Origin of the sequence: Methanobrevibacter sp. (assembly GCF_015062985.1) — an archaeon.
Taxonomy (GTDB): domain Archaea; phylum Methanobacteriota; class Methanobacteria; order Methanobacteriales; family Methanobacteriaceae; genus Methanocatella.
Genome location: NZ_SUTI01000011.1, coordinates 1 through 57671, shown reverse-complemented (window position 1 = coordinate 57671; position 57671 = coordinate 1). Strand labels below are relative to the sequence as shown.

General features: G+C 34.1%; 57 protein-coding genes and 1 pseudogene (1 of these 58 running past the window's edge). 26 read left to right on the top strand and 32 right to left on the bottom strand.

What is annotated here, in order from left to right; translation table 11 throughout:
* A protein-coding gene (locus tag E7Z77_RS06515; protein ID WP_292751710.1) for a heavy metal-binding domain-containing protein crosses the window boundary here: on the bottom strand, positions 1-101 show its 5' end (the start). It extends 238 nt beyond the left edge of the window; only the first 101 of its 339 coding nucleotides appear in the window; it begins with the start codon at positions 99-101; its stop codon lies beyond the left edge, outside the window.
* Between the two features lie 195 nt (positions 102-296).
* Between E7Z77_RS06515 and serA the strand changes: the two genes are divergently transcribed.
* Positions 297-1868, top strand: coding sequence for a phosphoglycerate dehydrogenase (gene serA, locus E7Z77_RS06510; RefSeq protein ID WP_292751707.1), 1572 nt, complete (start codon positions 297-299; stop codon positions 1866-1868).
* Positions 1869-1910: 42 nt separating this feature from the next.
* Here the strand turns inward: serA and E7Z77_RS06505 are convergent, their stop codons facing one another.
* The 4 genes from E7Z77_RS06505 to E7Z77_RS06490 all read right to left on the bottom strand — a co-directional run bounded on the left by E7Z77_RS06505 (position 1911) and on the right by E7Z77_RS06490 (position 4529).
* Positions 1911-2579 carry a Mov34/MPN/PAD-1 family protein gene (locus E7Z77_RS06505; protein ID WP_292751705.1) on the bottom strand — a complete coding sequence of 223 codons (669 nt, stop codon included), beginning with the start codon at positions 2577-2579 and terminating at the stop codon, positions 1911-1913.
* Complete coding sequence (locus tag E7Z77_RS06500; RefSeq protein ID WP_292751702.1) at positions 2576-3298, bottom strand: tRNA(His) guanylyltransferase Thg1 family protein; 723 nt, start codon at positions 3296-3298, stop codon at positions 2576-2578. Before E7Z77_RS06500 ends, E7Z77_RS06505 begins: the two co-directional genes overlap by 4 nt.
* Positions 3298-4062 carry an aspartate dehydrogenase gene (locus E7Z77_RS06495; protein ID WP_292751699.1) on the bottom strand — a complete coding sequence of 255 codons (765 nt, stop codon included), beginning with the start codon at positions 4060-4062 and terminating at the stop codon, positions 3298-3300. Before E7Z77_RS06495 ends, E7Z77_RS06500 begins: the two co-directional genes overlap by 1 nt.
* Positions 4063-4124: 62 nt before the next feature.
* Positions 4125-4529 (bottom strand): PRC-barrel domain-containing protein, encoded by a 405-nt coding sequence (locus E7Z77_RS06490; protein WP_292751697.1) that lies wholly within the window; start codon positions 4527-4529, stop codon positions 4125-4127.
* A 167-nt stretch (positions 4530-4696) separates the two neighbouring features.
* Between E7Z77_RS06490 and E7Z77_RS06485 the strand changes: the two genes are divergently transcribed.
* Positions 4697-5419, top strand: coding sequence for a tRNA-binding protein (locus tag E7Z77_RS06485; protein ID WP_292751695.1), 723 nt, complete (start codon positions 4697-4699; stop codon positions 5417-5419).
* 43 nt (positions 5420-5462) lie between these two features.
* Here E7Z77_RS06485 and E7Z77_RS06480 read toward each other — a convergent pair whose 3' ends face one another.
* On the bottom strand, positions 5463-6875 hold the full coding sequence (locus E7Z77_RS06480; protein WP_292751693.1) for a lactaldehyde dehydrogenase: 1413 nt from the start codon (positions 6873-6875) through the stop codon (positions 5463-5465).
* Positions 6876-6924: 49 nt separating this feature from the next.
* Between E7Z77_RS06480 and E7Z77_RS06475 the strand changes: the two genes are divergently transcribed.
* Positions 6925-7506 carry a TMEM175 family protein gene (locus E7Z77_RS06475; RefSeq protein WP_292751690.1) on the top strand — a complete coding sequence of 194 codons (582 nt, stop codon included), beginning with the start codon at positions 6925-6927 and terminating at the stop codon, positions 7504-7506.
* Entirely contained in the window at positions 7496-8053 is a 558-nt protein-coding gene (locus E7Z77_RS06470; protein ID WP_292751687.1) for a TMEM175 family protein, read from the top strand. The genes E7Z77_RS06475 and E7Z77_RS06470 overlap by 11 nt, the downstream gene beginning before the upstream one ends.
* 26 nt (positions 8054-8079) lie before the next feature.
* On the opposite strand, the gene E7Z77_RS06465 is transcribed toward E7Z77_RS06470, so the two are convergent.
* The 10 genes from E7Z77_RS06465 to E7Z77_RS06420 form a co-directional block, all read right to left on the bottom strand.
* On the bottom strand, positions 8080-8262 hold the full coding sequence (locus E7Z77_RS06465) for a class III signal peptide-containing protein (protein ID WP_292751684.1): 183 nt from the start codon (positions 8260-8262) through the stop codon (positions 8080-8082).
* A complete protein-coding gene (locus tag E7Z77_RS06460) occupies positions 8262-9188 on the bottom strand; it encodes a type II secretion system F family protein (RefSeq protein ID WP_292751681.1) in 927 nt (308 codons plus the stop codon). Before E7Z77_RS06460 ends, E7Z77_RS06465 begins: the two co-directional genes overlap by 1 nt.
* 248 nt (positions 9189-9436) lie before the next feature.
* The gene (locus E7Z77_RS06455) at positions 9437-9913 is read right to left on the bottom strand and encodes a hypothetical protein (RefSeq protein ID WP_292751678.1); all 477 of its coding nucleotides are present in this window, start codon (positions 9911-9913) and stop codon (positions 9437-9439) included.
* 412 nt (positions 9914-10325) lie between these two features.
* Positions 10326-13703 carry an Ig-like domain repeat protein gene (locus E7Z77_RS06450; protein WP_292751675.1) on the bottom strand — a complete coding sequence of 1126 codons (3378 nt, stop codon included), beginning with the start codon at positions 13701-13703 and terminating at the stop codon, positions 10326-10328.
* 524 nt (positions 13704-14227) lie between these two features.
* The gene (locus E7Z77_RS06445; protein ID WP_292751672.1) at positions 14228-14665 is read right to left on the bottom strand and encodes a hypothetical protein; all 438 of its coding nucleotides are present in this window, start codon (positions 14663-14665) and stop codon (positions 14228-14230) included.
* A 245-nt stretch (positions 14666-14910) separates the two neighbouring features.
* Complete coding sequence (locus E7Z77_RS06440) at positions 14911-16965, bottom strand: hypothetical protein (protein WP_292751665.1); 2055 nt, start codon at positions 16963-16965, stop codon at positions 14911-14913.
* On the bottom strand, positions 16898-18736 hold the full coding sequence (locus E7Z77_RS06435) for a hypothetical protein (RefSeq protein WP_292751662.1): 1839 nt from the start codon (positions 18734-18736) through the stop codon (positions 16898-16900). Before E7Z77_RS06435 ends, E7Z77_RS06440 begins: the two co-directional genes overlap by 68 nt.
* 416 nt (positions 18737-19152) lie before the next feature.
* Complete coding sequence (locus E7Z77_RS06430; RefSeq protein ID WP_292751660.1) at positions 19153-19911, bottom strand: DUF4013 domain-containing protein; 759 nt, start codon at positions 19909-19911, stop codon at positions 19153-19155.
* Positions 19912-20024: 113 nt separating this feature from the next.
* Positions 20025-20414: a nuclear transport factor 2 family protein gene (locus tag E7Z77_RS06425; RefSeq protein WP_292751657.1), complete on the bottom strand. Its 390-nt coding sequence runs from the start codon at positions 20412-20414 to the stop codon at positions 20025-20027.
* A gap of 13 nt (positions 20415-20427) precedes the next feature.
* Positions 20428-20967 (bottom strand): DapH/DapD/GlmU-related protein, encoded by a 540-nt coding sequence (locus tag E7Z77_RS06420; protein ID WP_292751655.1) that lies wholly within the window; start codon positions 20965-20967, stop codon positions 20428-20430.
* Positions 20968-21114: 147 nt separating this feature from the next.
* Here E7Z77_RS06420 and E7Z77_RS06415 point away from each other — a divergent pair, with 147 nt between their 5' ends.
* The 3 genes from E7Z77_RS06415 (at position 21115) to E7Z77_RS06405 (ending at position 23646) form a co-directional block, all read left to right on the top strand.
* Positions 21115-21543 (top strand): MarR family transcriptional regulator, encoded by a 429-nt coding sequence (locus tag E7Z77_RS06415; RefSeq protein WP_292751652.1) that lies wholly within the window; start codon positions 21115-21117, stop codon positions 21541-21543.
* A gap of 48 nt (positions 21544-21591) precedes the next feature.
* On the top strand, positions 21592-22101 hold the full coding sequence (locus E7Z77_RS06410) for a flavodoxin (protein WP_366510252.1): 510 nt from the start codon (positions 21592-21594) through the stop codon (positions 22099-22101).
* Between the two features lie 306 nt (positions 22102-22407).
* Positions 22408-23646: an MFS transporter gene (locus E7Z77_RS06405; protein WP_292751646.1), complete on the top strand. Its 1239-nt coding sequence runs from the start codon at positions 22408-22410 to the stop codon at positions 23644-23646.
* Between the two features lie 62 nt (positions 23647-23708).
* Here E7Z77_RS06405 and E7Z77_RS06400 read toward each other — a convergent pair whose 3' ends face one another.
* Positions 23709-24725 carry an aminopeptidase P family protein gene (locus E7Z77_RS06400; protein WP_292751644.1) on the bottom strand — a complete coding sequence of 339 codons (1017 nt, stop codon included), beginning with the start codon at positions 24723-24725 and terminating at the stop codon, positions 23709-23711.
* Between the two features lie 49 nt (positions 24726-24774).
* Here E7Z77_RS06400 and E7Z77_RS06395 point away from each other — a divergent pair, with 49 nt between their 5' ends.
* The 4 genes from E7Z77_RS06395 to E7Z77_RS06380 are packed head-to-tail and all read left to right on the top strand — an operon-like array spanning position 24775 to position 28283.
* On the top strand, positions 24775-25416 hold the full coding sequence (locus tag E7Z77_RS06395) for a site-2 protease family protein (RefSeq protein WP_292751642.1): 642 nt from the start codon (positions 24775-24777) through the stop codon (positions 25414-25416).
* Positions 25417-25418: 2 nt separating this feature from the next.
* Positions 25419-26621, top strand: coding sequence for a YcaO-related McrA-glycine thioamidation protein (locus E7Z77_RS06390; RefSeq protein WP_292751639.1), 1203 nt, complete (start codon positions 25419-25421; stop codon positions 26619-26621).
* A 4-nt stretch (positions 26622-26625) separates the two neighbouring features.
* Positions 26626-27279, top strand: a complete 654-nt coding sequence (locus tag E7Z77_RS06385) for a TfuA-related McrA-glycine thioamidation protein (RefSeq protein ID WP_292751636.1) — start codon at positions 26626-26628, stop codon at positions 27277-27279.
* Positions 27276-28283, top strand: coding sequence for an ATP-binding protein (locus E7Z77_RS06380; RefSeq protein WP_292751633.1), 1008 nt, complete (start codon positions 27276-27278; stop codon positions 28281-28283). Before E7Z77_RS06385 ends, E7Z77_RS06380 begins: the two co-directional genes overlap by 4 nt.
* Before the next feature lie 16 nt (positions 28284-28299).
* Here E7Z77_RS06380 and E7Z77_RS06375 read toward each other — a convergent pair whose 3' ends face one another.
* From E7Z77_RS06375 to E7Z77_RS06360, 4 genes are read right to left on the bottom strand one after another with little or no spacing between them, the layout of a single operon-like run.
* Complete coding sequence (locus E7Z77_RS06375) at positions 28300-28758, bottom strand: hypothetical protein (RefSeq protein ID WP_292751630.1); 459 nt, start codon at positions 28756-28758, stop codon at positions 28300-28302.
* An 11-nt stretch (positions 28759-28769) separates the two neighbouring features.
* Positions 28770-29612 carry a CBS domain-containing protein gene (locus E7Z77_RS06370; RefSeq protein WP_292751627.1) on the bottom strand — a complete coding sequence of 281 codons (843 nt, stop codon included), beginning with the start codon at positions 29610-29612 and terminating at the stop codon, positions 28770-28772.
* A 40-nt stretch (positions 29613-29652) separates the two neighbouring features.
* Positions 29653-30078 carry a universal stress protein gene (locus E7Z77_RS06365; protein WP_366510251.1) on the bottom strand — a complete coding sequence of 142 codons (426 nt, stop codon included), beginning with the start codon at positions 30076-30078 and terminating at the stop codon, positions 29653-29655.
* A gap of 42 nt (positions 30079-30120) precedes the next feature.
* Positions 30121-31275: an amidohydrolase family protein gene (locus E7Z77_RS06360; protein WP_292751621.1), complete on the bottom strand. Its 1155-nt coding sequence runs from the start codon at positions 31273-31275 to the stop codon at positions 30121-30123.
* A 99-nt stretch (positions 31276-31374) separates the two neighbouring features.
* Between E7Z77_RS06360 and E7Z77_RS06355 the strand changes: the two genes are divergently transcribed.
* Complete coding sequence (locus E7Z77_RS06355) at positions 31375-31986, top strand: zinc ribbon domain-containing protein (protein ID WP_292751618.1); 612 nt, start codon at positions 31375-31377, stop codon at positions 31984-31986.
* A 20-nt stretch (positions 31987-32006) separates the two neighbouring features.
* On the opposite strand, the gene carB is transcribed toward E7Z77_RS06355, so the two are convergent.
* Together carB and carA are read right to left on the bottom strand one after the other, a co-directional pair.
* Positions 32007-35183: a carbamoyl-phosphate synthase large subunit gene (gene carB, locus E7Z77_RS06350; RefSeq protein WP_292751615.1), complete on the bottom strand. Its 3177-nt coding sequence runs from the start codon at positions 35181-35183 to the stop codon at positions 32007-32009.
* A gap of 21 nt (positions 35184-35204) precedes the next feature.
* Positions 35205-36287 (bottom strand): glutamine-hydrolyzing carbamoyl-phosphate synthase small subunit, encoded by a 1083-nt coding sequence (gene carA, locus E7Z77_RS06345; protein WP_292751612.1) that lies wholly within the window; start codon positions 36285-36287, stop codon positions 35205-35207.
* 204 nt (positions 36288-36491) lie between these two features.
* Here carA and E7Z77_RS06340 point away from each other — a divergent pair, with 204 nt between their 5' ends.
* Positions 36492-38012 carry a DEAD/DEAH box helicase gene (locus tag E7Z77_RS06340; RefSeq protein ID WP_292751609.1) on the top strand — a complete coding sequence of 507 codons (1521 nt, stop codon included), beginning with the start codon at positions 36492-36494 and terminating at the stop codon, positions 38010-38012.
* 2 nt (positions 38013-38014) lie between these two features.
* On the opposite strand, the gene nadC is transcribed toward E7Z77_RS06340, so the two are convergent.
* The gene (gene nadC, locus E7Z77_RS06335) at positions 38015-38839 is read right to left on the bottom strand and encodes a carboxylating nicotinate-nucleotide diphosphorylase (protein ID WP_292751606.1); all 825 of its coding nucleotides are present in this window, start codon (positions 38837-38839) and stop codon (positions 38015-38017) included.
* Positions 38840-38903: 64 nt separating this feature from the next.
* Between nadC and rnz the strand changes: the two genes are divergently transcribed.
* From rnz to nadA, 3 genes are read left to right on the top strand one after another with little or no spacing between them, the layout of a single operon-like run.
* Positions 38904-39806, top strand: coding sequence for a ribonuclease Z (gene rnz / locus E7Z77_RS06330; RefSeq protein ID WP_292751604.1), 903 nt, complete (start codon positions 38904-38906; stop codon positions 39804-39806).
* Between the two features lie 4 nt (positions 39807-39810).
* Positions 39811-40599, top strand: a complete 789-nt coding sequence (locus E7Z77_RS06325; protein ID WP_292751601.1) for a mechanosensitive ion channel domain-containing protein — start codon at positions 39811-39813, stop codon at positions 40597-40599.
* On the top strand, positions 40592-41509 hold the full coding sequence (gene nadA / locus E7Z77_RS06320) for a quinolinate synthase NadA (RefSeq protein ID WP_292751598.1): 918 nt from the start codon (positions 40592-40594) through the stop codon (positions 41507-41509). Before E7Z77_RS06325 ends, nadA begins: the two co-directional genes overlap by 8 nt.
* Positions 41510-41666: 157 nt before the next feature.
* Here the strand turns inward: nadA and E7Z77_RS06315 are convergent, their stop codons facing one another.
* The 3 genes from E7Z77_RS06315 to E7Z77_RS06305 all read right to left on the bottom strand — a co-directional run bounded on the left by E7Z77_RS06315 (position 41667) and on the right by E7Z77_RS06305 (position 43950).
* Entirely contained in the window at positions 41667-42641 is a 975-nt protein-coding gene (locus E7Z77_RS06315; RefSeq protein WP_292751595.1) for a hypothetical protein, read from the bottom strand.
* A gap of 93 nt (positions 42642-42734) precedes the next feature.
* Complete coding sequence (locus tag E7Z77_RS06310; protein ID WP_292751593.1) at positions 42735-43010, bottom strand: DUF5750 family protein; 276 nt, start codon at positions 43008-43010, stop codon at positions 42735-42737.
* Entirely contained in the window at positions 43000-43950 is a 951-nt protein-coding gene (locus E7Z77_RS06305) for an alpha/beta fold hydrolase (protein WP_292751590.1), read from the bottom strand. The genes E7Z77_RS06310 and E7Z77_RS06305 overlap by 11 nt, the downstream gene beginning before the upstream one ends.
* A 128-nt stretch (positions 43951-44078) precedes the next feature.
* Here E7Z77_RS06305 and nucS point away from each other — a divergent pair, with 128 nt between their 5' ends.
* Entirely contained in the window at positions 44079-44861 is a 783-nt protein-coding gene (gene nucS / locus E7Z77_RS06300; protein ID WP_292751587.1) for an endonuclease NucS, read from the top strand.
* Here the strand turns inward: nucS and E7Z77_RS06295 are convergent.
* Positions 44858-45337 (bottom strand): hypothetical protein, encoded by a 480-nt coding sequence (locus E7Z77_RS06295; protein WP_292751584.1) that lies wholly within the window; start codon positions 45335-45337, stop codon positions 44858-44860. The genes nucS and E7Z77_RS06295 overlap by 4 nt on opposite strands.
* A gap of 93 nt (positions 45338-45430) precedes the next feature.
* Here E7Z77_RS06295 and E7Z77_RS06290 point away from each other — a divergent pair, with 93 nt between their 5' ends.
* Both E7Z77_RS06290 and E7Z77_RS06285 read left to right on the top strand, forming a co-directional pair.
* Entirely contained in the window at positions 45431-46126 is a 696-nt protein-coding gene (locus E7Z77_RS06290; protein ID WP_292751580.1) for a zinc ribbon domain-containing protein, read from the top strand.
* A gap of 47 nt (positions 46127-46173) precedes the next feature.
* On the top strand, positions 46174-47001 hold the full coding sequence (locus E7Z77_RS06285) for a carbon-nitrogen hydrolase family protein (RefSeq protein ID WP_292751577.1): 828 nt from the start codon (positions 46174-46176) through the stop codon (positions 46999-47001).
* On the opposite strand, the gene E7Z77_RS06280 is transcribed toward E7Z77_RS06285, so the two are convergent.
* Together E7Z77_RS06280 and E7Z77_RS06275 are read right to left on the bottom strand one after the other, a co-directional pair.
* Positions 47002-47850, bottom strand: a complete 849-nt coding sequence (locus E7Z77_RS06280) for a HEAT repeat domain-containing protein (RefSeq protein WP_292751574.1) — start codon at positions 47848-47850, stop codon at positions 47002-47004.
* Positions 47851-47926: 76 nt separating this feature from the next.
* Positions 47927-48697, bottom strand: a complete 771-nt coding sequence (locus tag E7Z77_RS06275) for an SDR family oxidoreductase (protein ID WP_292751572.1) — start codon at positions 48695-48697, stop codon at positions 47927-47929.
* A 274-nt stretch (positions 48698-48971) separates the two neighbouring features.
* Here E7Z77_RS06275 and E7Z77_RS06270 point away from each other — a divergent pair, with 274 nt between their 5' ends.
* From E7Z77_RS06270 to E7Z77_RS06260, 3 genes are all read left to right on the top strand, one after another.
* Positions 48972-51569 (top strand): ATP-dependent helicase, encoded by a 2598-nt coding sequence (locus E7Z77_RS06270; protein ID WP_292751569.1) that lies wholly within the window; start codon positions 48972-48974, stop codon positions 51567-51569.
* An 84-nt stretch (positions 51570-51653) separates the two neighbouring features.
* A complete protein-coding gene (locus E7Z77_RS06265) occupies positions 51654-52022 on the top strand; it encodes a DUF5518 domain-containing protein (protein WP_292751566.1) in 369 nt (122 codons plus the stop codon).
* Positions 52023-52039: 17 nt separating this feature from the next.
* The gene (locus E7Z77_RS06260; RefSeq protein ID WP_292751563.1) at positions 52040-52450 is read left to right on the top strand and encodes a hypothetical protein; all 411 of its coding nucleotides are present in this window, start codon (positions 52040-52042) and stop codon (positions 52448-52450) included.
* Between the two features lie 69 nt (positions 52451-52519).
* Here the strand turns inward: E7Z77_RS06260 and E7Z77_RS06255 are convergent, their stop codons facing one another.
* Complete coding sequence (locus E7Z77_RS06255) at positions 52520-53611, bottom strand: formate--phosphoribosylaminoimidazolecarboxamide ligase (RefSeq protein ID WP_292751559.1); 1092 nt, start codon at positions 53609-53611, stop codon at positions 52520-52522.
* 136 nt (positions 53612-53747) lie between these two features.
* Between E7Z77_RS06255 and E7Z77_RS06250 the strand changes: the two genes are divergently transcribed.
* Together E7Z77_RS06250 and E7Z77_RS06245 are read left to right on the top strand one after the other, a co-directional pair.
* Positions 53748-54278 (top strand): metallophosphoesterase, encoded by a 531-nt coding sequence (locus E7Z77_RS06250; RefSeq protein WP_292751556.1) that lies wholly within the window; start codon positions 53748-53750, stop codon positions 54276-54278.
* Between the two features lies 1 nt (position 54279).
* Positions 54280-54912: an SAM-dependent methyltransferase gene (locus E7Z77_RS06245; protein ID WP_292751553.1), complete on the top strand. Its 633-nt coding sequence runs from the start codon at positions 54280-54282 to the stop codon at positions 54910-54912.
* A 1-nt stretch (position 54913) separates the two neighbouring features.
* Here E7Z77_RS06245 and E7Z77_RS06240 read toward each other — a convergent pair whose 3' ends face one another.
* Complete coding sequence (locus E7Z77_RS06240) at positions 54914-55333, bottom strand: hypothetical protein (RefSeq protein ID WP_292751550.1); 420 nt, start codon at positions 55331-55333, stop codon at positions 54914-54916.
* Between the two features lie 121 nt (positions 55334-55454).
* On the opposite strand from E7Z77_RS06240, the gene E7Z77_RS06235 reads away from it, so the two are divergent.
* A complete protein-coding gene (locus E7Z77_RS06235) occupies positions 55455-57458 on the top strand; it encodes a minichromosome maintenance protein MCM (RefSeq protein ID WP_292751547.1) in 2004 nt (667 codons plus the stop codon).
* 125 nt (positions 57459-57583) lie between these two features.
* Positions 57584-57671 (top strand): annotated as a pseudogene (locus tag E7Z77_RS06230) (translation initiation factor IF-2 subunit beta); the annotation flags it as partial.

Sequence of the window (57671 nt, the reverse complement as noted above, 5' to 3'; positions counted from 1 at the left end):
CTTCTGACAGTTAAACCATAAATAAATCCTTTAGTTTCAATAATTTTAAATCCCGGAATATCATTTGCGGTTGAAATTGCGAATTCATTAACAGATACCATTTTTACACCTCATTAAGTTAATGTTAAATACTGGAAATAACATCTAAAAAATAGTTTATATAAAATCATATTTAATGTTATCTAAATGCAATAATTCTGTGATTATTATTTAATTTTAAATATTATAAAACACATAGATTTAAGTAATATTTATTATTAAATATTCTTTTCAAAATAACAGATTATGGTGAAAAAATGAAAGTACTTATTGCAGATGCTATAAATGAAAAAGGTATTGAAAATTTAAAGGAGGTAGCGGAAGTAGTTGTTGATACCAACATTACTCCTGAAGAATTAGCAAATACCATTCACGAATATAACGGAATTATTGTAAGAAGTCGGACAAAACTAACTGCAGATCTCATTGAAAAAGCTGATAATTTGCAGATTATCGCAAGAGCAGGTGTTGGAGTAGACAATATCGACCTTAATGCAGCAACCGAAAAAGGTATTATGGTTGTAAACTCTCCTGAATCAACATCAGTTACCGTGGCTGAACACACAATGGGATTAATCCTAAGCATGGCACGTAAAATCTCCATTGCAGATAAGTCTGTTAAAGAAGGCAAATGGGAAAAGAAAAAATTCATGGGTGTTGAACTTAGAAACAAAACACTCGGTGTAATCGGAATGGGAAGAATCGGTTCCCAAGTTGTCAACAGATGTAAAGCATTTGGAATGGATGCTATGGCATACGACCCATACTTGCCAGAAGAAGTGGCAATGCAAATGGGCGTTGAACTAACTGATTTGGACACCGTGCTTAAAAATTCAGACTTCATCACTATCCATGTGCCTCTCACACCAGAAACCAAACATTCAATCTCTACCGAGCAATTTGAATTAATGAAAGACGGTGCATTTATCGTTAACTGTGCTCGTGGTGGAGTTATTGATGAAGACGCATTATACGATGCATTATTAAATGATAAAATCGGTGGCGCTGCACTTGATGTATATGAAGAAGAACCTCCTAAAGATTCAAAATTATTCGAACTTGATAATATCGTATTGACTCCTCATATTGCAGCTTCAACCAAAGAAGCTCAAAGAGATGCTGCAATTATCGTGGCTGACGAAATTATCGATTTGGCAAAAGGAAATACACCTAAAAACGTATTGAACATGCCTCGTATCGACAGGAATACCTATCAGGAATTAAGTCCGTACATGGAACTATGTGAAAAATTAGGTGCTTTCATCTCACAGGGAGTTAACGGTAAAATAAAAGAAATTGAAATTGTCTACAGCGGAGAAATCGCTGAAATCGATAACCTTGAAATATTAACAAGAACTGTTATCCAAGGTGCCGTAAACCCATTCTTAAGTTCTCCTGTTAATGCTGTTAATGCTGCATTGGTTGCAAAAGACAGAGGAATCAGCATTACAGAAGGCAGGAAAAATAATGCCAAAGGATATGAATCATTGATTAAAGTTATTGCAAAAAGTAAAGATGATGTTTTCTCAGCTGAAGGAACACAATTACATGAAGCAAGAATCCTAAAAGTTAATGACTACTGGGTCGATGTTATTCCTGAAGGACACATGTTCATTGCAAAATATGAAGATGTTCCTGGAAGTATTGGTAAAATAGGAACCAAATTAGGAGAACATAATGTAAATATTGGAATCATGCAAGTTGGAAGAGATGAAAAAGGCGGAAACGCTATTATGGTTCTAACTTTAGATAAAGAGATTCCAAAAGGAGTCATTAAAGAAATCCAAGCTTTAGATAATGTATATGAAGCTAATGGATTAGAATTATAAAAACAATTTCACCATAATTGTTTTTTATTTTTTTATTTTTTTTTAATCTTCGAATTCACGATAGATTCTTTTTACAGTACCGTCGGAACTAATCACTATTTTAACTGACTGATTTTGCATTTGATTTCTTTTTTCATAGCTTTCATAATGATTTACTTTTTCCTCGTCAAGACTTCTGAAAAATTCATCGTCATCTTCATCAAGAAAGCCCGGTTCGAATTCATCGTCATCAGTTAAAACATCACTTTCATCAAAAAAATCGTCATCATTATTTTCAATCAGATAGCTGTAATCCCCAATGGTATAATCCAAGTGCTGGCCATACCTATCATATGATCTGAATGTGTCCAAAGAATAAGGCAAACAAACAATCATGTGAAAGTAACCGTTTTTTGAAAATGTAATCAAGTCGGCATCAGACGGCATTGCACTCGGTCCCGGGTGTGAGTGAACTGATCCCCAATATTTTGTATTTATCGGAATCATTTCCGTGTGAACAGTAGCTCCGGTCTCACATGTTTCGCCGGGCACGAATATCAGACCTGTTATGTAGAGAACTTTATCTTTTATTTGGCCATCGAAAAATGCTAAAAATTCATTTGGATAGGCTTCCTTTGAATAATAGATGACAGATTCCAGTACTTCTCTATCAACCCTAACCTCGTTAAATTCCTCATCATTGTTTGAGAACAATTTTGAAATAAAACTCATTTAATAACCCCGATTTCTGTGAAAAATTCTTTATTGAAAATAGGAAGTTCCCAGTCAGTGAAAACATAACTCCTATATGAAGTTTGATTAATCTTCTCTTTTTTATTGAAACCTATGACTTCCTTAGTTTTCCTATATACTGCAATTCCTCTTTTTTTATAAGTTTCAACATCATTCAAGTTAATTCCATTTTCAAATAATAATTCATGAACATCACTCAAATTCATGCCATTTATTTTATCATTCGCTTCAGTATTTGAGTATATAGATTTGAGGTATGATATACCATGTGAATTGACGCAGTTTCTCCATGATTCATCCTGCCTCCATTTGAAATATTTTAAGATATCATTATCAGCTATTGGAATGATTCTTGAATCAAAAGCTGGAGGCTTCTTAAATTGGGTATTGTAGTGCATGACAAAAGAGCTTGCTGCAAAACTGGCAATGACTGAATCAATCTTTTCTACTCTGCCTTCAAAAGGAATGTTATCTAAAAGCAGACTTATCTCATCTGAAAATGTGTAAACAAAAAGTGGTGAAAATTCCTTGAACAGGTCTTCACAAACTTCTGAAATGACATTATAAAAATTTTCATCATAAGGTTTTACAAGTTTCAAATCACGGGCAAGTGAATGGAAACTTCTGCCATCCAAACGAATAATTATTTTGGAGTTTTTTGGAACCTTAAGTGATGAATAAATTTCATAATCCTTCATTACATTCCCACACAAATGGTTTCGTTGAAACTTTTAAGCAAACGTATTGCGGAAAGTGCAGCCAACATACTTGTCTTTGGATTAGCTTCGCAAGGCAAATTCATGGTTGTTGTTCTGAACTCACCAAAGTCCCCTTTTGCAATAATCTCATGAACATTCCTGTCAACTTTAGGGTCTACAATTATTTTAACATCGATATCCTTGTTACATGCCATGCTTATTGTTGCGGCGACATTAATGTTTAATGGAAATTCCTTAACTGCTTCAGAAGCTTTTCCCTCAAATAAAACCTCTTCGGAATCTATTTCCTTACCGAGGGATTTTGGGGATTTGCGGGTAACAAGACTAACTTCTTTAAGACCGAACTTGGCCACTGCCTTAATTCCGTCCAGGCCTACAACAGCACCAGAAGGCAGGTGCACTTTTACATTGTTTTCCTTGGCTAGTGTTAAAACCTCATTATAGAAACCCAAATCCATGAATGCACCAATACTCATGATAATCATATCCAAACCTTTTCCAAGAACAATTGGCGCATATTCTTTGACTGAATCCGGTGAAGCACATTCTAAAACCAAATCGACCTTATCCAACATGTCCTCCAATTCAAGTACTGCTATTCCGCCAGCCAAACTTGCTAAATTTTCCGCTCTTTCAATGTCTTTATCAAAAAAACATACAACATCAATATCATTATCTTCTGGAACTATGCTGGTTGTAATAATGTTAGCAATAGCTCCACAACCTATAATTCCTACTTTCATGTTATCACACTTAAGAAAATTAAAATTAATATAAAAGAAAAAAAGAATTGGTGAAAGATTGATTATAATCTTTCAGAATCGAATTGTACTTGAGTTTCAGTTTGTGGTTGAGTTTCAGGCCTTTTTTGAGCTACTGGTTCTGGAATTTGTGGTTCTGCACTAACTTTTTTCATATCCCTAGGATTGATTAACATGATGTCTCCAATAGCTTGAACTTTATCAAAGTCAACTGTCAATAAGTCACTTTGGAAGGATCTCATTTCATTTTCTTCTGGGACTTCACCACGAATACTTCCTAAAAATGAATTAATAACTCCAGCAGGTTTTCTTTCATGTTCGATAGCTCTGACTTGTAATTTTGAAATTGTTCCTAATCTAATATTGAGGATAACATCTTCTACACGACCAACATAATGACCGGTGTTTGTATAAATATCTAAACTGCGTAATTTTGAAACTTCTACCATTTTTACACCACAATAATAATTAAATAAATATGTATAAGTTTATTTTATTGTTAATATAAATAGTTTATGTTTTTTAAAGTTAAAAATAGTCTTATTTTAACAAAATAGAAAAAATTTATTTAATTATAAAGTTAAAAAATATAATTTAGATTAAAAGGAGACTTTAAATGTGGGATACAACAAAAGATTATAGGATTTTAGTAGCAAGCAAAGCAAGAGAAAATTATTTAAATCTTATTCCAACAGCTTCATTTAGAGGAAGCTGGAATAAAAAACAGGCTATTGAATTAGGAAAACAAATGAACAGTGACTTTCAATCATTAACTTATTCTTATCTTGAAGGGGACGAACTTGTTAACTCCCCTGATGTTGCTGCATTAAAGGAAAAAGCGGAACAAATCATTGAATACCTGGGAGGTCCTGACTGGAATAAAAAATTCCTGAACAACGCTCCAAAAGAAGACCGTGAGAAAACACAGGAAAACATCGCTAAAGTGAGATTTTTCTTAGACACCCTTATCGGCTTGAAAGACAGATTGGCATTAGGCCCAATTAATGATCCAATAATGGGAGTTGACATAAAAGTAGGAGAGGTCATGAGCGTTACAAAACATCCGAAAAACGAAAATTTAATGCTCTGTAATGTTAATTTGGGAAAACGTGCCATTACCGTCGTTACCAATGATATGAATGTTAAAGATGACAATAAAGTCGGTGTCTCTTTGCTCCCACCACAGGCATTCAGTGACATTGTAAGCGAAGGAATGTTCCTTGGAATGGGCGGCAGCATCCTCAAAGATGTTGACGGAGAACTCGGTCAGATGCCTAAGGGAATTCCAATGGAATCCCTCAATGAAACACGTAACCTTGTTGAAAATTATTTAAAATAAGTTTAAATACTTATTTTCTTTTTTTAACATTAATGTACAGTCATTATCTTAAATTCAAACCGATCAATTTTGTTTTTGTCATTTCTTCTACAGCGTATTTAATTCCTTCTTTTCCAACACCACTGTTTTTAAATCCTCCGAATGGCATATTATCTGTTCTGAATGTGGATTGTTTATTTATAAATACTGTTCCAGACTCAATCTCCTGTGCACATCTCATTGCATCGGAATAAGATTCAGTGAATACTCCTGCCTGAAGACCATATTCAGTATCATTTGCAACTTCAATAGCTTCTTCAACACCATTCACTCGAATTAACGGCGCAACTGGACCAAAGGTTTCATTTACAACCAAATCCATATCTGGTGTGACATTATCTATCACAGTGGCTTCATAGAATGCTCCGTCACGAACTCCGCCAGTCAATATTTTTGCACCGGATTCGACCGCATTATTTACAGTTTCCTCCACCTGCTTTGCAGCTTTCTCAGAAATTAATGTTCCCAGAGTGGTTTCGCTGCTTAAAGGATTTCCCATGATTAACTTTTCGGTTTCCGCAACCAGCTTTTGTCCGAATTCATCGGCGATTTCATCTTCAATGATTATTCTTTTAACACCCATGCAGACCTGTCCCGCATTTAAAAATGCTCCATTGATAACCCCTTTTACTGCCTTGTCGATATCTGCATCTTTTAAGACAACCACAGGATCGTTTCCACCGAGTTCCAAGGTGACCTTTTTCATTCCTGCCTTTTGGGAAATCATCATTCCTGTAGTTACGCTTCCGGTAAATGATATTTTGTTTACATCGGGAGAAGTAACCAGATAATCCCCCACTTCAGAACCATATCCTGTTATTGTGTTAACCACACCATCCGGAAATTCCTCATTCAAAAGTTCTGCGAATTTCAATACGGTTAACGGTGCTTCTGTTGGAGGTTTTATGATAACAGTATTCTTACATGCTATGGCAGGGGCAATTTTATGGATTGTAAGATTTAAAGGATAGTTAAATGGTGTTATCGCAGCCACAACTCCTAACGGCAATCTCTGTGTAAATGCAAAAAATCCCTTTCCATTCAGTCCCGCATCTAAAGGGACACTTTCGCCATAGATTCTTTTTGCCTCTTCAGCCGCAAGTTTTAGTGTTTCAACTGATCGGTCAAGTTCAACCAAAGATTCATTTATCGGCTTTCCCACTTCCAATGTTAGAAGTTCAGCGAAATCTTCACGATTGTCCTTCAGCTTTTCAACAGCATTGAACAATTTATTTGATATCTTAAATGCAGACATCTCGCATAAACTGCTTTTAGCATTGTTTGCCTCATCAATAGCTTTTTGAGCTGTTTGCAAATGTGCAATTGGAATTGTATCAATTACATCACCATTATACGGATTGATTACGTCCTCTGAATCTTCACCTGAAATGTGTTTTCCACCAATTAACATGTCCATATTATCACCATAATTAATATTTTATATTAGAAAATAATAAATATTGACTATGGAAACAAATCGGTTTGAAACATTTTTTGATGCAATTATTGCAATTATCATCACTGTTTTAGTTTTAAAAATCCCTCAACCTTCGTCACCAACACTTGGAGCTTTTTTAGAACTGAACACCATGTATGTTGCTTATCTGATTAGTTTCTTAATTCTGTATAATATTTGGTATGCAAATCACAATTTGTTCCAGCTTGTAGAGAATATAGACAATATTTCAGTTTCAATTTACGGAGCAATGACCTTTGTAATTTCTCTTTTGCCGTATTTTACAATTTGGCTTGCAAGAAACATATATTCAATCCCTGCTGAAACCATGTTCGGATTACTTTTTATAATAACCCACATCCTATATACCGTAGCAACATATACTCTCTACAGGAGCAATCCCTACAACAAACAATTGCAACAGGCAGAATACGATTCCAAAATAAACCATGCCCCGGCTATCGTCTTAATTATCGGTTTTATATTAACCTATACTGTTTATATACCTGGAATCTATTTTAGCTGTTTAATTTCTATAGTAATGTGGATATTAATCGGAAGAATGCTTGGAGGGGACGATAATGGAAACTGAAAGATTTGAAGCATTGATTGATGCAATTTTAGCAATCATTATCACAATTATTGTTTTGGAATTACCCCTCCCAATCAACGGAAGCTGGGAAGCACTCTTTGCTATAAGATACGAATTTGTCATTTATGCAGTAAGCTTTATTGTATGCTTTAACTTTTGGAATTACAACAATAATGTTTTCAGTATCGTAAATAAGATTAATTCAAGGATTATATGGACAATGGGAATAACCTTATTCATATTCTCATTACTGCCATACTTGACAACCTTTGTTGGTGAGAATTTCTACGTATTCTTCCCACAATTCCTGTATGGTTTGAGCTTTATCATTACTGCAGTTCTTTCCATGATTTTCAGCAAATTTTTAAAGGACGCCGACCCAGGAAATATCGCTTTGCAAATAGCATTGAACAACAAACCACTAATTGGGACAATCATTGTAGTTTTGATTGGAATGGTAATCGGTTATCTTGCATACCCACCAGCAATAACATTCAGCTGTTTACTTTCAATTTTAGGAATATGGTTTGCAAAGTTATTTAAATAATCCTAACTGAAAAATACTGAAAGTATCTATTTAAAATATCTGCTTAACTTGATTAATTCATTATTGAATTCATTTACTTCTTTTGATGAAATTTCACCGCCAAGTTCGTCCATGTAACTGTTATACATATGAATTACAAGCAAAACAACAACCATTATACCACCAAAGAGTAAAATGAATTCTGCAGATGTCTGACCACTATTATCCATTAAAATCCCCCAATGAGCAGATTTCCACCGAATGTAGATATTACATAAAATATTCCAAAAGAAGCTGCCGCCAACGGCAGAGAAAACTTAAATCCTTTCTTTATTTCACCATACATGATAATGCTTATTATAAATCCTATCAAGAATGAATGGATTATTAAATATATCTCCCCAGCAATTGGTGCTGTTAAAATGAGTTCTGATTCCAAGCCATTGGATTGCATAAATCCAGAATACACACTAACCATTCCAAAGGCAAACGGTGTTGCAACAATGGATGATATCAATAGGAACATGACTGACATCATTACAGCAGATTTTCTCTCCCGTTTAAGTGCCATCAATTCCCTTAAATCATCGGAAACATCAACCAATACCATTGAAATACTTGACCCGGATTTACGACCGTCTAAAATTATTCCAAAAATTCTTTCCAGTTCCCTTGATTTTAAACGTTTACTCATTGCTGCCCACGCTTCATCAAAATTTCTGCCCATGCGAATTTCAATTATTGTCCTGCGCATTTCGTCATAGAGAGGGCCTTCCCCATACTGTGACATGTCCTCCATTGCGTTTTCAAAACTTAAACCAACTTGAAGCATGCTTGAAAGCTGCCTTAGAAAGTCAGGTGCAGTACGTTCTATTTCCCGGGCTCTTTTTTCCTGCTGGACAATAACATATGTGAAAAGGCTAGGAATTAGAAAAAACGGCAATATTAACATTGACCATGACAGGTTTAAGAGTGTTAATGTTACTGCTAAAACAATTTCACTTACTAAAATGAAAATTATGAGTACAGCTAAAACTTTACTTGCATCTGTAAAAATAGCCCCACTTAGCAAAAATTCCTGTAATTTAGATAAATACTTTTCGGAAATATTATTATCCAAAAATATTGTTAAATTATTGATTATTCTAAATTTCATGAAATAATATTAAACTTTGAAACATATAAAGGGATTGTTGTATTCTAAAGCAATTTTACAGGGTGAAAACAAGATTGATATTGAATAGACAATATCTGAATCCTAATACGATTAGAGAATATTTTTTTCATGTTAAATTTATCAACATATATATAATGAATATTTCAACATAAACATTCAATTCAAACTAAGAGAATAAATTTAAAATAAAAAATAGAAAAAATATAGATTAATTTACTAAACGATTATTATTCAGGAATTATCTGTTCAAATAAACTATCATCTGTAGTCATTACACAAACCAAATCACCATCTTCGGCATAAAAAAATGCATGAACATTTAAATCATCGAATTTCTTTTCTGCAATTAAACCTTCATGACCATTAATAAATTCTTTTTCCCCCAATCCGGACTTTTGAACATGGGCATCAGTCAAATTAAGTTCATAACCCGGATAGCTATAATCTGACACTTGAATAAATATTATATCATCTTCACCCTTATAATAACTCTCTGCAGTCGTATAAAAAATAGCTCCGTTTGACTTAGTAGTTTCATTTTCTGATATAAATGACTCATTTTTCTTATATCCATCAGGTATATTGAAATCATGCCCCGCGATGGTAGTCTCATCAGTTAACAAGTTCCCTGCACTAACTGAAGCTATGAAAAAGATAGCCAAACAGACAAATGCAAGTACTAAAATTAATTTTTTAGAATCCATTAACATCACCTATTTCCTCCAGATTTAGTTAATTATGTTTCTATCGTAAAGCATAATTATAATTATCTATTTAAATTAAGTTACGTATTGTTATCTATAATATGTTATAACCCACCACTTAAAAAAAAACTATTCATTTTGAGATGAACCTAAACCAATACCATCTCACCATATACTGGATACACTCTGTTAAGACATTTCGTCATATAGCAGTCCTTCGTCGTACAGGGACATTTCTTCAATAGCGTTTTCGAAGATCAATCCAATCTGCAGCATGCTTGTAAAAAGTCCTGAGCAGTTTTCTCAATTGTGCTCGTTTCCAATTAAACAGTAATATTGTGAAAAGAATCTAATTATCAAAAAAAAGAAAAATAAAAGAGTTTAAAAACTCCCTTATCCATAGTGTTTTAATTTAATCGCCTACACTGAAAGTGACGCTCGAAGTGCAGTTCTTATACTTGCTGTCGCCGCCATACTGAACATCATAGCTGTATGTTCCATCAGCCAAACCGGAAACTATGATTGAAGCTACGCCATCAATGATTTCAGCAGAAAAGACACCGCTGTCCGCAGTGATGCTGACATTGCCGGTAGCATCTTTGGACATGACCACATTAACGTCAACATCCTCGCCAGATCCTACAGAAACGGCAGTCGCCTTCATCGCAACTTTATACTTATTGACATTGAATGTGGCAACCCTTGATCTTGATTTGTACTTATCATCACCGCTGTACTGGACATCCAAAGCATAACTGCCTGCAGGCAAGCCTGAAACAACAATGGAAGCAACACCGTTTTCAACAGTTGCTGTGCAGTTAGTTCCATTAACTTCAACCCATACAGTGCCTGCGGCATCATCAGCCAACTGAACATTGATAGTAACGTCATCACCAACATGGACAGTGCGTGTAGAGCACTTCATAATAGTATTGAACTTGTTCACGTTAAATTTAACAGTGGTATTATATGCCTTATACATTTCATCGCCGCTGTAGGAAACATTTAAACTATAACTGCCTGAAGGCAAATCAGGAACTACAATGACTGCAGCACCATTCTCAACAGTAGCATTATAAACGGCACCATCAATATTGACTGAAACAGTACCGGTTGCAAGTTCAGGCAATCTAGTAACGTTAATTACAACATCATCCCCAACATGGACGGTTCGAGCGGTTGCCTTAATGGTCGGATAATACTTGTTCACGTTGACATTTACGGTAGTGGTTTTGCGATTATAAGTGTCATCACCGCTGTAAACAACAGTATGCTTAGTTTTGCCTTTAGGCAACAGCGGAAGAACAATGGTTCCCTGACCGTCTTTAACATCACCGGTGTATTTTACGCCATTTATTGTGATGGTGACAGTACCATTAGCATCAGTTTCAGCCAATACGACATTTACAGTAGCATTAATGTCCACTCTTGTAGTAAGTGAACTGGCTTTCATTGAAGTGATGTTATTCTTAGGCCCTATAAGTAAAATAGTGTAGGAAACGTTTTCTATGGTGGCTGTTAGCTTGCCGATTCCCGCTCTCTCTGCAGTGTATTCAACAGGTTCTTCCAAGCCGGCCCAGGTAGTATTGACTTTTCCCTTTGTTGGAGTCAATGTCAGGTTGACGGCTTTCAAAAGACTGTTGTCATATTCTGATACCCCTGAAGGAGTATAGGCATATAATTTAAACACGACCTCAGATGCGTTTGAAATATTGAGCGTATCTAGATTTGCTGTAGCATTCAAGAACAGCCAAGCACTTATTTCCATATCATTAGTTGCCGGCGCCTTATCGTAATTGGTTGCATTGTTTCCGAACCAGTTATAGTCGGCATTGGAATTATTGTCGATTTGGTTGAATGAGATTTCATATCCTCCGGCGTTATTTAAAAAGATATTGTTATTGATTTTAAAGTAGCTAAGGTTCTCTTCGTTGACATTTTCAAAATAGATAATGCCCATTTCTGCAGTATTATTTACGAAGATGCAAGTATAAACAGATGAATTTGTATCATTCAAGTATATTGCACCACCATAAATTCCGGAACTATGCATAAAGCTACAATTGGAAACTTTACCCTTATTTCCAGACCAATAAACGGCGCCACCATCATTGCCGGCACTGTTATTCACAAAACTACAAGCAGAAAGATCACCGTTATTGCGCACCCAATAAAGAGCACCACCATTATTGCCGGCACTGTTATTCATAAAGCTACAGACAGAAACAGCACCGCTATTGCCCTGCCAATAAACAGCACCACCATTTTTAGAACTACAATTCACAAAACTACAGCCAGAAAGAGCACCTCTAGTATTATACCAAAAAACGGCACCTCCCTCATTGCCAGCACTGTTATTCGCAAAACTACAATCGGAAACAATACTGTCAGGACCATGGCAATTAACAGCACCACCATTATCACTAGCATTATTATTCACAAAACTACAATCGGAAACAATGCCATCATCACCTCTACAATAAACAGCACCGCCACTTTGAGAACTACAATTCACAAAACTACAACCAGAAACAGCACCCTTATTACCATTGAAATATATAGCACCGCCTTGATTATCAGGAGAACTACTATTCACAAAACTACAACCAGAAACAGTACCACTTGCACTATACCAATAAACAGCACCACCATCATTGCTAGCACTACTATTCACAAAACTACAATTGGAAACAATTCCTTTAGTACCCTCCCAATAAACAGTACCACCTTTCATTTTAGCATTACTATTCACAAAACTACAATTGGAAAGAATACCATCTGCACTACTCCAAAAAACAGCACCACCTTCATGACTAGTTGAACAACTATTCACAAAACTGCAATTAGATAGAGCAGAATTTTTTCCCTTCACATAAACAGCACCAGCATCCTTTTTAGCACTGCTATTCACAAAACTACAATTGGAAACAACACCATTTTGACTATACAAATAAACGGCACCGCCCTCATAAAGAGTAGAACTACTATTCACAAAACTACAATTGGAAACAACACCGTTATCATCTTTCAAATAAACAGCACCGCCCTCATGTTTAGCACTGCTATTCACAAAACTAGAATTGGAAACAACACAATTATCACCACTCAAATAAACAGCACCACCCTGATTGCTAGCAGTACTATTCACAAAACTACAATTGGAAACAACACCGTGATCACCAGTCAAATAAACAGCACCACCATCACTTCTAGAATTACTATTCACAAAACTACAATTATAAACAAGGGTATTATAACCCCTTGAGTATATATCGCCCCCTCCATTATCAGTATCCCTCCAATTACCATTAATAAAAATAATATTTTTTAATATTACATTTTCAGAGACGATATAAAAAACTCTTACTTTCTGATTTGCATCAATTGTTTTTCCTTGCCCATCAATTGTTAGGGGTTTTCTAATTTCAATTCCATGACCTTTCCCTGACCCTGAGTACAAGTAGTCATTTTCTAATTTTATTATGGAATTGTCTGGGGCATTTTCAATCTTACTTTCCAATGCAGCGAAACTTCCATCATCGGGTTCGCTTATTATATCTTCGCTGTTTGACTGTCCAATAGGTTGATTATCCTCTTGAGCTGCTTTTGAATCATCATCTATTTCTGCCAATTCAATATGCACATCGTCTCCACTGGCCTGTGAAACCTCATCAGCAGAATCTTGTGTCAGGTTGGCGTCTGCGCTATCCTGAGCTGCGACAGAAGTCAGACAGATGAAAACACTTAATACGATTAAAATGCTGATAAACAGCTTTTTCTTGTTAATCATTTTATACACATCATTTAAAAATTAAAGTTCAACAACAAATTACATTTTTTAAGTTCGACAGCATAATTTTACATTTTAAAATACAAACTCCAATCGGATTAATTTTAATCATTGAATAAAAATCTAAGCCAACGAATAAGAATTACACTCATTACCCCCTCGAAATCCTAAACCTTCATCAATGTCAAATTAATAAAACCGATAAAGTGTATATCAATTTATCTTTATGTAATCACACCATATATAAAATTATTAACCATGACATAATATATTTAAAACATAGGAAAAATATATGAACCCTTTTCTTAAATTTGTGTATCACTGATATCCAGAAACATTCAATGATTGGGAATCCCCCAAATTATACTTTAGGACTTATTATTAAAACATTATTTTGTACTTTATAATGTTATTTTAAAGAGCATTTCAAATATAATGTTTTAATTCTTTTTAATCAATGCTGAAAAATCAAATTTAACAGCAATTAATCTGTCTTAATCCAAACAAGAAGATTTAAATTTACATTATTTTTTTGAAATAGACCTTGACCATAGTATCATTTCGTCGTATAGCGACCCTTCACCGTACTGCGACATGTCCTCCATTGCATTCTCAAAGCTTAACCCAACCTGCAGCATGCTTGAAAGCTGCCTTAAAAAGTCCGGCGCCGACTTTTCAATCTCCTGCAATCTTTTTTCCTGCTGGACAATAACATAAGTGAAAAGTCCTGGAATTGTGAAAAACGGCAAAATCAACATTGATACCGGCAGATTCATAAACGTTAATGTTAATGCCAATGCCATTTCTGAGATTATGATAAAAATTATGAGCATGGCCAAAACTTTACTTGCCTCTGTAAAAATGGCTCCACTCAATAAAAATTCCTGTAATCTGGACAAATACTTTTCAGGAAGAATATTTTCTAAAAATATCACCAAATCATCAATTATTTTAAATTTCATAAAATAAAATTGGATGTTAAAGCATATAAACTGTTAGTTATATTCCAAAGCAATTTAAAAATGCAAAATAAATAGTTGAATCAAACAAAATAACCACATTACTAATCCATTTATAATTGAAGATGCTTCTGAATAATTTGATTTGTGAAAAGGCCCATATTTTAAATATTTTTTAAATACAAACCCAAAAAAGAAAAAAGAGGGAAAATATTCCCTAAAATATATGGAATAACTTCATTATCAGTTCAGATTTCAAAGGAAAGTATTTGATTTGGTTGAGAGAAGGAAAACGAACCTGATCCACCTAGATTGGAATTAGATAGTTGTTCTGAAAGAAAACTTCCGGAAACATCATCCATAAAGAATTCCCCTTCTACAATTCGATCAGAGAAGAATTCCTTATAAGGTTGTCCTCTAAGATTATCAACGTTTACTGCTCCATTAGCCTCTTGATACTCCTCCATTAAACACCTATATTCTAAATGATAATCTTCAATGATTGCACCGGCAAGTCCTGAAACAGCACCAAAAGCAGCCATACCTATCATTAAACCATATCTCATGCTATGATCGTGAGTGTAATGGGCGATAATAGCATCAGTAACATATCCTCCAGCAGCACCAATCACCGCTCCGGATATGCCTGCAGCAACCATACCGCATGTTTCATGCCACATTGCAAGTCCCGCATAGTAACATCCGGCTCCAGCTGCAAAAGATGCGACGCCAACTACTATAGACATTCCTGCTATAATCAGACCCTGTTTCCATTTAGGTAATCCTTCTTGTTCTTCAGATTTAGTATTGTTTCCTCCGATACAACTTATTATTTCACAATTTGCTGTTTGATAGTTGTGAATGAGTGTTTCAGGGTCTATATCACAATTGGAAAAGAAAAGTGTACCTTTTTCATTATAGATTTTGCCATCATTTTCCTTAATTGTACAATTAATAAATGATAAAGAACCTTCATCGTTATTAATTAAATACTTTCCATTTTTATTTCCTGTGATAGTACAATTAATAAAAGTTACTCCACCTTCATCAATGTCAATGAGATATTTTCCAGTATTTCCTGTAAAATTACAGAAAATAAAAGTACATGAACCTTTACTTTTAAATAGGATATGGGAATAATCGCTAAATGTAATGTTAATTAAAGTAACAGATTGGGATTTCTTTATTTCTTCCTGGTGAATAAATTTGATTTTATGGCCATTACCATTGATAACCAGATTATCTTTGAATCCTAATTTACTTAAATCAATTTCGCTATCCTTATTAATGTTTAAAACTAAATTAAGAGGATCTATTTCATCACAAATACTGGAAAGTTCAACATTGTTTGCCAAATTTGATTTATTATTTACTTGCACTAACATTATACCTCCACGACTAATTGTTGTGTTGTTACAAACAATCTTATCATTATTATGGAATACAGATGATTTATCCAAATCAATTTTATCTTTTAAACTTAGCGGCGCATCAACAACGGAATCAACGCTTACTTTTCCAATGATTTTTCTATCTTTAAAGAAATTGTCGAAATTACAACCATCAAATCTAATGCTAGAATCTTCGAGGTTCATTATATCGCTGTGGCTTTTAGAGTTGGTATTCTTATTAAAAGTACAATTAATAAAATTATTGGAACTTCCAGCACCCTCTACAACAGAACCCCCATTAGACCAATAATCATCAGCCGCATTATCTGTGAAAATACAGTTTACTGCATTTAATGTTCCATAATTTTCAAAAACATTATTAAATTTAATAAGTGTTATATTCACAACATTTAAAATGCCGCAAGGTCCAATAAAAGCAAAACCATCACGATTATCATCATCTCCACCAGTAATTTTTATTGTTGCACCATTACCATTAACAGTTACTGGAATAAAACCAACATCCAATGCGTAATTGTATTGAGTAATTCCAGATTTTGTTCGATATTCGCCCCAACCAAAAATTGTAGGATTGTGACATTCACTTCTCCAATTCATAGATCTCATATAATTTTTCTTACTTAACCACTCGGATTTAATATTGTAAGTGCCTGGAGTTAAATTAATAACAATACTTTGGGCATTAGGTGTTAATGAATTGATTGAATATAATACTTTTTGAAGTTCATCAGCATTACTGCAATTAAAAACATAAGTTCCGTTATGTGTTTTTTTTGAAATAACAGATAAAGAAGCATCCGGTTCAAAATAACAATCCTTTAAATCATCGAAGATTATGGTCTTGGTATATGATGGTAGTACTTCTTTCTTTAGCAATAATAAAAGTATCATCACAATCTTTGAAAGTGCAGTCGTCAAATACAGTTAAAGCATGCTTTTCGGCAAATAAAACATCACCATAAAAACCTTCAGCATAATTGGCGTTGAAAGTACACTTATCAAAATAAACATTACCGAAATTGTGAACAACAGCACCGCTCCAAAGTAAAGAATCCTTAAATGATTCAAAACCACTATTCTTATCACCATAAGGCATATAAGCTTTATTTTGAACAAAAGCGGAATAATGGCCATAAATTGTTCCTAGATTCATGAAAACTTGATCAAAATGTTCTATAGATACATTCACCAATAAAAGTTTACTGTTTGGAGTGAGATACATGAAATCATTCTTTTTTCCGCCACCACTATTAATTTTACATTTTATTGTAGAGCTTGGATTACCATTAATCACCATATTTCCAGTTAAGCGAAGAGCATACTTTTGGAATTTTGTATTATAAGTACTATAATCTACTTTGAAAACAGTGTTTGGAGCTAAAGTAATATTAATAACATTCCATGAAGGATTATGTTTGGTAATAAACTTAAAAAGATTTTTCATATCATCGCTGTTTTTCAAATAGAAATTCACAACATCTTTAGACAAACTTACACTTGCTAGATTATCATAATTACTAGCGCTTCTGACGGAATTACCATCTAGAATAATTTTTCCTTTTTTACTGTAAACTTGGTCACATGAAGATTTACCGCAGAAATTCATATTGTAGGATGAATTGTTGATAATTATATTCATGTTAGCCCAAATAGCACTACCATCATCATTACTTCCAGCAAAATTGTGAGTTAATTGAGCATTTTTAACAAGGATTTCACCATCACAGCATATGGCACCACCATTATCACCGGCATGATTATTTGTGAAATAACAGGTTATACCTTGATTTGTGTTTTGATTTTTATTAATATTAATATAATTCTTAGCATAAACTGCTCCACCATTATCATCAACCTCATTTCCATCAAAAGTAGATGAATAAATATTTACATTAGAACCATAAACTGCTCCACCATTTTCATCTTTAGCAACATTCTTATGAAAATGACAATTTAAAATTTTGAGTGTATAGTCACTATAAACTGCTCCACCGGATTTTCTTGCAAAATTATCAGAAAAATTACAATTTACTAGAGTGACAAATGTATTATCATGGATATATAATGCACCACCTTTGTCACTTTTATCATTAAAACCATTAATGAAGTTAATATTTTTTAAGATTACATTTTTTGCTTTAATTTCCATGTAACAATTCTTACGGCCACCAAAGTCAATAGTTTTACCATGACCATCAATTGTCATGTCTTTATTAATATTAACGATTTTGTTTTCTTTACCGTTGTTTTTAATATTATCAACTAAATCTAATGTTGATCCCTCAGGTACTTCATCAATAGATGCCTGTAACCCATTTAAATCAGCTGAACGTAAGGGTTGATCAATTTTGAGAATAGGTGAAATCATACGGAAACCCTTAATAGTTGAATTATTTTTTCCACTATCATTTATAATACTATCTTCATTACTATCACTGCTTGAATTCAAAGGCAATTCCTTTTCAATTTCAATTGCACTATCTTGAGACGAATATGAATTATTATGAATGCTGTCTGAAGTTTCATATACAGCTTCGCCCAATAATACATTTTGTGTATCGTTAGTTTCTATACTATGACCATCCATATCGACAGCACATACACTAACTATACTGGTTAAAGCAATTAAAATTAAAAATAAAATCATTATTACTTTTTTCATTTTTAAACACCTCACCTATAAAAATTCAACAACAAATTCTAAATATTTATATAGATGAACTAAGCCACATATAAAGATTTTCGAAAGTAAGTGCTCACTTGCATTATTTAAATGCAGTATATCTAGTAATTTCGCAATTAACGGACAATACATTAAAAATTAACTCAATAAATAAATTTTAAAGCTATTTAACTAAAATAGCAGCAAGATTTTTTACATAAAAAAGAGTGTTGGAAGAACTTATTGAGTTTTAGATTTCATTCAATTTTTTAACTGATTTTTCTTGTTTATTAAATTTTGTTCAATTTGATTAGTACAAAATTTTTTCCATACTAACAATAATTTTACAACCTGAAAACAATTCCGCTTATATGCATGAACTGAAAAATGAAAAAATGTAGAAATGAATCAAACGATTATTCTGATTCTTTTTCTTTTACTATTTGATATATTGCACCAATACCAAGATATTCTGTTGTAAATACAAATAGGGTTAACACAACTTCCCAAAGATAATTTAAATAAAAGAATTGAAAATCAATATATTGAAGAAGTGAGAATAAAACAATTGCTAAAACAATACGTGTATACTCTTTAGTATAATTCCCCCAACCGATTACATCAATATTTCGTTTAATGGCTACTAAATTAAAAGCAGACAGCAATTTACCTGAATCTGCAAGCCGGGCCAATGCAATTTCCATGAAAAACATGGTGACATAAAAAAAAATTGCGCCAACAAAAACAAAAACTAATGCATCAATAGGATTATGTGAAAATAATAAATCAAGTGTATGCGGCAAATCCAGTAACATATCTTTCAAATCAAACTCTGGAAAATTCAATGGAGAACATATTAAATCTATAATATGTCCCTGAACAAGGAGATAAATGACCGTGACAAAAAAAGATTTTAATCCTAATACTATAACATCCTTAACCAATATTTTTGGCAATCTTACGCCATCATTCATCCTATCACGAGTAATAATCATCCCATAACCAAATATTAATATCAAAGATACTATTATAATACCATAAACCAGAAAAAAATTCTTGTCTTCATAATATTTTATGAAATAATTCAATACCGCGAATAATATCAAAACAAGAATAAAAAACGGTTTATTATATGTACAATAATCCCATACCTTTTTCATTTTAAATACTGGCATGACTACACCCCAATTCATTTATTATTTTAAAAGGAAGAAAGTAATAAATTTAACTAATTATGATGAAAAAAAGTAAAACTGTTTTTTTAAGAACCATCGAGAGGGAAAAATTTTTAGTTTTCCCATTTACTCAGATACCATTTTTCACCAATTTTTTCCATGGTTTGACGTGAATGCAATGTCCATGTTCCTTTCATCCCATATACTTTTGCATCAAGAGTCACATCTGCCTTTAACAATGCTTTGTTCCCCTTTATTGTAATTGATGGGTTGTCAATTGTGGATTCATAATAGTTGAGCGTTCCATCCATTATTTCATCGACATATTCCTCTTTTGTCTGTGTCTTACCGGACATGTGTGTAAGGGTGTAGTTGTCATTCATAATTTCATTTAACTTTTCTGAGTCTTTTTCAATCATTGCTCTTTGAAATTCTATGAATCTTCCCAATACATCTTCCTGATCCTGCGTTAATTGTTTTTTGTTGATAACTGAGACATTCATTATAACAGAACCTTTATTCAGAAAATTTATCCTTGTCCAATGTTTTTACAACCTTTGCAGGGATGCCTACGACAACCGAATAATCAGGGACATCTTTTGTCACTATTGCTCCCGCACCAACAATTGCATATTTACCAATGCTGACACCAGGCAAAACGGTTGCTCCCGCTCCGATCCATGCTCCTTTTTTGATGATGATTTCTTCACAGGTTAAGATTTGCCTTTCATATTCATCGTGATTGTTTGACAGCAATTGCACATTTCCCGCTATCATGACATCGTCTTCTATTGTAATTCCACCCCTTGCCATTGCCAAGCAATTGCTGTTAATAAAAACATTGTTCCCGATTTTTATTTTATCAAAAGCAGCACCGGCGAAAGGTGTTGTTATCCTACTGTTTTCACCTATATTGTTATCAAGCAATTCATTGAGAATCAAATCATACTCTTCAGTCATAGGTTCAGTGTGGTTAAGCTTAAACAATAATTTTGACTGCTTAAACATTAATTCCATTTCCTCTTGTGAAATTTTATCCAAATCTACTCTTTGCATCTTATCAAGATTCCATCTCTTTTGTGGCCATGTATTTCTTCCATCATTTCCACTAAAATATTATATCCTCCCAATTGTTATATATAGTTAACTATTAACATTAGTTAACTATTTATATTATGATTCATAAACTTATGTGCAGATATTATGAAATTAAATAGAAATCCCGAAGACATGTACCTATACCATTATGTTGAGGAATTAATATCTGATTATCATTCATATTATGATGCGAATCTGGAAAATCAAGATTTGACCATAAAAGAATATTCAGTTCTTTTAAGAATAAGATTTACAGGAAAATCCACCCAACATGATTTGGTAAAGCTATTCGGTGTAAGCGGAGCATATATGGCTAAACTTTTGAAAAAATTTGAAGATGAAGACTATATTGCCCGGAGGGAAAACCAGGAAAACAGACGAAAAAAGATTGTTGAAATAACCGAAAGGGGAGTTGAAAAAACAGACAAACTAATAAAGATAATCGATGAGTGGGAAAGGAAAGTTACCTGTGACCTAACAGAAGATGAACTTATGATTCTCAAAAAACTATTATCAAAAATTCTATGGCAATAAAAGCCCATAGCTGAAAATAGCTAAAAACATTAAAAAAAAGGAGAAGATATCATGGCAAGTATTGTAATTTATTTTTCAAGAAATGGTGAAAACTACTTTGGTGGCGAATTAAAAAATATCGAAAAGGGAAACACAGAAGTGATTGCCGAATATATTCAGGAATTGGACAATGCGGATTTATTTAAAGTAGAACCCGCAGTCGAATATCCTGCGGATTATATGAAATGCATTGATGTTGCTAAAAAAGAACAACAAGCTGATGAAAGACCTGAAATCAAAGAAACATTAGATAATATCGATGCATATGACACAGTATACATCGGTTTTCCAAACTGGTGGGGAACATTGCCAATGCCCATGTTTACCCAATTAGAACAACTTGACTTCACAGGCAAAATCGTAAAACCTTTTGTAACACATGAAGGATCAGGTTTTGGTTCCTCACAAAAGGATTTGGACAAATTATGTGCCGGTGCTGAAATTAAAAAAGGATTATCAATTCCAGGTGCAAGCGTATACGACGCAAAAGACACCGTAAAGATATGGATTAATGAATAATTAATCCATAATCTTAAATTAAAAAAAACCATTTTTCAACGCCAATTTTAATTCACCCAAAACTGCTAATTTTTAAATGAAAAATCATCAAACCATCAATCCGATGTTTAAATCATGGTGAAAAATAAAGATATTTCCTTTAGAAAAAAACAATGAAAACTAGCCAACATTCCATCTCCAAGTAAAACAAGAAGAAATAACAAACCATTACCTCTTTTTAAAAAAATGTAAATATCATACAATCTAAAATTAAAATATAAAATGATTTATTTTAAGAAATTTGGAAACTTCTAGGGTTGTTAAAATATGTTAATGAATGAACAGAAAAAACTCACTAAAGATCATTATAGGATTTTTGGTTTAAGCTGGGCCGGATGGGTTTTTGATTTCTATGATTTAGTTTTGTTTACCTTTTTAATATCCCAACTTCAAAGCAGCCTACATTTTTCAGCAGAAATGCTTTCATTATGTTTAGGCATATCATTATTTGCTACAGGTTTGGGAGGAATTATATTTGGAGCATTAGGTGACAAATACGGCCGTAAAAAAGTATTGCAATGGACAATTATTCTTTACTCCATAGGCACCCTATTATGTGCTTTCTCATGGTCATTCTATTCACTGGTACTGTTCAGATTTATCACAGGATTAGGTGTCGGTGGTGAATGGGCTACAGGCCAAATCTATATCAATGAAACATTTCCCGACGATTTAAGGGCAAAATTTGGAGCTTTCATGCAATCAGGTGCCCCAGTTGGAGTAATTTTAGCTTCAATAGTTGGAGGCGTGATAACTCCCCTTATCGGTTGGAGATTCACATTCATGATTTCCATCATTCCTGCAATCACAGTTATCTTTATAAGAAGATATCTTAAGGAATCAGATGTCTGGATTCAAAATAAAGACCAATATGTAAATAAAAACATATTCCAAGAGTTTAAAGAATTGCTTTCAAAGGAATACAGAAAAATATTTCTCATATCATTAATACTGTGCATATTCGGTATGTCCGCCTATTGGTACACATATTCCTGGCTGCCAACATATCTTGAACAAGAAAGAGGGATGGCATTACTGAGCACCACATTGGGAATCATAGTGATTCAGTGCGGTGATTTCATAGGTTATACCACTTTCGGTTTTGTAGCTGAGAAACTTGGAAGGAGACCCGCTTTTACAATATACAGTTTTATAATGGGCATAAGCGTATCCATGATAACAATCTGTTGGAATCAAATTGCTGCAATACATGATTTGTTATACGTATTCATGTTCCTAACAGGTTTCGGAACAGGATTCTTCGGGGGATTCGGATCATTATTCTCAGAATTATTCCCAACAAAAATCAGAAATACCGGTGTGGGAACAGTATTCAATCTTGCACGTGGAGCGCAATTTATCACACCAATAATGATAACTCTTGTAGCATCCTACTTTGATTTGAGTTATGGAATAGCTATTGCTGCAATATTCGCCATATTAGTCGGTGTCTGGATTTGGGTATTCCCTGAAACCAAAGGAACATCCATTAATGAATTAGATTAAGGATTAATAGACTATTTACTTCCGTAACTAGCCATTATCCTACATTTTTTATTTTTTGAAGATTAATCAATGTTTAACGGCAAATCTCCAATAATCCTGGCCTGTTTTGAAATGGCGACAGTATCTTCAAGGCGAACACCAAATTCCCCTTCAAGATATATTCCCGGCTCAACTGTTATGACCATACCTTCTTCTATAACTGTTTCATCCTTCAAGGAAAAACCCGGAGTTTCATGAATATCCAAACCTAAGCTATGGCCTGTTGAGTGGATGAACTTATCGCCATAACCATAATCTGAAATAATGTCTCTTGCGACCTTATCAATATCACAACATTTCAAACCTGGTTTAATGGCTTTAATGGCTTTGTCATGTGATTCAGCCACAATATCCCATATTTCATGTTGATATTCAGTGTAGACCATTGTACGAGTGTTATCGGAACAGTATCCTTCAAAAATAGCACCCCAATCAATTAGAATAGGGTCATCTAATTTTTTAGGCTGCGGAATAGCATGTGGAAGGCTTGAATCGGGACCGCTTGTAACAATTGTGTCAAACGATTCCTTTGAAGCACCATTCCCAATCATGTTCCGTACAAGATCAAAGGCTATTTCCTTTTCTGTCCCATCATTATTCAAAATGTCCAATTCTAAAAATGATTTTTGAGCAATTTCAGTTGCTTTTGTGATTTTTTCAATTTCGAAAGGCAATTTAATCATTCTTTGCTTGTCAATATAAGTTTTAGAATCAATTTCAAAGTCATCCCTAAATCGAACATAAGTGCTGAAAGGCAAACTCGGTTCGATAGCCAGATTTTTCACTCCTTCCTTTTTTAACTCCGAAATCATCATGTCATATGACTCATATTCCTTAACTTCAATTTCCGAATCGCGATTTGCCAGTTCCATATCCATTCCGGATGCATAAATAATCGGATTTTCTTTTATAACACAAAAAGCAAAACTAGTTGGCTTATATCCTGAAATGTATTCCACATTCGTAAATTGTGTAAGTAAATAAGCTTGAAAATTATCTTTCTCTAAATCTTTTAAAATATTATCAATATGCAAGTCCATGTTTAATATTAGAAAAAACTTTATATATAAAATTAGATACTTTAAAATTATGTTTAAATTTACAAGTAACGAAGTGAGAGATTTATTTATTGCATTTGTTTTTATTTCACTCAGTTTTGCAATAGCCAATGCTGGAAGAAATCCTTCAGCAATACTTGCTATTTTACCATATGTTTTAGTTGGTGTGGGAGCAGGTTTTATCTTGCACGAACTTGGACACAAATTCGTGTCAATGAAATACGGTTACTGGGCTGAATTCAAAGTATGGCCACAAGGATTATTATTCGCACTCATTACATCATTCTTTGGATTTGTTTTTGCAGCACCAGGAGCAGTCTATACCTATGCAAACTACATGACTGATGAAATAAACGGTAAAATATCCATTGCAGGACCTATCGTCAATATCATCCTCGCATTGATATTTTTAGCGATAGCAACTATGGTGTACCCATCTGCATTATACTCAGAGACATATGCAATGATATTTATAGCATGTTCAGTCGGATATTCCATCAACAGCTTTTTAGCTGCATTCAACCTACTTCCAATCGGTAATTTGGACGGTTCAAAAGTGTTAAGATGGAATTTTGGAATTTGGATTGCTACAATTGCCGTGGCTGCAATATTAACCATCGCATCCATGACAATAGGTGTCCAAAATATTGTTAGATTAATTTTAGGATTTTAAAAATGACAGACAAACTTACATACTTTGAAGGAACTCATAGAGTAATAGCTCCAAAAAAGACCATTGAAAATAATGAAGACAAACTAAAGATAGCTGGAATTACCCGAATTGCAGATATAACAGACTTGGATAGAATTGGACTTCCAATCTATACTGCAATCAGGCCAACTGCTGAAGATGGTGCCGTCAGCATTTATGGGGGCAAAGGAATTTCAAAAGACCATGCGAAAGCATCAGCCATGATGGAAGGTTTCGAGAGATATTCCGCTGAAAAACAGGACGGTGATGAAACAATTATCGCTACTGTAGATGAAATATCAGATTTTGGCAATCATATTGATCCAGTTTCTCTAAATTTGCCTAAGATGTTTGAAAAAAGAGATATTAATAATTTGTCCCTTGAATGGACACTTTCAAAAGATATCGTTTCAGGCGACGAATATTACATTCCGACAAATGCCATCTACCACCCATACATCCATGGAAACGATGTTGAAAGCCTATTCAAATCCAATACCAATGGTCTTGCTTCCGGGAATATCTTGGAAGAGGCAATATTGCATGGGATGCTTGAAGTGATTGAAAGAGATGCATGGAGCATATTTGAGTTGACCCATAAAAACTATGCTCAAATTGATTTGGACAGCATAGAAAGCGAAGTAGTTAATGACATCATTGATAAATTTGAATCAAATGGCATAAAGATTAAATTGATGGATTTTACTGCCGATGTCAAAATCCCGACAATTGCCGCTTCAGCTGACGATACCGTTACAAAAGATGCTGGCCTTTTAACTTTGGGTATGGGAAGTCACTTGGATCCTGAAGTTGCCATTTTAAGAGCCTTAACCGAAGTGGCTCAAAGCAGGGCAACACAAATCAATGGTGCTCGTGAAGATACTGTGAGGGCTGATTTTGCCCGTGAAGCGGGATATGAGCGAATGAAAAGGATTAACAGGTACTATTTCCGAGAGGAAGATGAAAAAATCAAACTTTCAGACATTGAGAATAAAAGCACTTCCTCAATTGCAAAAGACATTGAAATCGTCAAAGATGAACTGATTGCAAATGACATCGATAAGATTTTATATGTTGATTTGACAAGGCCTGAACTTGACGTGAGTGTAGTTAGAGTCATCATTCCTGAAATGGAACTTTATGCACTTGACCCGAACCGTGCAGGGTACAGATTTTTAAAAGTTTGATAAAATGGTTAAGATTATAATTTATACAGGATTATCACTCCCATTTGATGAAGCAAAAGAGATTCTTGACAGCCATGATGATGTGGAAGTGATTTATAAGAAACCTATCAAAAGAGGAGATTTGGGTCTGGCCTTAAAGGAACATCCAAACATCATTGCGATAATTGACGGAGTATTCCACCAAAATTCCGCAGTAGGTCATAAAGAGATACTGAATGTGATGAAAAATGGAATTAAAGTCTTTGGAGCTTCCAGTATGGGTGCTTTAAGAGCTTCTGAATTGGATGAACTGGGAATGGTTGGTATCGGCTATGTCTACAATCAGTACGCATCAGGCGAAGTTGAATCCGATGACGACGTTGCGGTAATGCTTGATTCCGAGAGTTTGGAAGCACTTTCAGAGCCTCTAATCAATATGAACTATGTTTTTACAAATGCATCATCTGAAGGGATAATAAGCGAAGGTGAAAAAGAGGAACTGTTAAGCATTGCAAAGAAAACCTACTATCCTCAAAGAAGTTATGCCAAAACATTGGCCGAGTCCAATTTAGATGATTCTACAAAAGAGAAGTTAATTGATTTTATTCGAATGTCTCCCGATATCAAAAAAGAAGATGCGAAAGACTTAATCCGATATATTAAAGAGTTGATAGAATGAATCTCGAATACAAGATTAGTATTGTAAAAGATATTTTGAAAGATAGAAAAGTGGCAATCGGATTTTCCGGAGGTGCCGACTCCACATTAATAGCCTACTTATCTTCCAAAGTTGCGGAGGATACCCTGGCAATAACCATTGACAATCACCTTATGCCGACAGGATTTATAGAACATGTTAAAAACATGACCGATTCCTTCAACATTAACCATGAGATTATTGACATAAATTTCTATAATGACGATGATTTTTTAGCCAATAAATCTGACAGGTGCTATACCTGCAGAAATTTAATGTATAATCAGATTAAAGAGCATGCATTTGATAAGGGCTTTGACTTTGTCTGCGATGGCAACAACATCAGCGACCTTGTAGTTGACCGGCCGGGAATTTTAATTACATATGCCATGAATTTCAACACCCCTCTGATTGAGGCAAAACTGACTTCAAAAGAAATTCATGAGTATCTTGATAAAAATAATATTCCGTATTCAAGATCAACAACTTGCCTTGCAACAAGAATTCCCACCGATACTCCTGTTACAGCAGAAAAAATCAATAGAATAAGCTCATGTGAAGATTATATTTTGGAAAAAACTGACTGTAAAATTGTTAAAGTTAGAGATTTTGAAAAGTTTAGTATATGTGAAGTGGATGACATTAATGAAATAATGGCCGACAATAGATTTAAACAAATTAATGGCGAATTAAATAAGAAAGGATATAAAAAAGTAGCTTTAAATTTATCACCAATTGATGATAATGAAGAGATATTGCTTGACTATAATGAGGGTTCATTCTCATACAATCTGCCGTTCACAATAAACATGGAAAATACAAAAAAAATTATTGGATCTGGAAAATTTTCAGATGAAAATAAAATCCAACTTGAAAATATCACAATCCATGAAAATGGAATAGTCAGTGGAAGTGATTTCAAAAGTTATGAAGATGCATTATATGCATTTATGGAAGTATTGCCCAAAATTCGAAGAAACGTTTAAGGAACATGAGTGAAACTCACTTTTTCATTTCTTTATATTTTTTCAGCACGATATCTGGAGTTTCAATGATATGGTCATAAACGGTTTCAAATTTTTTAGCTTCAAAATCTGGCTCGACATTACGAATTCCTCTTAAACAGAATAAGCCATTATCTATTTTAAAGCCAACACCATCTGCAGAAACAGAAATTAGATTTACTTCAATTTCGGAAGCCCTATCTAATACTTCATTTGCCTTAACCTCATATTTTAAATTTAATGTTTTATGAGGCATAATCTCATTAATAGTCCTTTTAATCACTGAATCAAAAAGCTCTAAAAATTTTAAAGCAGGCGGCAAATCATTAGCCCACCAATAAGCAAGAACTGAGTTCAAGACAATTTCATGTTCGGCAAAATCATCATACAATCTTGCACGAACACTTAACGCACTGTCTTCAACTAGTTTGATAACTAACACCGGACTAACAGCCATTTTATCACTATTTATTGTGGAACTAATGCTTTAATCAAATCGCTTGCTCTTACAAGACCGACTAAATCCCCTTCAACACCAATAACAGGAATTTGTTCAATGTTTAAGGTTTTCATTTTTTTAGCACAGTCTGAAACTTTAGTTTTTGAGTTTGCAACTTCCACATTACCAATAGCAACATCGCTTACAACTTTGTCAGTGAATTTTAAGTGATTTTTTTCAATATATAAAACAGATGTACTGTCCCAAGACCATTTATCTCCTTCGGTTCCTACGGTGGAACTGTGTTCGCTTCTTTCAGAGATGATTTCAATTTCGGAGATGAAATCAGTTTCGGTCAAGATACCGGATAATTTAGCATCATCATCTAATGCTAAAATTGATTTTAAACCAAATTGATTCATGCTTTCAAAAGCTACATTTAATGGAGCTTTTTCCCAAGTTGTCGGAACAGTGGTAATCATATAATTTTCAACTACATCATTAACTTCAATTTTAGTTAAAGCTTTGGATACTAAGTCAAAAGATGTAATGATTCCAACCAATTCGCCGTCGTCATTGACAACAGGAACTCTTCTTACATCATTTTCAATCATTCTTTGAGCAGCAACAACTACATCATCACCAGGATTTACAGTAATCAAATCTCTGGTCATTAACATTGCAATTTGTTCTTCATCAGGATTATTAATTAAATCAGAACGGGTTACTAGTCCTACTAAGATATCAGTATCTTCTTTAACTACTGGCAATACTGCTTTTTTTTCTTTTCTCATTAAGTCTAAAACTTTATCTCTGTTTCCAGGTACAGAAACACTTACAACATTTTTAGACATTGTTCTTTTAACTAACATAAAAACACCTTTTTACAAAAATACAATAAATATGGTAAGCTTAATGGATTACAAGCACTGCGCATTTAGCTGAATTTACAACTTTGTCTGCTACACTGCCCATTATAAATCTATCAAATCCGGATTTACCAGAACTACCCATCACTATCAAATCAATATCTTCATCTTTTGCCACTTCCAAAATAACTTTGGCAGGTGAACCTTCTCTAATTATATGGGTAATCTTTAAATCATCATTTTTGTTTAAATCATCAAATTCCTTAAGATTTTCTTCAGATCTTTCCTTTAAAATTTGATTTAATTGGTATATTTCATCATCCAATGGAAGTCCGTTAACAAAATTATTCTCTGTGACACTCACAGCAAAAATTTCAGCTCCAGAAGCATTTGCTAAAAATAAAGCATGTTTTTGAGCTTTTTTTGCAAATTCTGATCCATCTGTAGGAACTAATATTCTTTTATACATCATTAACATCTCCAATAAGACATAGATTTATATCCATGATTATTATACATTAACTATTTTATTAATAGTATATAATATATTTTTCGTTTCAGCCCTATTTATTATATTTAAATAATAATTTTTAGAAAAAGAACTGAAAACATTGAATTCGGCAAAATTATCTTCCATAATTATGGACTTTTGAATTACATCATTAATCTTGAATCCGCAGACATTGGTTGTTGACATTTTTAAAAGTTCAACCGGATTAATATAATCCTTATGATATACAGACATGATTTTTAAGCTAAATTCCAATTCGCGAAGCATATTCGGTGAATTCAACATCACATTATCAGTTCCCAAAAGAGGTTTTAAGCCCAAACCAATCATTTCATTTAACGGGGCGACACCAACATTTAAAGTGGCGTTTGCCCTTGGACATACGACAACATTCGGATTCATCTTGGAAACCTCAATCAAATCATTATTTTTTGGATTGGTGAGATGAACCAATTGGGAAAAATTGCTTTTGACACCTTTTTCTATTTCACTCAACCCATATTTATTCAAAGATTCTACCTGATTGGATTCTGACTCTGCGACATGGATAGATGAAATCTTTCCCTCCTTTTCACATTCTTCAGAAATTATTTCGGCGACATCCATTGTAATTTCCCCAAAACCGCTTGGAGCAATACCGTCAGCGACCTTAAGGAGCTTTCGAATGGCTATTTTAACTTTGCTTAAATCAGGATCATCACCATAAAAACTGTCATCACGGCCCAAAATTATTGGTTTTATCGGAATGTCCTTGGATGCTTTCCTCAAAAGTTCAACACCTTTTATTCCGCCTTCGCGATAATCTATAAAATGAGTTGTTCCAGTGCTAACCATTTCCCACATGGAATCCTTCATCGCCTCAATCAAATCATCATCACTGGCATTAGCTAAAGCAACATGTTTAACCCCGTTTGGAGGTTTAACCATTTCACTTAAAGACAAACCATATCCCTCATCCTTAATGATTGAGTCCCCGATATGAACATGCCCATTAATAAAAGACGGGCAAACAATAGCTCCATCAACATCGATAATTTTTCCTTCACGAGAATCTTTTCCAATTTCAATGATTTTGCCGTCATCGACGACAATATTCTCCCTGCGTGGGACTAAATTTTCACCTTTTAAAATGATTCCATTAGCTATAGTGAACATTAAAGGAAAATCTAATTTTTTTTATTAATAAAATTTTTCATTAAAAAAATTTAAAAATAAAAAAATTAATAATAAAATATACTCATTATTTTGATATAATTGCTTTTTAAATGCAAGGGTGATATTATTAACTCTCAAGAAATCCGATACTTCTACAGGAACATTGTGAAAACTGGTGACGTATACAGGGTTAAATATAATAATAAAGACTATGGGGAGTTTAGAAAGTTATCCGATGCATTATATGAAAGAGATGCGCTATTTTTTTGTAACTTTGATTATGATTTGCTTGTTGAATGCGATTTGGAAAACAAGTATGAAAATATGGATTTGCCGCCATTTCCTGAAAGAAGACCTAAAGGCAGAATAAAAGGAACAAAAGTCAACAAAAAAGAAAGGGAAGGTGAAATCCTATTCAATCATAAGCTTCGCAAATTCTACATCAAAAAGGGTGATGAAGTTTTCGGCTTTTACGATACCATGACAGAGGCATTTTACTATAAGAAATTACTGATGGACAACCATTGGGACATGAATGTCCTTAAAACCAATATTACTGAAAGAATTGAAGTTAATCTTATCATTGACCCTACTGTTGAATATAAGGTTCAGTTGAACTTCTGTCCTAAATGTAAAAGCAGACTTAAAATTGGTGAAGAGGAATGTCCTTCCTGCGGTATCAATATTAAAGAATACCTGTATAAAAATTAGAAAAAATGATAGAGAAAAAACTATTCTCCATCAACATATTCATTTAAAGATTTTACATTAATTTCATTATTTTGCACAGCCTGAATAGCATTTAAGACTGCTCTTGCTCCAGCTAATGTAGTAACATAAGGAATACCCAGTTCAATAGCTAGACGCCTAATGATATAACCATCCTTAGCGGATTGTTTACCTTCAGAAGTGTTAATAATCAAATTAACCTCATTGTTTAAAATAGCATCCCTAATGTTAGGGGAACCCTGTGATACTTTCAATACTTTTTCAACTGAATCCAAACCAGTAGCATCACCAGTACCATCAGTGGCCATGATTTTAAATCCTAAATTAGCTGCTTTCTCAGCAATAGGTCTGATTTTTTTCTTATCAGTTTCTTTAACACTTATGAATATTTTACCATCTTTAGGTAATTCCATTCCTGCTGAAAGCTGTGATTTGTAAAATGCCATTCCATAATTTTCATCAATACCTATACTTTCCCCGGTTGATTTCATTTCCGGACCTAATACGGTATCGGATTCAGGCAATTTCAAGAATGGGAATACTGATTCTTTGACTGCAACATGATCTATTTTTATTTCCTTGGTCAAACCGAAATCTTTCAATTTAGCGCCTTGCATAATCCAGGTTGCAACTTTAGCCAATGGAACACCGATGGCTTTACTTACAAACGGAACTGTTCTACTTGCACGAGGGTTTGCTTCAATAATGTAAACCATCTCTTCATCAAGTTTTACAGCGTATTGAATATTCATTAAACCTTTGACATCCAATTCTAAAGCTAATTTGGTGGAGTTTTCACGAATTGTATCCAGGATGTGTGCCGGAATGGTTTGAGGAGGTATTACACAAGCGGAGTCACCTGAGTGAACACCAGCTTCTTCAATGTGCTCCATGATTCCCGCAATAAATACGTCTTCACCATCACATAAGATATCTACGTCAAGTTCAATGGCGTCTTCAAGGAACTTATCCACTAAAATTGGATGTTCCGGAGATACCTTTACAGCTTCCTTCATATACTCTTCAAGCTCATCGTTGTCATAAACGATTTCCATTGCCCTTCCCCCGATAACATATGACGGACGCACTAAAACTGGGAAAGTAATTTTTTCTGCAATTTTTTTTGCTTCATCAAATGAATTGGCTGTTCCGTATGGAGCTTGATGAATGTGCAATTTTTCTAAAAGTTCTGCAAACAATTCCCTGTCTTCTACCCTATCAATACTATCATATGGAGTTCCTAAAATTTTAACACCTGCATTTGCAAGTGGAACTGCCAAGTTAATTGATGTCTGACCACCGAATTGTACAATAACACCATCAGGTTTTTCCTGGTCAATTACACCCATCACATCTTCGAAAGTGAGAGGTTCAAAGAACAGTTTATCGGAAATGTCATAATCAGTACTTACGGTTTCCGGGTTGTTGTTAATCAAGATTGTTTCAATTCCTTCCTCTTTTAAAGCCAGAGAAGAGTGAACACAGCAATAATCAAATTCTATACCCTGACCAATCCTAATAGGACCTGCACCGAGAATGACAACTTTTTTCTTGGTAGTGGAAACAAGTTCATTACCTATATCGTAGCTGCTGTAGTAGTATGGAGTTTTAGCTTCAAACTCTGCAGCACAGGTATCTACCATCTTATAGGATTGCTTAATATTGTATCTTGAAAGCAAGCTTCTAATGTATTCTTCAGTTTGGCCGGACAAGTCAGCCAATCTTTTATTAGAACAACCTAACTGTTTTGCTTTTCTTAAATAAAATTCATCATTAAGTTTTTCAGCAGTCACATCATTTTCAAAATTGACGATGTTTCTGATTTTATATAAGAAGAAATTATCGATTTTGGTGATTTTTCCGATTTCATCAATATCCATTCCATCTTTGATTGCTGAATAAATTTGGAAATAGATTAAGTCAGTAGGATTTGCCAAGTCTTCTTTAGTCCATTCGACATATTCAAATCCATCGAATCCCATGTCAAGTGACCTGAGCGCCTTTTGGAAAGCCTCTTCAAATGTTCTTCCGATAGCCATTACTTCCCCAGTAGCTTTCATCTGAACTCCAACTTGACGGCTGACTCCTTTAAATTTATCAAATGGCCATCTTGGGATTTTAATTACAACATAATCAATAGCCGGTTCAAAAGAAGCAGGAGTCTCTTTTGTAATGTCGTTTTTAATTTCATCCAAAGTTAAACCTAAAGCCACTTTTGAAGAAATTTTAGCGATTGGATAACCTGTAGCCTTTGATGCGAGTGCACTACTTCTTGATACACGCGGATTTACTTCGATGACTTTATATTCATCAGTTTCCGGGTTAAGTGCGAATTGAATATTACAACCACCGCGAATTCCTAATGCTCTGATAATCTTAATTGAAGCATCTCTCATTTTCTGGATGGTTTCATCACACAAATTCTGAATAGGAGCAACAACGACACTGTCTCCGGTGTGAATACCCATCGGATCGATGTTTTCCATAGTACAGACAATTATACAGGTGTCTTCCTTATCTCTCATTACTTCAAATTCTATTTCTTTCCATCCGAGAACTGATTCATCAATGAGAACTTGATTAATGAAACTCATATCCAATCCATGATTAGCAATTTCAATCAATTCCTCTTCGTTATGGGCTATTCCCCCACCGGTACCGCCTAATGTAAATGCCGGTCTTACAATAACAGGATAACCGATGTCTTCAACAGCTTTAAGGGCGTCTTCAACACTTTCAACAGCATGACATTTTGGAATTTGTTCACCAATCTCTTCCATAAGATTAGCGAATAAATCACGGTCTTCCACATCCTTAATTGTTTGAACATCAGATCCTATGACTTTAATTCCTTCCAATAATCCTAAATCCCCGAGACCTGTTGCAATGTTTAATCCTGTTTGTCCTCCCATGGTTGGTAAAATAGCATCTATGTCTTCTTCTTCTATGATTTTTGCAACTACTTCCGGAGTTAATGGTTCAGTATAAACAGTATCTGCCATTCCGAGGTCTGTTTGTATTGTAGCTGGATTACTGTTAACTAATACTGTTTCAATACCCTCTTCTCTTAGTGATTTACATGCTTGTGAACCTGAATAATCGAATTCTGCAGCTTGTCCGATTTGAATAGGCCCAGAACCAATAATCAATACTTTTTTAATATCTTTATCAACTGGCATATGTAATCCTCATTAAATTTTTTAATAATCATCCATCATTTGATTGAATTCGTCAAAAATACTTCTGGTATCATTTGGACCAGGACCTGCTTCAGGGTGGTACTGGATACAAAGCATAGGCAATTCCTTATGGGAAATACCTTCTGGAGTTCCATCATTTAAGTTGATTTGTGTTAAAACCAAATCAGTTTCTTTTAAAGATTCTTTATCAATGGTGAATCCATGATTTTGTGAAGTGATGAATACTTTTCCAGTGTTTAAATCTTTAACTGGTTGATTTTCACCCCTATGTCCAAATTTCATTTTATAAGACCTTGCTCCAAAAGATTTTGCGATTAATTGTTGGCCCATACAAATTCCAAAAATAGGCAACCTGTTTGATAACTTTTTCATTGTTTCTATGGTTTCAGAAACTCTGTCAGGATTTCCGGGTCCGGATGTAATCATCAATCCGTTTGGAGAGTAATCCAAGACTGTTTTATAATCAGTATCATAAGGGAAAATAACAACACCAATGTCCCTTTCTAAAAATGAGTTAATGATATTCTTTTTAACGCCGCAATCAATTAAAGCAACTTTTTTATCGGCATCTTCATTGAAAACCTTAATTTCTTTAGTTGATACCAATGGCACAACATCCTTGTCTTCAATACTTGGTTGTGAGCGAGCCATTTCCAACAATTCTTCATCAGCAATATCTTCTGTAGTTATTGCTGCTTTAAGAGAACCTCTTTCACGAATCTTAAGTGTTAAATCACGAGTATCAATTCCGCTTATTCCCGGAGTTTCAAATTCTTTTAAAAATTCATCCAATGTTTTTTGAGGTCCAAAATTAGAAACTTCACGACAGACCTCACGACAAACAAAACCTTCAACCTGAATTTTATCAGATTGATACCACTCTTCACTTACCCCATGATTTCCTTCAAGCGGATAAGTGGACATTAATATTTCCCCTTTAAAAGACGGATCTGTTAAAGATTCAGTATAACCACCCATACCAGTGGAAAAAACAAGTTCTCCCAATTTGGTGGTTTCATAACCAAATGCTTCTCCTTTTAAAATAGTGCCATCTTCCAAAGCTAATTTAGCTATTTTTACCATTAAATCACCATATAAAAAATATAAAATTACTTTTTATCTTTAATATATATTATTTTACTATATTATTAATCTTTGTTTTTTGGAGAATTTAAGAATTAATTTTGAAAAGAAAATTCAAAAAATAAAAATAAGTGCTGAAAAAAATGAATATTTTAATAAATTAACTCAATATATTTAATTAGCAAAATTAAAGAGAACAAAAACATGGATTCTGAATTTAAAAAAATAATGAAAAAACAATTAAAAGATCCGAAGGATTATGCTCGATTCAATAAGTTGATAAATGACACAAAGGTTTATGAAGTTCCAAAGTCACTGACAGGAGAGTTAAGGCCTTATCAAAAAATTGGATATTCATGGTTGGTTCAAAACGTCAAATATAACTTCGGATGCATTTTAGCAGATGACATGGGTCTTGGAAAAACACTTCAGGTTTTAACTACCATCCTTCATTTTAAAGAAATGAATCCACTGGATAATGAACCGTCATTAATAATCGTTCCGCCCACCCTGATTTCAAATTGGGAAAATGAAATCAAAAAATTCACACCCGAACTGACATACTACATCTATCACGGATCAAATAGGACATTCCCTTTTGAAGATTATGATATCATATTAACATCTTATGGAGTTATCCGTCTTGATTTGGACATGTTTTTAGATAAGATTTGGTTTATATGCGTTATTGATGAAGCGCAAAACATTAAAAATCCCAACACTCAACAAACAAAGGCAATTAAAAGTGTTCCTGCATCCAATAAAATTGCATTGACCGGTACTCCAATAGAAAACAGATTAACCGATTACTGGTCAATATTTGATTTCGTGAACAAGGGATACTTATCCAGTCTGGACAATTTCAAGGCAAGTTATGTCATGAGAATTGAAAGACTTGAAGAGACAAAAACCCTGGAAAAATTTAAAGCTATCACAAAACCCTTTGTATTGAGACGCTTGAAAAGCGACGACAACATCAAAGATGAACTTCCTGACAAAATTATAAATGACATCTACTGCAGCCTAACAAAAAAGCAAATACTATTGTATAATGCAATAATGGATGGAATATTTGAGGATTTGGAAGGAAAAACAGGTATTGAACGAAGAGGAATTATCCTAAACATCATAACCGCCTTAAAGCAAGCCTGCAATCATCCGGCGCAATACCTTCACACAGATAATCCTAAAATTTCAGAATCCGGAAAGATGGAACTGCTGATTACCATTCTGGAAAATATTCTGGATGTAGATGAAAAAGTGATAATATTTACCCAATATGCGCAAATGGGTGAAATCATACAGAAATTAGTTTCCAAGAAATTAAAGCAGGACGTGCTATTCCTACACGGTTCGCTCACACAGCAGAAGAGAAGTGAAGTGATTTCCAATTTCCAGGAAGATAAGGATTGCAAAATTCTGGTTGCAACACTTAAGACCGGCGGTGTGGGACTGAACTTGACTGCAGCCCAAAATGTCATTCACTATGACTTATGGTGGAATCCTGCCATAGAAAACCAGGCAACGGACCGTGTACATCGCATTGGCCAAAAAAGTGATGTGATGGTTTACAGATTCATCACCAAAGGAACACTTGAAGAAGTAATTGATGAAATGAGTAAAAATAAACTGAATTTAGCTGAAAAAGCCATCAGCAGTGATGAAACGTTCATCACTGAAATGAGCAATGAAGAATTGAAAGAAAAGTTATCCTTGAGGTTATAGTCTTAATCAATTCTTAAACTGAAATTTAAACTTCTTGAGGAATGTGTTAAAGCTCCAATGGAGATAATGTCCACCCCATACTCAACATAATCCAGGATATTTTCTTCAGTGATTCCTCCTGAGACTTCAATCAATGAATTTTGGCGGATGTTAAGTTTTTCAAGCTCTTCAATAACCTCTTTGACCTCGGCACCAGACATATTGTCAAGCATCACAATATCTGCACCATTTTTTACACATTCAATTGCATCATCCAAAGTTTCCACTTCAATTTCAATTTTTTTAGAAAAGCTGGTTTTTGCTTTAGCTTTTAGAAGCGCATCAAGAGGGTTTTCGCATGTTGCAATATGGTTGTCCTTAATTAAAACCATGTCATCCAAACTAAAGCGGTGAGTATCGGCTCCTCCAATTTGCAGTGCATATTTATCAAATTTGGCGATTGCGGGGGATGTCTTACGTGTTCCGGCAACTCTCACATCATAATCCTTAACAATATTAATATAATGATTGGCTGCACTGGCCACACCACTCATCCTCATAGATAAATTCAAAACTGTCCTCTCCAGAAGCAGAATTGTCCTTGCATCGCCTGCAACAGACATTAACAAATCATTTTCAGATATTGGAGATCCATCCTTTAGCCAGAAGTTAACTTTAACACCATATTCTTCAAATACCTCTCTAATTATATCCATTCCTGCTAAAATTCCGTTATCTTTTGAAATTATTTGAGCAGACACTTCCAAATCTTTTTCAACTACTGCATTTGAAGTAATATCTCCGAATCCCTCATCTTCGGCCAACATGTATTCTATAATTTTATCCAAAAAATCACCTAAACTATAATAATTTAATTAAAATATATATTTATCCTATAATATAAGTGATTATATGGAAATAATATTTTTAGGAACTTCTTCAGCAGTTCATTCGAAAGAGAGAAATCATGTTTCAATTGCCCTTAAGGCATTCGGAAAAGTGATGTTATTTGATTGTGGGGAAGGAACTCAAAGACAAATGCTTCACACAAAAGTGAGTCCTATGAAAATATCCAAGATATTTATCACACATTTCCATGGAGACCATATCTTAGGTCTTCCAGGGCTCATGCAATCACTTGGACTGCACGGTAGGGAAGAAAAACTAACAATATATGGTCCTAAAGGATTGTACAAAGTCAGAGATGCAATATTTAACTTCGGTTACTGCAAATATGAATACCCTCTTGAATTCATTGAAATAGAACCGGGAATCATTGAAGAAACTGAAGAATACATCATCAAATGCCAATCCGTCAGACATAATGTTCCATCTCTTGCATATTCCATTGAGGAAAAGAAAAAGCCAAGGTTTTTGAGAGAAAAAGCTATTGAATTAGGAGTTCCCGTAGGCCCTCTTTTCGGCAAATTACACAATGGAGAAACGGTTGAAATTGATGGGCGAATCATAAAACCCGAACAAGTTCTTGGGGAACCTAGGAAAGGAATCAAATTCACCTACTCCGGAGACACACGACCTTGTGAAGAAATGATTGACCTTGCAAAAGACAGTACACTCCTAATTCATGAATCAACATTTTCAAGGCAAGAGGAGGAAAATGCAGAGGAACATGGGCATTCAACCGCAGCGGATGCTGCATATGTTGCAAAGCAATCAAATTGTAAAGGATTAATATTGACCCATATAAGCACACGTTATAATGGGGAATTTTCTAAAATCCTACTGAATGAAGCTCGAGAAATTTTTGAAAATACCGAAATTGCTTACGATTTAATGGAAATTGAACTTAAATGATACTATGGACATCATAACAACACTTGGAAATAATACACGAATCCTACTTTACATATTAATCATTATATTTTCAACTGCAATCATTACTAGAGTTTTAACATATGTAATGAAACACAGGGAAAACCGCGCCAAGGACATGACTGCATCATACCTGCTGAAAGACATTATAACTTACACCATATATTTTGTTTCATTAATGTATATTTTACAGTTCTTTGGAATAAATCTCGCAGGAACATTATTGAGTTTAGGTATTGTAGGTATTGCAGCGAGTTTTGCAGCTCAAGACATTATTTCCAATTTATTTTCAGGAATCATATTAATACTTGGTAAAAGTATTAAAGTCGGAGACACTATTGAAATCGATGGCAAAAAAGGAATCGTCGAGCGCATATCTCTTAGGTCAACCCTTATCGTTGATGATTTAGGTATAAAAATCCATGTTCCAAACTCCACATTAACAAATAATCCATATCTTGAATTCCAATCCAATGAACTATGCCGGGTCGATCTTATTGTTGGATTGCCTTTAGATATTGATACTGAAGAATTCAGTGAGTATATTATTAAGAAAATTTCAACTTACGATGCAATAGCTGATTCACCGAGCCCCAATGTTTATTTAAGGGAAACCAGCTTCAAACAAATTAAAGTTAAAGTATCCTTTTGGGTAAAAGATATTGATACTGGCGACAGACGTAAACTGATAATAAGAACTAAAGACAAATATAAGTTAATAATTGCTAACGATATTCGAAAATATATAATGAAAATGGGTGAAAAAAATGAGTAGTTCCATTCAAGAAGAAATTTTGAAATTGAAAGACGAAAAAAACGCAATAATACTTGCACACAACTACCAACCTAAAGAAGTGCAGGAAATAGCAGATTTTCTTGGAGATTCTCTAGAGTTATGTATAAAAGCTTCAGAAATTGAGGACAAAGATTTAGTTATCTTCTGTGGTGTAGACTTCATGGCTGAAACAGCTCATATATTAAATCCGGATAAAAAGATTGTCATTCCTGATCTCGAAGCGGAATGTCCTATGGCACATATGCTGCCTGAAGATGTGCTATTGAAAGCCAAAGAAGAACATCCTGATGCTGGAGTAATCCTTTATGTGAATAGTATTGCTGAAGCTAAACAACATGCTGATACTTTATGTACATCAGCCAATGCTGTGAAAGTTGCCGAAAGCTTGCCTCATGACAAAATATTATTCGGACCGGATAAAAACCTGGGAACACATGTTGCAGAAAAGATTGACAAAGAAATTATTCCTGTCCCAAGAGACGGTCACTGCTATGTTCACAGGCTATTCCATGTTGAAGACGTTGAACTTAAAAGGGAACAGTACCCTAATGCAGAAATTATCTGCCATCCTGAATGTGATATTAAAGTTCAAAAAGCGTGTGATGTTGTGATGTCTACCGGCGGAATGTTAAGGCATATTGCTGAAAGCGACAAGGAAGAATTTGTTATCGGAACCGAAATTGATATGATAACAAGAATCAATGCCGAAGTTCCGGGTAAAAAATTATACCCATTGCTTGAAGGGGCAATCTGTAAAACAATGAAAATGCATTCATTAGAAAAAATAAGAGATTCCCTTGTCAATGAAACTCCTGAAGTTACATTACCTAAAGATGTTGCTGACAAATCCCGAAAAGCAGTCGAACACATGCTTAATGTGTCAAAATAGCTAGTTTAACTAGCTTTTACTTTTTTATTTTTAATTTTTTAAAAAATTTTTCAAACGCCGATAGGCTTTTTAAACGAATCGATAAAAAAAATTATGAATTTTGATTTAAATGCATTAATGGAGACACTGGCATTGTGCCCTTACGAAAAAAAGGAGATTAGTGTTTAAACTGATTTAAAAAAGATACTATTTCCAAACCTATTTCGGTATAATCAAATTCTTTATAATAACTTTCTTTTCCATGGATAGTGATTATTTTTGAATCTTTTATAATGTCCTTTAAAGGTAAAATGTCATTTTTAGTGTTGAATGACAAATAATCTTCAATTCCTAAAATCAATGATTTTGCTTTAATATCGGATAATTTATCAAAAGTATCATATTCCAAAAGGCAATCATTTCTTGATTTAAAATCATAGATATCCATGAATAAAGCTTCATCAACATAATCATCCATCAGCACATCTATTTCATCATTATTTAACTCATTAAAAATATTTTCTGAATAATAAAACATGAACCTTAATTTTGCAATTGCAACAATCAGTTTAGTTACAGAAGGACTATACTCATTATTGTAAAAATCATCACAGGAATCAATCATTGCTTCAGTGGCTTTAAGCACAACATACCGATGGCCATAGTTTTTATAAGTGGAATTTAAAACCATGATGAATTCCATTTCATCAGGATATTCGCAGGCCCATGTATAAACGTCGAATCCTCCAGTACCTTCACCAATAAGTCCCAATACTTTTTTAATATCTCCAAATTTTTCAGCCAAAAACTGTCTTTTAAAATTTACCCTATCCTTAACAGAATACGCTGGAAAATTATGTTTTAAACCTGTTGTAGATGGAGAACATGAACCGGGAGCTCCAAGAGAAGTAATCTTAATAAAAAAATAATCCTCTTTATTGAAATTATAAATAATATCATGGAATTTGGCTAAAATGGAGTGCCCTCCTTTAAGAGTTGGGAAATAAAGAATTGCATTGATAATGTTTCCTTCATCATCATATTTAGGGACGCCTGAAGTTGAATATTCCACATTCACATTTTCCAAAACACTTCCTGACTCAAATTCAAAAGAGCTCATAATATGATTGCCGTATTCCCTAGGATAATACATCTTTACACCTTACTAATATAGTTATTTCATTAACTATTTAAATTTAATCAAACCTAAAAATAGGAAAAAAATCAACCGCAATAATATCTGAATTCACATATCCTCTAAAAAACTTGACAGAAAAACGTTCATTTCAATTTCTTCACGAGCTATGAAGTCTTCTAGCCTGAACTGTGCAACATCACTCTGGAAAGGATATAACTTATCATCAAAATACATTTTTAATTTGAAAACACCTTCATCAATCTTAGTTTCTTCGTCAAGGTTGGCTTTTAAGAAATCCATTTGACTGGAAGTCAATCCCCTGACGGAATAATCAACGAAATTTTTATCTTGGATTTTTCCATAATCTGTTATCTCAACTATCATCAAAATCACTTAAGAAATCTTTTAATTCATATGAAATGTTTTCAAGTTCATTGAAACACAAATGTCCCAATTCAGAATCCATTATTACCAATTCAGAGTTTTTAATCATTTCAGACATCGGAATTGCATCCAATTCTGGAGGGAAGTGAGGATCCTGTTTGCAGGTAATTATCAAAACCCTTGCGGTTATTTTACCTAAATCGTTTTCAACATCGTAATTCATGCAGCATTCATTGCAATATTTCAAATCATAAATGTCAGTTTCAATACTTTCATTTCCAAAGTTTTCAAATTCTGCGCTTAGCTCAGCATTTGACATGCTCCTCAAAGATTCCTTGGAAAGACCGAAGTTAAATTCCGCCAAGCAAGCTATTCTCAATGTTCTTATTAACGAATATGTCAATTCTCCTTTGGCATAATCAGGATCTGACTCGATTATTTCATTTACGAATCTTGAAAGAATGAAATCATGACCCGCCACTTTATAAGTGCTTACGCCACAGATTAAGAAATCGGCAAAATCAGGATATTCAATAGCTTGTGTTAAAGCAACAAAACCTCCCATAGAATTGCCGATAATGCCTAAAATGTGAGAAATATTGAATTTTTCTTTTAGGAACTGTTTTTGGAAATTCACAACGTCACGAACAGAATATTTTGGGAATTTGTTTTTAAGACCTGTTGTGGATGGAGAGCATGACCCTGGAGAACCTAATGCTGAAATGCTGATGAAAAAGAATTTGTCCTTATCAAATGGGTCCCCCTCATAAGACAATGGGAAAATTTTCCTCATTGACGAAAAATTGCCTAAAGATCCGTGATTGTATACAATGACATTATTCAATAAACCTTTTTCATCATATTTTGGAGTTCCAAATGTTACATATTCGACAGTTACATCATTTAAAACTTGCCCGTTCTCAAATTCAAATGATTCCATGGTATAATACTCTTTTTTATCCTCAAGGTATTCCTCATCGTAAATTTAAATTCCCCCTTGAAATATCAATATCAATAAAAATCTTTAAAAAACAAAATATTTAAACTAAACCCAACAATGTTATTGTGATGAAATATAAAATTTTGGAAAAACCTAACTGTGAAGATGCTTATGATTTAGTTCAGGATGCTCTGCGTAAAAAAGCAACAATAGTAATTTTTGCATGCTGCAAAGTAAACTATGAAGGACGGGCATTAAGTGAACTTAATTGGGGAGAACGCATAATCATGATAAAACCGGATGGTGCTTTTTTAATCCATCAAGAAAAGAAAGTTGAACCAGTGAATTGGCAACCCCCAAAATCCCGGACAAGAAGCTATATCAAAAATGGGAACCTATTTTTAGAAAGCCACAGAAGAACACCTAAAGAATTATTGACCGCCGAAATAAGACAAGTCCAGTTCATTAGCTATGCCAATATTGAAGACTTTGAAGAACTCGAACAAGCAGGATATGAAAAGGACATGAGCGACATGATAATGGAAAAACCTCATATGATTGAAGAAGGCTTCATCCCCACTACCCGCGAATATAGCGTGGAACACGGATTTATCGACATTTTAGGAAAAGACAGTGACAATAACCTGATGGTTCTTGAGCTAAAAGCACGTAAAGCAGGAGTTACAGCAGTAAAGCAGCTTAGAAGATACCTTCAAGATTTAGAGAATACTGAAAACGATTATCTAAAAGAATGCAAAGCCCAAAAAAAGAAAATACGTGGCTTGCTTGTTGCACCGTCAATTATGGATGATGCGCTTGAATTGCTTGAAGAGGAAGGAATTGAATTTGTATCCATAGAACCTCCTCGTGAATTAAAAAGAGATAAAAAAGTAACATTAGATGCATTTTAGTTTAATGCATCCTCTATTTTTTTAAGTTCCCTGATATGGAACTCTTTTGTAAACTCATTAGCGGGTGTTGATTTAGTAACATGACATTCCTTTTCTAACTTATAAATCAGATAATCTTCTCCATTAAGAGGAATGCTTTCGTTTTCATCCAACAATTCCAGATTCTCCAATTCACCCATTATATCGTTGAATTCTTTTTCTTCAAGAGCAATAAGATCATCAATATCCATATCCTGAAGTTTTGGATTTAATTGTACTGCAATAGCGACAAAACCGTTTACTTCCTTATCGGAAAATGCGAATCTTGAATTCCTAATTTCTTCCATAGACCATTTTACATGATTTAAAGTATTTTTAGTGACAGGAATTTCATTTGATAAACCAATTTGATTAATCTCATAATCGTTTTTCCATTCACCAATTTTATAAACTGCATAATTTATATCATTAATATTAATAATTTCATCATTAGCCATCATATCACTTATCAATAAATATATTTTTATAATAATAAAAACATTATTATAAATATTATAAACTACAAATCTTAATTCAATGGAGGTTATGCAGTGAAAAAATGTCCTGAATGTGGAAATCCTAGTTATGATGGAGCTCCTATATGTGGAAATTGCGGATATAAATTCCCAAAAACAAAAGTTGAAGCTCCTAAAAGAGAGGATATCTTCCAAAAAGAAAGAAAGGTTAAAAAATCTTCCAATGATGACAGTACACTCAATATTTTAAAAGAAAACAAATTAATTATTGGAACAATATTGCTTATAACTTTACTTGTGATTTGCGGAATTGTCCTTACTGGATCAAATAATAACAATTCTTCTATTCAAACTAATGATTTAGTCAAATATGATGCAGGAGACTTTTCATTTAAGCATCCTGGAAATTGGGAGCAAATTAATGGTAGTGATGCAGACCACCCTGGAGCAATATTTTTCAAAAATTCTAATAATGTTATAATAGAACATTACAACATTACTAGTGATGCTACATCATTAAAAGAAATTACACAGGAAAGAATTAATCATGCTCAAACTAGTGGTGATTATGTAGATCTTGTTGAAACAATCACATTAGATGGTAGAAATTCATCAAACATGATTTTAGAGAACGCTGATGGAAATTATACTAGATATGTTTCAATGTTTAGTGATGGAAAATTATATGTTTTCAAAATTAACGGTGAATCTGTTAATTCCGTCACTTCAGATGATATCAACACTATGATAAATTCTGCAGATATTGTTTAAGTATGGATTAAAAAATCCCTACTTTTTTCTATTTTTTATGTATTAACATGACAAAAATAAAAATTGCACTTTGTCAAATGAATGTTGTTGACAACAAGGAAGAAAATCTTAAAAACGCAGCCCTGATGATTGAAGACAGCGTTGATGAGAATGCTGATTTTATTGTTCTTCCGGAAATGTTTAATTGCCCTTATTCCAATGATAAATTCATTGAATATTGTGAAGAAGAAAAAACCAGCCCTACTTTAAATTTCATATCCGATATTGCTAAAAAACATGAAGTTTATATTCTGGCAGGTTCGATTCCCGAAAAGGAGAATGACAAACTGTTCAATACAAGCTATCTATTTGACAGGAACGGAAATGTGATTGCAAAGCACAGGAAAATGCATCTTTTTGATATTGATGTTAAAGATAAGATTACTTTCAAGGAATCGGATGTTTTAACAGCCGGAAATGATTTCACAATAGCCGATACGGAATTTGAAAAAATAGGTATTGGAATATGCTATGATATTCGTTTTCCTGAATTAGCTAGAATTATGGTTGAAAAGGGCGCTTTAGTACTCTTTTATCCTGGTGCATTTAATATGACAACCGGTCCCGCTCATTGGGAACTGTTATTCAGGTCAAGAGCCTTGGATAACCAAGTTTACTGTGTTGGCGTTGCACCTGCATTGAATGAAACCGCGAGCTATCACAGTTTTGGCCATTCCATTATCACAAATCCATGGGGCGAAATAATAGCCGAAGCTGATGAAAAAGAGAATTTGATTATTTGTGATATTGATTTGGATGAAATAAAAAAAATAAGAGAAGAACTTCCCCTTTTGAAAAATAAAAGAGAAGATCTTTATGAAATTATTGAAAAATGATTATTTCAGTTTAGCCAATCTTTTTTCGAAATAAGCCACTTTTTTATCATTGCCGGCGAAAACATCAATAGCAGTTTCGATAACTCTCACTTCATTATCATAATCATTGGCTTTTCTATATAAAACACACAATCTTTTATATGGAGCATCCTTAGGCTGTTTTGTTTCAACATAACGTTCATATTCTTTAATTGCTTTTTGAATATTGGTTTTCTCCATCTCCTTTATTGTGCTCATTGGAATGAGTTTTACAATTGATTCGCCAGATTCTTTAGCTTTTTGTCTTTTTTGAGCTTTTTTAATGGCTTTACCGCAAGACTTTTTAAATTCTTTATCATCTTCCGCCTTGCGCGCATCTTTAATTAATTTGATGGACTCGTCAGTTGCCAAATCACCTAATGCCTGAATAGCTGCTAACTTAACACCCCAATCTTCATCTTCAAGACACTTTGCAATAGCATCCAATTCATCTTCAGCTTGAAGTTCACCTAAAGCACGTACAGCAACTTTTCTGACACCGAAGTCCTCGTCTTCAGTTGCGTCAACAAAATAAGGAATGACTTTTTTATCTTCAGTTTCTTTAAGTGCAAAGGCCAAAAATCTTTTATCTTTGCCTTCAGCATTTTTAAATTCATCAATCAGTTTATCAACAGCCACATCCCCCATATTACCTAAAATTTCAGCCGCTTTAAATCTAACCTGTGCATTATCATCAGTAGTAGCTTTAATTAATGGTTCAATAGCTGATTCATCAGTAATTCCAACTAATGATTCTATAGCTTCTTTTCTAACTTTAACATCATTATTTGATAAGTTGTTAATAGCTTCTTCAAAACTTAAATTAGACATGATATTAAATTAGATTTAATGAATATATAATCTTTTAAAAAAAAATAGAAAAAAATAAGAGAAAAAAATCTCTTATCTAAATAGCTGTCCAACCACCGTCAATACAGATTAATTGACCGGTACAGAAACTGGATGCATCAGATGCGAGATAAATTGCAATACCATCTAATTCACCAGGTTTACCTAAACGGCCTGCAGGACAGTATGCTGCAATAAGGTCCATGAATCCAGGTAATTCAATAGAGTCCACTGTTAATTCTGTTTCAAATACAGCAGGACCAATTGCGTTTACAGTAATGTTGTATTTAGCCCATTCAACAGCTAAGTTTTTGGTTAAGTTCATTACTCCACCTTTAGCTGAGGAATATGCACTGATTCCTCCTCCTGGGAAGATTACTCTGGAGTGGATTGAACCAATGTTGATGATTTTTCCGTATTCTTGTTCAATCATGATTTCTCCGACAGCTTTACACATGTAGTATACACCGCTTAAGTCAATGTGGATGTGTCTTTCCCATTCTTCATTGGATTGATCGGTAACCATTTTGTTGTTACCCATACCAGCTGCGTTAACTAAGATATCGATTCTGCCGAATTCATCCATAACTTTAGCAACTGCTGCAGTGATGCTGTCATAGTCACCTACATCACATACTGCATACATTACATCTACATCGTATTCTTTTTCGATTTCAGCTTTGTTTTCAATTAATCTTTCTTCTCTTCTTGCAAATAATGCGATTTTAGCACCTTGACTTGCATATGCTTGTGCTATTTGCCAGCCTAAACCAGAAGAAGCACCAGTAATTACTGCAACTTTGTCTTTAATATCGAAATAATTTTTCATGTTTTATACCACCTTAGGCATTTAAGCCTACAATTAATTATATAAAAGTCAAACTATTTAACTATTATTATAACATTCAACAGTAAATATGGAGTTTAAGTTAAAATAAATCCTATTTATAACAGTGTTTATTAAACAAACATCAATAAAGAATATTTTATATTTTCTAGTTGTATAATTATTTTGTCAAAAAATATTCTCAGAAATATAAAATATATAAAAACAACAAAAAAACATACATATAATTCAAATGTTTTAAGAAAATGGGATAAAAATGATTGAAGAACAGACAAAAACATATTCAAAAAAACAGATTTATAAAATCTTGCATCCTTTTGTCAAAAAATGGTTTGACTCAGAATTTGAAGATTTCACACCCGCCCAAAAAGCTTCAATCATGGATATTCATAAAAAGAACAATATACTTATTTCATCCCCAACAGGTTCTGGGAAAACATTGACCGCTTTTTTATCTGTAATAAGTGATTTGACCGCACTTTCTGAAAAAGGCGAATTGGAGGATAAGGTATACTGCATTTACATTTCTCCGCTTAAAGCATTGGATAATGATATCGAAAAAAATCTGGACGAACCTTTAAAGGGCATTGAAAAAATAGCAGAGCATGATTTGGGAATCAGAAAAGCCGTGAGGACTGGAGACACATCACAATATCAAAGACAAAAGATGCTTAAAAAACCACCCCACATATTAATTACAACTCCAGAGACATTATCCATCCTTCTAGTAGCTCCAAAGTTCAGGGAAAAATTAAGCAAAGTCAGATATGTGATTATTGACGAAATTCATTCGCTTGCCGAAAATAAAAGAGGAGTTCATTTAAGCTTGTCCTTAGAAAGACTGCAACATCTGGTTGGGCAGTTTACAAGAATCGGACTTTCAGCAACAGTCAGTCCATTGGAAGAGGTTGCGAAATTCCTTGTGGGATATGAATATGGGGTTGGGCGAAGCTGCAAAATTGTCAACATCAACTACCTGAAAGAGTTGGATATGGAGGTGATGTGTCCTGTCAGCGATATTGTTCTGGCAGATGAAGAAGACACCCGCCTCGGCATGTACGATTTATTGGATGACCTGATTCAGGAAAATAAAACAACATTAATCTTTACGAATACCCGTAGCGGAACAGAACGCTTCGTTTATAATCTGAAGAAAATGTACCCTATGAACTATAACGATTCTAATATAATGGCCCACCATTCCTCCCTTTCAAAGGAAGTGCGTTTGGAAACTGAAAACAAGCTGAAAGAAGGAAAATTGAAAGCAGTCGTATCATCAACATCACTTGAACTTGGAATAGACATAGGATATATTGATCTTGTCGTGTTGATAAACTCTCCAAAATCCGTTGCAAGAGCCCTTCAAAGAATAGGAAGAAGCGGACATAAGCTCCATGAAAAATCAAAAGGAAGAATAATTGTAACAAACCGTGACGACTTGGTAGAATGTTCCGTCTTATTGAAGAATGCTAAAGAAGGAAAGATTGATAAGATAAGCATTCCTACAAACTGTCTTGATGTTTTAGCGCAGCACATCTACGGAATGAGCATTGAAAATACATGGGATATTGATTATGCCTACGACGTGATTAGGAAAAGCTACTGCTATAAAGACCTTACAAAAGATGATTATGAAGATGTGCTAAGTTACATGGCAGGAGAATATCCTGAACTTGAAGAGAGATATGTTTATGCTAAAATCTGGATTGATTACGATAAAAGAACCTTCGGAAAACGAGGAAAACTGGCCAGAATGCTTTATTCAACAAACATAGGAACAATCCCCGACAGTTCAGGAGTGCTGGTTAAATGTGACGGCGAAACTGTTGGAAAAATCGAAGAAAGCTTCATGGAACGTCTGAAAAAGGGAGACAGCTTTGTTTTGGGAGGCAGAACATATAGATTTAACTATGGAAAGGGAATGACAATCAATGTGACTCCTGCAAGCGGACCGCCAACAATACCTTCATGGTTTTCACAACAATTGCCTTTATCCTTTGACCTTGCAATGGACATCCAGCGCTTCAGGTCACACATGGAAACAAAATTTGAATATCGAAGAAGCAAGGAAGAGATAATGGAGTTTATTTATGATTATCTCTATGTCGATGACTTTGCGGCAAATTCTATTTACGAATACTTCGTTGAACAGTACAAATACGCCAAAATACCAAGCAATAGACTTTTATTGATTGAATATTATAAAGGATTTGGAGGAAGACGTTTTGTAATATTCCATTCACTGTTTGGAAGGAAAGTTAATGATGCACTATCCAGAGCTACCGCATATATAGTGGCTAAGAAATACAACATGAACGTGACAATATCCATTTCGGACAATGGCTTTTATTTGAGTTCCGACGGGAAGATTGGGGGATTGGAATCATTCAAGGAATTAAATTCAGAGAATTTTGAAACAATACTGACAAATGCATTAAACAAAACAGAAACACTGGCTTCCAGATTCAGGCACTGCGCCGGAAGGTCCTTGATGACTTTAAGACACTATAAGGGCGAATCAAAATCCGTTGGAAGACAGCAGGTAAGGGGAAAAATATTATTGAAATTCGTGCAGGATATGGACAATGACTTTTCAATACTGAAAGAAGCAAGAAGGGAATCCCTCGAAGACTATATGGACATAAAAAATGCTTTAAAAATAATTAACATGGTCGATAACGGAGAAATGGAAATAAAAACCATAAATACCGTGATACCAAGCCCATTCGCATTTAATTTGGTTTCTCAAGGTTACTTGGATGTGTTGAATCAAAATGATAAGGGAGAATTTACAAAAAGAATGCATCAGGCAATACTTGAACAAATCAAAGATAAGCTAAAGGACATTTATTAAATTTTTATCCTCACATCAGAACAAAAGGTTAAAAAATAAATACTTTTATTAAACATATTAATTAATGTATAAAAAGGTGATATTATGACTAAATGGAAAGCAGTATTTGTTGGTTTTATATTAGCCGTAATAGTTAAATCATTCTTTGCACACTATGAATTTGTTGGATTATTAATTGTCGGATTTATTACAGGTTATATTGCGCATGACGGTGCGATTGGAGGATTATGGAATGCTGCAGTTGCAGGATCATTAGGAACAATAATCAGCGCAATATTATTTGTTTTGGCAATGACTCTTGGCGGAAGCACATTAGGTATTTTCGCGGGAATGACCGGATTTACAGTCTCTGGAATTGCAAGCATAGGCATTATCATAAGTGATTTGATTTATTATGCAATTGTTATGGGAATAACCGGAGCCATAGGAGGAGCATTAGCTTCTAAAGAATAAATTTTTGGAGATATAATATGGAAATATTACCGAATGTAGACATAAAAGCATTAATTTTCGGAGCAGCAATAGCTGCAGCATTTATACTATTTGGATACCAATATTGGGATTGGTTCTATCCATTCTCAGCAATAGGACTTTTATATGCAGGATATGCTCAAAAAAATATCAAGATTGGAACACTTGCAGGAGCATTTGCTTCTACACCAATCGTAGCATTGACACTGCAAGGTTACATGGGAACATTCCAAGAAGGATTTTTCACAACAGAAAACGGAATCCTAACTGTAACCACCATTATTCTCATTACCGGAGCATTTGTCGGTTTGGTTGGTGCTTGGGCTAAAATGAACCGTGTGAAAGCATTGGAAGAATATGAAAAAAAACAGAATATCGGTAAAAATAAAAAGAAAAACAAAAACAAATAGTTAAAGTGAAAAACCCAGTTTTTTAAATAAAATCTTAAAAAAAATAAAGAAATGAAAAATAATAACAATCTATGTTATTATTTTTTCTAATTCATCCCTTTCAATTCCTCTTTTTATTTCAAGAGCAATTCTTCTACCCATACTCATAGGTTTACCATAAGTCAAGTAGGAGTAAGGAGAACCATCCATAAATGTATTTGTACCACCATCTGTTCTAGCACTGATTTCAAAACAGATTACTTCTAAATTATCATTTACTAAAGTTTGCATACAGAATGGACCGTTTAAACCTGGAGCAACTAATTTTTTAGCGCTTTCTGTTAATTTATCAGCTATGTCGAATACTTGTGGGAGTAAAGATTCACGAATTACAGCAGGATGGTTACCTGTAACTACATAAGAAGGACTTAAATCAATATCTAATTGATCTTTTGCAGGCATTCTTACAAAACCATCAATACTGGATTCATATCTTGTATCCATACCCATTAATTCAACTTTATCATCAAGTGCTGAGTAGAAATAGTGTATACAGTAATTACAACCGGAAACATATTCTTCGATGTGAGCAGCTTCGACATCACTGTCATCTAACCATCCACGAGCTTTCATTGCTTCGATTTTTGCATCGAATTCTTCAGTGGATGATGCGACAAAGTAACCTCTTCCACCTCTTGCACCAGGGAATTTAACCATAACTGGTCTGTCAATTTCAGACGGACTAGAATATTTGAAAGGAATTCTTACATCACCTTCTACGAGCAATGCCCTTTCTTTATCTCTTTCTGCTTCCCATCTTAACACATCTCTGTTTCCAAACATTGGTACATTGAATTTATCTTCAACATTATCCAATCCAGCATATGCAACAAAAGATCCGTGAGGAACAACAATAGCGTTCATGTCTCTAAGTTGTTGTTGAACATCCTCATTAACAATGTCCTTGAATTCATCAACGATAATGTATTCATCAGCAACTCCAAAACGTTGATATGGAATTTCCCTTCCTTTTTGACATACAATAGCGGTTTTAAATCCTTCTTCTTTAGCACCTTGCAAGATGTGTAAAGAAGTATGGCTTCCGAGAGTAGCTATTGTTATTTCACTTTTGTCGTATTTAGCCAAAATATCTAAAATGTCTTCCTTTTTAACTTCGCCCATTATATCTTCTCCTCAAAAGAATGATGATATTATATATATTTTTCTGAATTTATAATAGTTTTTATTTGAATATTGAATATTATTAAAAAGGATTAAATACATATAATTAAATTGAACTACTTAGGATTGAAAAAATATGTTAATTGGTTTAATTTCAGACACACATATTCCAGATAGGGCAAGGATATTGCCTCAAAATGTAATTGATGCATTTAGTGATGTTGATTTAATAATGCATGCGGGAGACTTGACTTCACCAAAAGTAATTGAAGAACTTGAAGATATAGCACCCGTTGTGGCAGTTCAGGGAAATATGGATCGGGCAAGAGGGATTAACCTACCTATTGCAAAGGTAATTGAAGCAGAAGATTTAAAAATAGGTCTTGTTCATGGAGAAGTATATCCTAGGGCAGATACCCAACAGTTACTCTACCTGGCCAGAGAATTGGATGTTGATATCCTGGTTTCAGGCCATTCCCACCAGCCCAAAATTGAACAGACAGAGGGGAAATTACTGCTAAATCCTGGAAGTCCTATTGTACCCAGACTTGCTGACAGGACAGTGATGTTGCTTGAAATTAACAATAAAGAAGTGGATGTTGAAATTGTGAAAATTGGTTCACCGGTATGCAGTGCGCTTGATTTTGACAAATATAAGAGGGATTGATATGGGAAGCAAATGGCAAATGGAAAAACACAATGATCCATATTATAAAAAAGCTAAAAAAGAAGAATATCGTTCAAGAGCATCATACAAACTCAAACAGTTGGATAAAAAGTATAAGATTATAAAAGAAGGAAACACCGTTGTTGACCTTGGTGCCGCTCCGGGCGGATGGTCACAAGTGGCCTTGGAAAAGGTTGGTGAGGAAGGAATCGTAGTCGGAGTGGATTTGAACCGGTTTAAAAAATTCCATGAAGAAAATTACTACGGCATCAGAGGAGATTTCACAACCCCTGAAGTTCAGGAAAAAATTATGGAACTTATAGGCGGAAAAGCAAAAGTTGTAATGTCTGATGCATCACCGTCACTATGCGGAATTAAAAATATTGACCAGCTCAGGTCAATCGACTTGGTTTATGCAGTTATCGGAATAGCTGAAAATATTCTGGAGGAAAAAGGAAATCTTGTAATGAAGGTATTTCAGGGCCCGGAATATAAGACCATGCTTGATTCACTTAAAGGAAAATTCAGACATGTCAGAACAACCAAACCAGCATCATCACGTAAAAAAAGTTCTGAAATGTATGTTGTTGGGTTGGAATATATGCCAAATAAAAAAAATAGAAAAAGAAAATAAGTTAAAGAGTATTATAAGCATCAGTAGCTGCCTGTAGTCTCTCTTTAGCAAATTCTATCCTACTGTCAACATCATTAGATGGTTTTCCTGCATCCAAAGCACTTTGGACATTTTCAATAGCCGAATTTGCCCTACTCAATTCAAGTTTAGCATCATTATAAACTTTTACCTGATCAGGCCCGCTGGCATAATAAGTAGATTTTACACTATCAAACTTGACGGCCAAATCATCATAAGTGGATTTGAGCTCGGCAAGCTCATCATATTGATTACCAGAGGATATTTCATCAGTAATACCTGATGAGACCATACTGTAGCCTACATATGCAACAACAATGACTGTTATAATAACCATTACAATTCCTACAACAGAAATCATCATAGAAGTAGATTTAAATAAACTTAATCTAGATTTTCTCATATTATCCTCATAATCAGCAATTTTATTAGATATTAATAAGTAATTTATAGTATATAATTTTTACTTATCCCCCCGGATAATACAATATTTTTTAAAGTATGAAAAAAATAATATTAAGATAATGAATTCGACTACTAAATCACAAACATCAATTTCAAAATTTGAAGAGTTTTTTGCAACATCTTATAAGGACGATGTATTTAAGATACTTGAAAAATATCCTGATGAACGTTCACTTAATGTTGATTATCGCTCATTGGAAATATTCGACCCGGATTTGGCAGATTTATTAATTGACAAACCTGAAGAGGTTATTGAAGCTGCGCAAATAGCTATTAAGAATATTGATCCCCTTGTTAAGGATGCGGACATCAATATCCGTTTTGAGAATCTTTCAAATATAATTCCTTTAAAAACCCTTTTGAGTAAATACATTGGTACATTTGTTGCTGCGGATGGAATTGTGAGGAAAACCGATGAAATCAGGCCTCGTATTGAAACCGGTGTTTTTGAATGTAGGGGATGTATGAGATTACATGAGGTGGAACAGACTTCTGCAAGCAGAATTATAGAACCGTCATTATGTAGCGAGTGCGGAGGGCGTTCATTCAGATTGCTTCAAGAGGAATCAAAATATATTGATACCCAGACCGCAAGAATGCAGGAACCTTTAGAAAATTTATCTGGAGGAACCGAACCTAAACAGATGTTAATGATTTTAGAAGATGATTTGGTAGACAAATTAAATCCTGGAGATAAAGTAAGAATTACCGGAACTTTAAAAACATTCAGAGAAGAAAGAAGCGGTAAATTTAAAAATTACATTTATGTAAATCATATTGAACCTCTGGAACAGGAATTCGAAGAAATCCAACTTTCCGAAGAGGATGAGGAAAAAATCATAGAATTGTCAAAAGACCCTAACATTCATGAAAAGATTATCCGCTCAACAGCACCATCTATCAGAGGATATCGTGAAGTTAAAGAAGCAATCGCACTTCAGTTATTCGGAGGTTCTGCAAAGCAACTCGAAGATGAAACCAAATTAAGAGGAGACATCCACATTCTCATTGTCGGAGATCCTGGTATTGGTAAGTCCCAGATATTAAAATATGTTTCAAGATTAGCTCCTAGAAGTATTTATACAAGTGGTAAAGGCACAACAGGTGCAGGATTAACTGCTGCTGCAGTTAGAGACGAGCTTGGAGGATGGTCTCTTGAAGCTGGTGCATTAGTGCTTGGGGATCAAGGTAACGTCTGTGTTGACGAGCTGGACAAAATGAGAGCTGAAGACCGTTCAGCACTTCACGAAGCATTAGAACAGCAAACCGTGAGTATTGCAAAAGCTGGAATTATGGCCACATTAAATTCAAGATGTTCAGTTCTTGCTGCTGCAAACCCTAAATTTGGAAGATTTGACAGGTTTAAAGTACTTGCAGAACAAATTGATTTGCCGGCCCCTATTATTTCACGTTTTGATTTGATATTTGTTATTGAAGATAAGCCAAGCAGAGAGGGAGATACAAAATTAGCAGAGCATATCTTAAAGATACATAAAGAGAATACTGTTGAATATGAAATTGAACCTGATTTGCTTAGAAAATATATTGCATATGCCCGTATAAACTCAAATCCTGTTTTAACTGATGAAGCAAACCAGATATTGCAGGAATTTTATGTAAATACAAGAAACAGTAACACTGAAGAGCAAGGCCCTATTCCAATTACAGCAAGGAATCTGGAAGCAATCATTCGTTTGGCCGAAGCCAGCGCAAAAATAAAACTTAAGGATACCGTTGATAAGGAAGATGCTGAAACTGCAGTTAGACTGCAAATGGCATGTCTTAAAGAGGTTGGAGTTGACCCTGAAACCGGTAAGATAGATGCTGACATTATCGGTGGCGGAACACGAAAATCCGAAAGGGATAAAATCCAATTGGTTACTGAAGAAATCAAACTTCTTCAAGAGGAATATGCAGGCAATGCTCCTTTAACTGTATTATTATCTCAAATGAGCGATAAACATGGATTGAGCGAAGATAAAACAGAGCAAATCGTTAGAAACTTGGTCCAAAAAGGAGTTATCTATGAGCCAAGTACCGGATACTTTAGACTTGTAGTCTAAATTTCCACTATTTTTATTTTTTAAGAATTTTTTATTACAATTTTCATCATATAACAATACATTAATAAATGATTAAATTAAAATTTAATATATTATACTTATACTAATTTTTATGGAGAGATAATATGGATAAATACGAAGATTTATTAGAAAGAGCAATAGACCAATTACCTCCTGAAGTATTTGAACACAAAAGATTCAAAATTCCTAAAG

Bases quoted from the DNA above. Each gene is read 5' to 3' on its own strand.
- E7Z77_RS06245 (WP_292751553.1), top strand. From the start codon at position 54,280: ATGGGAAGCAAATGGCAAATGGAAAAACACAATGATCCATATTATAAA.
- E7Z77_RS06385 (WP_292751636.1), top strand. From the start codon at position 26,626: ATGGTTAAGATTATAATTTATACAGGATTATCACTCCCATTTGATGAA.
- E7Z77_RS06260 (WP_292751563.1), top strand. From the start codon at position 52,040: ATGGAAATATTACCGAATGTAGACATAAAAGCATTAATTTTCGGAGCA.
- E7Z77_RS06340 (WP_292751609.1), top strand. From the start codon at position 36,492: ATGGATTCTGAATTTAAAAAAATAATGAAAAAACAATTAAAAGATCCG.
- E7Z77_RS06235 (WP_292751547.1), top strand. From the start codon at position 55,455: ATGAATTCGACTACTAAATCACAAACATCAATTTCAAAATTTGAAGAG.
- carB (WP_292751615.1), bottom strand. From the start codon at position 35,183: ATGCCAGTTGATAAAGATATTAAAAAAGTATTGATTATTGGTTCTGGG.
- E7Z77_RS06325 (WP_292751601.1), top strand. From the start codon at position 39,811: ATGGACATCATAACAACACTTGGAAATAATACACGAATCCTACTTTAC.
- E7Z77_RS06270 (WP_292751569.1), top strand. From the start codon at position 48,972: ATGATTGAAGAACAGACAAAAACATATTCAAAAAAACAGATTTATAAA.
- E7Z77_RS06315 (WP_292751595.1), bottom strand. From the start codon at position 42,641: ATGTATTATCCTAGGGAATACGGCAATCATATTATGAGCTCTTTTGAA.
- E7Z77_RS06440 (WP_292751665.1), bottom strand. From the start codon at position 16,965: ATGATACTTTTATTATTGCTAAAGAAAGAAGTACTACCATCATATACC.
- E7Z77_RS06500 (WP_292751702.1), bottom strand. From the start codon at position 3,298: ATGAAGGATTATGAAATTTATTCATCACTTAAGGTTCCAAAAAACTCC.
- E7Z77_RS06400 (WP_292751644.1), bottom strand. From the start codon at position 24,725: ATGGACTTGCATATTGATAATATTTTAAAAGATTTAGAGAAAGATAAT.
- E7Z77_RS06275 (WP_292751572.1), bottom strand. From the start codon at position 48,697: ATGAAAAATTATTTCGATATTAAAGACAAAGTTGCAGTAATTACTGGT.
- E7Z77_RS06380 (WP_292751633.1), top strand. From the start codon at position 27,276: ATGAATCTCGAATACAAGATTAGTATTGTAAAAGATATTTTGAAAGAT.
- carA (WP_292751612.1), bottom strand. From the start codon at position 36,287: ATGGTAAAAATAGCTAAATTAGCTTTGGAAGATGGCACTATTTTAAAA.
- E7Z77_RS06415 (WP_292751652.1), top strand. From the start codon at position 21,115: ATGAAATTAAATAGAAATCCCGAAGACATGTACCTATACCATTATGTT.
- E7Z77_RS06390 (WP_292751639.1), top strand. From the start codon at position 25,419: ATGACAGACAAACTTACATACTTTGAAGGAACTCATAGAGTAATAGCT.
- E7Z77_RS06405 (WP_292751646.1), top strand. From the start codon at position 22,408: ATGTTAATGAATGAACAGAAAAAACTCACTAAAGATCATTATAGGATT.
- rnz (WP_292751604.1), top strand. From the start codon at position 38,904: ATGGAAATAATATTTTTAGGAACTTCTTCAGCAGTTCATTCGAAAGAG.
- E7Z77_RS06455 (WP_292751678.1), bottom strand. From the start codon at position 9,913: ATGGATTCTAAAAAATTAATTTTAGTACTTGCATTTGTCTGTTTGGCT.
- nucS (WP_292751587.1), top strand. From the start codon at position 44,079: ATGAAATATAAAATTTTGGAAAAACCTAACTGTGAAGATGCTTATGAT.
- E7Z77_RS06370 (WP_292751627.1), bottom strand. From the start codon at position 29,612: ATGTTAGTTAAAAGAACAATGTCTAAAAATGTTGTAAGTGTTTCTGTA.
- E7Z77_RS06475 (WP_292751690.1), top strand. From the start codon at position 6,925: ATGGAAACAAATCGGTTTGAAACATTTTTTGATGCAATTATTGCAATT.
- E7Z77_RS06265 (WP_292751566.1), top strand. From the start codon at position 51,654: ATGACTAAATGGAAAGCAGTATTTGTTGGTTTTATATTAGCCGTAATA.
- E7Z77_RS06420 (WP_292751655.1), bottom strand. From the start codon at position 20,967: ATGCAAAGAGTAGATTTGGATAAAATTTCACAAGAGGAAATGGAATTA.
- E7Z77_RS06425 (WP_292751657.1), bottom strand. From the start codon at position 20,414: ATGAATGTCTCAGTTATCAACAAAAAACAATTAACGCAGGATCAGGAA.
- E7Z77_RS06495 (WP_292751699.1), bottom strand. From the start codon at position 4,062: ATGAAAGTAGGAATTATAGGTTGTGGAGCTATTGCTAACATTATTACA.
- E7Z77_RS06430 (WP_292751660.1), bottom strand. From the start codon at position 19,911: ATGCCAGTATTTAAAATGAAAAAGGTATGGGATTATTGTACATATAAT.
- E7Z77_RS06295 (WP_292751584.1), bottom strand. From the start codon at position 45,337: ATGGCTAATGATGAAATTATTAATATTAATGATATAAATTATGCAGTT.
- E7Z77_RS06505 (WP_292751705.1), bottom strand. From the start codon at position 2,579: ATGAGTTTTATTTCAAAATTGTTCTCAAACAATGATGAGGAATTTAAC.
- nadA (WP_292751598.1), top strand. From the start codon at position 40,592: ATGAGTAGTTCCATTCAAGAAGAAATTTTGAAATTGAAAGACGAAAAA.
- E7Z77_RS06375 (WP_292751630.1), bottom strand. From the start codon at position 28,758: ATGGCTGTTAGTCCGGTGTTAGTTATCAAACTAGTTGAAGACAGTGCG.
- E7Z77_RS06240 (WP_292751550.1), bottom strand. From the start codon at position 55,333: ATGAGAAAATCTAGATTAAGTTTATTTAAATCTACTTCTATGATGATT.
- E7Z77_RS06250 (WP_292751556.1), top strand. From the start codon at position 53,748: ATGTTAATTGGTTTAATTTCAGACACACATATTCCAGATAGGGCAAGG.
- E7Z77_RS06485 (WP_292751695.1), top strand. From the start codon at position 4,697: ATGTGGGATACAACAAAAGATTATAGGATTTTAGTAGCAAGCAAAGCA.
- E7Z77_RS06465 (WP_292751684.1), bottom strand. From the start codon at position 8,262: ATGGATAATAGTGGTCAGACATCTGCAGAATTCATTTTACTCTTTGGT.
- E7Z77_RS06255 (WP_292751559.1), bottom strand. From the start codon at position 53,611: ATGGGCGAAGTTAAAAAGGAAGACATTTTAGATATTTTGGCTAAATAC.
- E7Z77_RS06310 (WP_292751593.1), bottom strand. From the start codon at position 43,010: ATGATAGTTGAGATAACAGATTATGGAAAAATCCAAGATAAAAATTTC.
- E7Z77_RS06305 (WP_292751590.1), bottom strand. From the start codon at position 43,950: ATGGAATCATTTGAATTTGAGAACGGGCAAGTTTTAAATGATGTAACT.
- E7Z77_RS06435 (WP_292751662.1), bottom strand. From the start codon at position 18,736: ATGAAAAAAGTAATAATGATTTTATTTTTAATTTTAATTGCTTTAACC.
- E7Z77_RS06360 (WP_292751621.1), bottom strand. From the start codon at position 31,275: ATGTTCACTATAGCTAATGGAATCATTTTAAAAGGTGAAAATTTAGTC.
- E7Z77_RS06445 (WP_292751672.1), bottom strand. From the start codon at position 14,665: ATGAAATTTAAAATAATTGATGATTTGGTGATATTTTTAGAAAATATT.
- E7Z77_RS06460 (WP_292751681.1), bottom strand. From the start codon at position 9,188: ATGAAATTTAGAATAATCAATAATTTAACAATATTTTTGGATAATAAT.
- E7Z77_RS06480 (WP_292751693.1), bottom strand. From the start codon at position 6,875: ATGGACATGTTAATTGGTGGAAAACACATTTCAGGTGAAGATTCAGAG.
- E7Z77_RS06285 (WP_292751577.1), top strand. From the start codon at position 46,174: ATGACAAAAATAAAAATTGCACTTTGTCAAATGAATGTTGTTGACAAC.
- E7Z77_RS06280 (WP_292751574.1), bottom strand. From the start codon at position 47,850: ATGTCTAATTTAAGTTTTGAAGAAGCTATTAACAACTTATCAAATAAT.
- serA (WP_292751707.1), top strand. From the start codon at position 297: ATGAAAGTACTTATTGCAGATGCTATAAATGAAAAAGGTATTGAAAAT.
- E7Z77_RS06395 (WP_292751642.1), top strand. From the start codon at position 24,775: ATGTTTAAATTTACAAGTAACGAAGTGAGAGATTTATTTATTGCATTT.
- E7Z77_RS06365 (WP_366510251.1), bottom strand. From the start codon at position 30,078: ATGTATAAAAGAATATTAGTTCCTACAGATGGATCAGAATTTGCAAAA.
- E7Z77_RS06450 (WP_292751675.1), bottom strand. From the start codon at position 13,703: ATGATTAACAAGAAAAAGCTGTTTATCAGCATTTTAATCGTATTAAGT.
- E7Z77_RS06470 (WP_292751687.1), top strand. From the start codon at position 7,496: ATGGAAACTGAAAGATTTGAAGCATTGATTGATGCAATTTTAGCAATC.
- E7Z77_RS06490 (WP_292751697.1), bottom strand. From the start codon at position 4,529: ATGGTAGAAGTTTCAAAATTACGCAGTTTAGATATTTATACAAACACC.